Genomic DNA, 57,671 nt, shown 5'->3' with positions numbered 1-57,671 from the left:
CGTACTGCTCACCCATCGCGACCACGCCGCGCACGGCCGCGCGTACGCCGACCGGTTCGGCGCCCGGCTGTGGATCCACGCGTCGGACCTGGCCGCCGCGCCCGACGCCGACCGGGTCCTGCGGGGCACCGAGCCGGTGGGGATCGCCGACGGCGTGACGGCGCACCCGCTGCCCGGGCACACCGAGGGCAGCGTGCTGTACCTCGCCGACGGGACGTACTGCTTCAGCGGCGACAGCTTCTACTGGTCCCGCACCGACGGCGACGTCGCCGTCGCCGAGTCGGTCACCTGGTACTCCATCACCGAACTGGCCGCGTCGCTGGCCCGTACGGCACCACGGATCCGCTTCGCTTGGCTGCTGCCCGGCCACGGCGACCGCAAGCGGCTGCCGGCCGACGAGTTCGGCCGCCGGATGCGCGACCTGGCCGCCCGCACCGCGAAGCTCCCGCCGCGGCCGATCGACTTCACCGCACTGCGCTGGTGACCCGCCGGCCGAGCGGCCTGTCCTCGGCGAGGACCAGCGGCTGCGGGCAGGGGTGTTCACGCCGGGTGGCCGACGGACCGGGACGAGCGGGGTGGCGCGGGCGGTGTCAGTCCGGCAGTGGCGGGCGGCCGAGCAGGCTGGCGTCCAGCGCGGCCAGCAGCTCCCCGGTGTCGGCGTGGACCTCGGCGGCCCCGGCGCCGAGGAGGTCCTGGGCGGAGTGACCGCCGCTCTCGACGGCCACGCACGGCATGCCGGCGCGGGCCGCCGCGGTGACGTCCCAGAGCGTGTCGCCGACGAACAGCGCCTGCCCGGGGGTGCTGTCGGCCCGGTCGAGGGCGGCCCGGACGAGGTCGGGCTCGGGTTTGGTGGCGGCGACGTCGTCGGCGGTGGTGACGGCGGCGATCACCTCGTCGGCGTCCAGCACGGCGCGCAGCGCGGTCAGTTCGCGTTCGGAGGCGGAACTGGCCAGCACCACCCGCCAGCCCCGGCGGGCACAGGAGCGCAGCAGCTCGGCAGCCTCGGGCAACGGCCGCACCACGGGCCAGTACCGGGCGTAGAGGGCGTCGTGGGCGGCCGTGACGGCCTCGTCCTCGTCCCGGTCGCGGTCCTCGCCGAGCAGGTGATCGAGCAGCCGGTCGGCGCCCATGCCGATGGCGCGGTGCACCCGGGCGGCGGGGACGGTGTGGTCGTACTGGCGCAACGCCTCCCACCAGGCGAGGATGTGCAGGTAGGTGGTGTCGAGCAGCGTTCCGTCGACGTCGAAGAGCGCAGCCGGGCTGGTGGTCATGAGGTCCTCCTGGGGAGCGGGCAAGGGACGGCTCGGCCGGGTCACGGCGGCACGGTGTCGTGGACGGCGAACGCGTCGATGACGCCGGTGAGTTCGAGCACCCGCCGGACCAGCGGCCGGGGGCGGGCGAGCTCGATCCGGCTGCCGGAGCCGGCGGCGCGGCCGGCGCCCTCCAGCAGGGCGCTCACGCCGGTGGAGTCGCAGAACGCCAGCTCGCCGCAGTCGATCACGACGACCGTTCCGGGAACGGCGAGCGCGCCGTCGAGGGCCCGGCGCAGGACGGCGACGGAGTCCAGGTCGAGTTCGCCGTTCAGGACCAGGACGGTCCCGCGGGCCCACGGCCGGGCGCGGGCGGTGAGTCCGGCGGGCCGGTCCGGGGCGGAAGGCGAGTCCTCGGGAGGTCGGGACGGGCTGCGGGTCATGGCGGATGCTCCTCCTGGGTGCGCGCTGCCGGACCGGCGTGGGTGCGGGACCGGCGCGGTGCCGGGCCGGCGGCACCGGGCTCGCGTGCCGACGGCCCCCCGCAGGCGGCTAACCGCTGCGGAGGGCCGGAAACACCCGGAGGGGCGCGGGTTGCGGGACAGGGCCTCGGGCCCGGGGCCTCAGCCCGGCCCGGGCGGAGCGGGCGGGCCGCCGTCCGCCGCGCGGTCCTCCAGCTCCTCGCGCAGGTGCGCGAGGGTGGCGGACAGCAGGCGCGAGACGTGCATCTGCGAGACGCCGATCCGCTCGGCGATCTCGGACTGCGTCCGGTCCTCCCAGAAGCGCAGCTTGAGCACGAGCTGCTCGCGGCGCGGCAGCTTCCCCAGCAGGGGCCGCACGGCGATGCGGAACTCGGCCAGCTCGATGCCCGGGTCGCAGGAGCCGAGCCGGTCCAGCAGCGCGCTGCCGGACTCGTCGGTGTCCTGCTCGCGCAGCGCGTCCAGCGAGTTGGGCCGGTAGACCCGGCTGGCCACCAGCCCCTCGACGACCTCGTCGACGGTGAGGTGGAGCTCCTCGGCGATCTCCTCGGGGTGCGGCAGGCGGCCGAGCCGCTGTTCCAGCCGGTCGGAGCCGCGGGCGACGGTCAGGTAGAACTCCTGCATCCGGCGCGGGACGCGCACCGGCCAGGAGGTGTCCCGGAAGAACCGCTTGATCTCGCCGGCGATGGTGGGGATGGCGTAGGTCAGGAACTCGACGCCGCGCCCCGGGTCGTAGCCGTCGACCGCCTTGATGAGTCCGACGGTGCCGACCTGGAGGATGTCGTCCATGTCCTCCGGGCGGTGGCGGAAGCGGCCGGCGATGAAGCGCACCAGCGGCATGTTGAGTTCGATGACGGTCCCGCGGACGTAGCTGTAGGCGTGGGACTCACGGGCCAGCCCGGCGAGCCGCTCGAAGAGCGCGTCGCTGAGCTCACGGGCCTCGGTCTTGCCCATGACCCGCAGCTGCGCCTCGGTCGGGCGCGGCGGCAGATCGGGCGGCAAGCCGTCCGCCGGTACGGACGGCTCGGCCGAGGTGGCGTGCGGACGGGATCCGGTTCTGAGTGCAGGTATGGACACGGCTGTTCTCCAGGGCAAGGAGGAACGCCTCGGGCCGCGGGGTCGTCCGGGCGGGATCGCCCACGACACCGCGGCACCACTTCCCGAAGACCTCTGCCCGGCTTCTTCAAGCGACGGTCCAGGTGGCGCCCGGCGGGCGCGGAAACGGCCTGCGGTGCGCGATGACCGTTCCAGTGGTGCTGGTACCCACCATGCCCCGGTTGATGCATGTCTGTCCCGTATTGCCGTGCCCGTTTCACGGCATCACCACCGGTCACCGGCCGTCACCTGTGGTAGCGGGCCGGCCCCGGCAGGACGACGCGCGGCGTCCGCAGCCGCCGCCCCGGCCGGCGGGCCGCTAGCCGGCGGCCGGATCGAGCAGCAGGCGGGCGGCCAGCTCGGCGCCGTCGGTGCGGATGCCGGTGGCCACGGCCGCCGCCCGGGCGCGGGCCGCCGGGTCCAGGACGGTGCGCAGCGCGGCGGACACGGTCGCGGCGCTCGGCGCCGCCGTGTCGTGCACCGCGCCGATGCCGAGCTCGGCCACCCGCGCGGCCCAGTAGGGCTGGTCGACGATCTGGGGCACCACCAGCTGCGGCGTCCCGGCCCGGGCCGCCGCCGTCGTGGTGCCCGCGCCGCCGTGGTGCACCACGGCGGCCACCCGGGGGAACAGCGCCTGGTGGTTCACCTCGCCGGCCGCGTAGCACTCGCCGCCGTCACCCGCCGGGCCCAGCCCCGCCCAGCCTCGGCCCACCACGACCCGCCGGCCCAGTGCCAGCGCCTGTTCGACGGCCAGCCGGGCGACGTCCGCCGAGCCGCGCATCGGCATGCTGCCGAACCCCACGTACACCGGGGGCGCGCCCGCGGCCAGGAACTCCTCCAGCCCGGTGGGGAGCGGGCGCCGGTCGTCCGCGAGCCAGGCACCGGTCTGCACGACGTCCAGGGCGGCCGGCCGCCGCCACGGACCGAGGACGGCGTCCGTGGCCAGCCACGGCCGCGCGGTGAGCACGTGGTCGCGCACGTTGGCCACCGGCGGCAGGCCGACGGATGCGCGGTGGGCGTTCACCACTGCGCCGAACAGCGCGTTCATGGACTCGACGTCCCGCTCCCACAGCTCCTCGTTGCCGGTCCCCTCCGGCGCCTGCGGCCGGCCCGGGTACTGGAACGGCGGGTGGTGCGGTGAGGGCAGCATGGTCGGCTGGAGGCTGACGTGGACGAAGCGCGCGCCCACCGTCTCGGCCGCCGACCGGGCACCGGCCGCGCTGGGGAACAGGCCGGTGGCCACCACCACCCCGCCCGGCTCCGCCTCGGCGAGCACCGCCTCGTAGAACCCGGCCACCAGCGCCGCCGCCCGCTTCGGGAAGTCCTCCGGCTTCGGCGGCGGCCCGCTCACCAGCGCCCGCACCGACTCCCCCACCGCCACCATCGGCACCCCGGCGTCCGCCAGCCGCGCCGCGAACTCCTCCTCCGGAGGCGCGCACACCCGCACCTCGGCTCCCGCCTCCCGCAGCCGCTCGGCGAGCGCCAGCAGCGGCTCGACGTCCCCCCGCGACCCGTACGTCGACAGCACCACACGCATCCCGCACCACTCCTGTCCCCGTGATTCCGGCTTCGGCCGAGGATTCTCCGGCCCCACCACCCCCTTGCGGCAAGCCCCCCGCTGCGCTATAGCTTGGAAGCGGCGGGGAACATGATCGACTGTCGGCCGCCGCTCCCCGGCCGTGTCACGGGGAGAAGCCCATGCGCACCACCGGGTCCTGCTGCTGGACGCGGCGCCCGGGGAGCTGCTGGACCGCGAACTGGCGCGCCTGCTCGGCCACGGACTGGCCGTCACCCTCAACCTGCGGCGGGTGGCCGACCACCGCGCGGTGCGCTCCGGCTGGGCCGGGCGCGTGGAGTTCACCGACATCGACCCCTTCCACGAGGCGGCCCTGATCGCCGCCGCCGTGGCGGGCGGCACCGGCTTCCACGCCGTCAAGTCCCGGGCCGGGGTGCCGCTGCGCGCCGCGTTCCTCGCCGCCGCGACCGGCGACGGGCTCGTCCACCGGCTCCGGGTGGTGGGCCGGGCGGGCGCCGGAACCGATCACGTGGACCTGGCGGCCGCCGCCCGCCACGGGGTCGCGGTCACCCACACGCCCGGGTCCAACGCGGACGCGGTCGCCGAGTTCGCCCTGGCCCAGCTGCTCGCCCTGACCCGCGATCTCACCGCGTACAACGAGGCTTCGCACGAGGGGCGTTGGCGTACCCCGCCGGCTCCGGCCCGGGCGCTGCCGGCGCTGACGCTCGGCGTGGTCGGCCTGGGCCGGACCGGACTGGCGCCGGCGGCGAGGGCCCGCGCCCTGGGGATGGACGTGCAGGGCCTCGCCCGCCGCCCGGCCGAGGCCGCGGTGCGCTGCGCGGACCACCTCGCCGCCCTGCTCGACGGCCGTCCCGGCGGTGTGCCGGTGGTGACGGCCCGACGGTCCCGATGATCTGACGGTACGGCGAAGGCCCGCCCGGCCGCTGCGGGGTTGCAGCGGCCGGGCGGGCGACCGAGGGGCGGACGGGGTCCGGGCGCCGGGGTCGGGCGCCCTGGGTCGGATCCCGGGGCAGCCGCCCTCCGGTCAGCAGGTGCCGGCCGCGCGCTCGCGCACGACCAGATCGGTGCGGCCGGCCGTGGCGTCCAGCCAGAGCACCCGGGTGCCCCGGTCCGCCACCGGCGCGTACTGGCCGCCGCGGTTGCAGGAGACCCGCTCGGGGGTGCCACCGGCGAGCGGCAGCTGCCAGAGCTTCGGCAGCTCGGCGTTCTTGACGGCGCCGCCCGGCCAGCGGAACGCATGGCCGAAGGTCACCGCCCGGTCGGAGACGGTCAGGCCGGTGATGTCGCGCCGGTCGGCGGCGGTGCCGGTCAGCAGGTCGGTCACACCGGACCCGTCCACGGCGCCGGAGCGGATCGAGCCGCCCTTGCTGCGGTCCTCGGGCGTCTCCACCCAGAGCAGCCGGTCGCCGGCCAGCCGGGTCTGGTCGGCCCTGGTGGCGGTGGCGCCGTCCAGCACGTACTGGGCGACCACCTTGCCCGTGGCGATCGAGTAGACGGTCGGCGCGTACACGGTCCGCTCACCGGCGCTCCAGGTCTCGGTCCAGCCGAGCAGGCCGCCGCGGAGGGTGAGGTCCGTCGCGTCGTGGCCGTCGGGCAGCGGGATCTCCACCGCCGGAGCACCGTTCAGCGACAGCGCGGGCAAGGTGCGGTGGGTGGTGAAGTCGTTCACCCGGAAGGCGACGGTGCCGCCGGAGACCCGGACGTCGAAGACCATCTGGTTCGAGCCGCGGCGCAGGCTCCGGACCGGGCCGCCGTCGATCGGGCGGGCCAGCACCTCCGAGCCCCAGGCGCCTCCGGCGATCGCCCCCTGGGCCACCCATGCGGCGGTCGTGCCGTCGGTGGCGGGCCAGCCGTGCGAGCGGCCGTCCACCGGGCTGAGCGCGACGGGTCCGGCGGAGCCGGCGACGGTGCCGGCCAGCACACCGAGGTTGCCCCCGAAGCCGTGTTCGCTGGTGGCCGCCACCCAGCGGCCGTTGGCGACGTCCGGGGCGATGAGGCCGCTGGGGATGTCGCCCAGCAGGACGCGGCTGTCCACACCGATCCGCCGCTGCCAGCCCTCCTTGATCCCGTGGGCGTCGAACGCACCGGCGACGGTGCGCAGCTGAGCGCGGCCGAGGCCCATCGAGCGGCCGGCGGCGAGCACCGCGTTGCGGGCGTCGACGAAGCCGTCGAGCGGGGTGAGGTACTCGGTGAGGGCGCGGTAGACCAGGCGGTCGGCGGTCAGCGGGTCGAGGGCGCGCCGGATGTCCCACAGCGCCCCGCCGACGATGGTGGAGTTGAGGTGCACGCCGCTGCTGTCGATGTCCGCCGCGACGCCGATGTAGTCGTCGACAGTGCTGCGGCGGTCGTCCAGCCGGCGGTCGGCGCAGGACTCCGGGGTGCCGGTGCGGCAGAGGCTCTCGCCGAGCAGGGCGGCGCGCGGGTCGTCCATCGACAGGCCGCCGGCGGTCACCTCGATCGCGTTGCCGAAGTAGTCGGCGATCGCCTCGTCGAGGGCGCCGGACTGGCCCCGGAGCACGAGTCCGGCCGTGTTCTCGACGACGCCGTGGGTCATCTCGTGGCCGGCCACGTCGAGCGCCACGGCGAACGGGTACTCCTTGGCGCTCCCGCCGCCGTAGACCATCTTCCGGCCGTCCCAGGCGGCGTTGCGGTACGGCTCGCCGAAGCTGGTGACGTTGACCACCGCGGTGATCGGGCCGTTCCTGCCGTCGATGCCCTGGCGCCCGAGCCGGTCGCGGTAGAAGTCGTCGACGGCGGCGGCGTTGAGCTGGGCGTTGGCGGCGCCGGTGGCCGCGGCGGAGGCCGGGAAGTCGGGCGTCGGCGAGGCCGCGGGCCGGGCGTCGGCGGGCATCTTCCCCCGGAAGTCCAGCTCCTCCCGGCCCTGCGCGTCGTAGACGGTGATGGTGGCGGGGCGGGTGAGGTCGGTGAGCTGGTACGTGCCGTCCGGGAGGCGGCCGAGGTTGACCCGCACGGGGTTGCCGTGGACGTCGGGTGCGGTACCGGTGGCGGGTTCCAGGCCGGCGGCGGCACCGGTGGCGGCAGCGGCCGGCCCCTCGGCCCGGTAGGGAGCGCGCACGTCGTGGGCGAGGGCGACCTGACCGGTGGTGGCGTCCACGAACACCTCGCGGGCCTTCGCGCCCCAGGCCGCCGCGTCGGTGCCGCGCACGGTGAAGTGGCGGGCGAGCCGGCCGGTGCCGCCGGGCAGCACCACGAGGCCGTGGTCCTCGGCCGTGGCCCCCTCCCGGGCGGCCGGGTCCTCGACGCTGCCGAGCGCGAGCCGGCGCAGCGCCTCGTCCGGGACGCTCTGGGCGGTCGGCGCGGTGAGGCCGGTGAAGTACTTGCCGCCCACCGACTCGACCCGCTGGGCGTCGCCCTCACCGGTCAGGTGGACGAGGTAGGCGGCCCCGAAGACCGGGATGCCACCGTGCCGCTGGGCGAACCTGACGGTGCGACGGCCGTCCGCGGCGCGCTCGGTGCCGGTCTCCACGAGCTGCGCGGGGTCGACCCGGTAGCGGTCCCGGTGGGCGGCCAGGTGGGCCCGCGCGGCGTCGGCCGGGGTGGCGCCGGCGGCCCGCTCGGCCAGACCGGTGACCAGCTGCGGGGCGTCGGTGTCCGATCCGGCGACCAGCCCGGGGACGGGATCGGTGTCGGCGGCCGGAGCCGCGGTGCCGGACGGGACGCCCAGGCCGAGGCCCAGGACGGCCGCGATCGCGACGCCGAGCAGCCTGGGCGAACGGGAACGGTGGTGCACTGCGGTCCTCCTGTGGAAGCGGAGGGTCCGGCCGGGTGCCGGACCACGCGTGTGCGGCGGGGCAGGCCCACCCCCCACGGCTCGTCCGTTCTCCGGAGCCGGCCGCCCGCCTGGCGAACACCATAGGACAACTCTCGGCATATGTCGATGACCTGCATATGCAGACCGCCTGGCGCCATGCGCCTCCACCGCCCGGGCCGTCGCCGGGGAATGCACTTCGGGTGCGCATAGGCGACAAAACCGGTGAATCAGTGAATCGATGACGTTCCCTCAGAGAAACTGCACACCATTCAAATCGGGCGAATCCCGCCGGGCCATTGCCTCGCAGCGCCAAAAGGACACCTGATTGTTACTATTGCTCAACATAAAATTCTGTTGGTCGCATACGATCTCGTGCGAGCCGGAAGCCCGCCCGACCTGTGCCCGAACCGGGTGCCATGAGCCAGCTGTGAGGAAGAACCGGAGAAGCAGAGTTGAGCCCGACGGCCGGCCTTCTGAACTGCTCCGGAAACACGAGGGAGAACCGATCCGGGCCGTTCGGGCCGAAGGCCCCGCTGTGCGGGGCACGTGAAACGCCCGACACCTGAACCATGAGCCCCTGGAGTTCCCTTTGCCCATCCGCCCGGCCGATCTCGCGGCCAAGATGCGCCCGCTGACCGCTCTGGCCCGCCGCAACCGGTCGGCCGCCGGCACGCCCGCCGGCCCCGGCGCCGAAGCGCCCGCCGGTGCGTCCGCCGAGCCGGCCGGCGCACCGGAGCAGGCCGCGCCCGAGGCCGGTCACGAGGTCGTCCCGGAGGCCGGGCGGGCGGAGCAGAGCGGGCAGACCGAGCAGACGGAGCAGAGCGGGCAGGCAGGGCAGGAGCAGGCCGGGCACGAGGAGCGCCGCTCGCCGTACGAGCGGCTCGGCGAGGAGCGGTCCGCGCGCGAGGAGGAGCTGCTCGGCGCGCTCCCGGGCGTCGTGCGCCACCGCGAGCACCTCGCCGAGACCCGCCACACGCTGCTGCCCGCCGACCGCCGGGACGGAAACCTGGCCGAGGTGAGCGGGGCGCTGCGGGCGGCCGGCCTCGCGCACGGCATCGTGCCCGACCGGCACCCGCGGCACCGGCTGGCGATCCGGCCCGGCGACCGCGCGGCGGTGCTGGAGGCGCTGGCCGCCGCGTTCGCCGGCCAGGCCGTCTACGCCGACCTCCTGGAGCACGGGCGGACCCTGACCACCGTGCTGGCGGAGCAGCTGCCCGGCGCGGTCGGCCTGCTGGAGCCGGCGCCGGACGCCCCGGTGGGCGAGACCGCCGAGGAGCGGGGCGGGGACGCGGACCAGGACGGCGGGCAGGCGGGCCCGATCTGGCCGGCGGACCGGGTCAAGGGCGTGCGGATCTACCGCCCCGCCGTGATCGACACCCTTCTCTACGGCCCCGAGACCGGCTGCGACATCGAGTTCTGGGACTCCGCCGCGCCGTCCCAGGGCGCCATCGCCTCGATCGACGAGACGCCGTTCGGCTGGTGGGTGCCCTCCCTGGAGGCCAACGCCACCACGACCGTCGGCGGCCGGCCCTACCCGCTGCTGGACGTCTTCGCGGCCTCGCTCCCCGAGCAGGTCGACTTCCCGATCGACGCCGTGATCACCTGGGTCGACGACGCCGACCCCGCCTGGCAGGAGCGCCGGGCCGCCGCCCGCGCCCGGCTCGCGCACACCGCCGCCCCGATCGCGGAGGAGGACGGGGTCGCCGAGAGCGGCATCGCGGGCGACGCCGACCAGCGCTTCCGCAACCGCGACGAGCTGCGCTACTGCCTGCGCGCCCTGGCCGCGCACGCGCCGTGGATCCGCCGGATCCACCTGGTCACCGACGACCAGACGCCGCACTGGCTGGACACCGCCCACCCGGGCCTGACCGTCGTCCCGCACCGCACCCTGTTCGCCGGAACGGACGCCGGCCCGGTGTTCAACTCGCACGCCATCGAGACCCGGCTGCACCTCGTCCCGGACCTCGCCGAGCACTTCCTCTACCTCAACGACGACATCTTCCTCGGCCGTCCGCTCGTCCCCGAGGACTTCTTCCTCGGCAACGGCATGCCCCGGTACTTCCCCGACAACCGGATCGTGCCGCCCGGCGAGGCCGAGCCCGGCGACTCGGTGTACGTCGCCGCGCAGAAGAACACCCGCGGCGCGCTGGCCGCCGCCGTCGGCAAGACCTACCCGCGCACCCTCAAGCACTCGCCGCACCCGCTGCGCCGCAGCGTGCTGGCGGAGAGCGCGGAGCGGTTCGCGGCCGAGCTGCACGACACCGTCCGCTCGCCCTTCCGCTCGGCCGGCGACCTCGCGCCGGTCACCCTGGCCATCCACTACGGCCACGCCACCGCCCGCACCGTCGAGGGCCACCTCTACGACGGCTACTTCGTCACCGACAGCACCGAGGACCTCGGCCGGCTCGCGCAGCTGCACGAGGAGCGCTGGGCGGACTACTTCTGCCTCGCGGACGGCACCCGCGACCTGCTGTCGCCCGAGGAGCAGGAGCGGGCCGTCACCGGCTTCCTGCGGACCTACTTCCCGGTGCCCTCGCCCTTCGAGCTCCGCGAGACGGCGCCGGAGCGGCCCGAGGAAGCCGAGGAGCCCGCCGAGCAGGGCTGACGACCGCCCCGGGCACGTGTCGTGCGTCTCATCGGCGGCCCGATCCCGTTCGTCCGCGTCGCACTGTGATGGGATGACCCGGCACAGTGACGACCGCTGACCGGGGGGCACGCCCATGAGGGCCAAACTGATCGGACTGGGACCGGACGCGGGCGCGCCGGACCTCATCGGCGTGGGGCTGATCCGCCTCGCCGTGGAGGAGCGGCTGGCGCCCGCGGCCGCGTCCGCGCCCTGGCTGGGGCAGCTGCGGGCGGCCTCGTTCGCCGACGCCTGGCTGGCCTTCACCGACCCGGCCGCGCCCGGGCTGCGGGTGCCGGCCGAGGCCGTCCTGCACGCCGTGGTGCGGCGGGCGGCCGAGCTGGTGCTGCGGCGCCACCACGGGGACGGCCCGGCCGCCCTGGAACGGCTGGGCCGGGAGTCGGCGGAGGCCCGGGAGTGCGCGCGGCTCACCGAGGCGTCCCACCCCGCCGAGCCGGACGCGCTCGTCCTGCTCTGGCACGGCGTGCGCCGGGCCACCGCCGGGACCGGCCCCGACGGCGCGGCCGAGCGCGCCGCCCACGCCGCGTACGTCACCGACCGGTGCGCGGCCTACGTCCGGGAGCACTGCCGCCGCCAGGACCTGCTGGCCCTCGTGCTGGCCTGCGCCCGGGCCGCCGCAGCCGTGCTGGCGGAGCTCACCGGCGGCGACCGGGACCGGGCCCTGGCCGTCCTCGACGAGGACGCGGCCCGCCACATGGCGCCGACCTCCCCGGTGCCGCTCTGGGTCCCGGGCCGGCCCGCGGCCTGAACGCGGTCGGGCGCCCGCCGGGAGGGGGCCGGGCGCTACGACGCCGCGCCGCCGCTGCCGATGGACAGGACGAGTGCGGTCGTCCGGCCGCCGGGCGCCTCGTACTCGACGGTCTCGCCCTCCCGGCAGCCGAGCAGCACCCGGCCGAGCGGACTGTCGGCGGTGACCAGGTCCGGGTCCACCCCCTCGGCGAGTTCGCCGATCCGCACGGTCATCTCGTCGGCGTCCCCGAAGCGCAGCCTCACGGTGCTGCCGACGCCGACGCTCTCGGTGCTCGGCGCCCCGGCGGTGGCCGCCCCGCGCAGCCGCCCCTCGATGCGGGCGATCCGGCCGTCCAGCGCGTCCAGCCGGTCGGCCCGCTGCAACTCGTCGGCCTGGTCGGCCGGATCACCGACCTCCTCGCCGCCCCGCAGGGTGGCGGCGACGGATTCGCGCTCCGCGCGCAGGTCGGCGAGCTCCCGCTCCAGCGCGCTGCGGCCGACCTCGCTGATGGGTTCGGGTGCACCGGTCATGGCCGTCTCCCTCATCGGGCCGCCGCGGCGGGCGGCGCGGGCTGATTCCGGTATTTCCGAACATAACGGACTCGCCGCCGCCCGGCTCGGCGACAAGGGTGTGCCCGATCGGTAACGACTTGCCGCTCCGCCTTCACGGGGCGGACGCGGGGTCGATAGAACAGCTGTACACCATCGCCGAAGGCAGGGAACCAGCCACGATGAGCACCAACGGTCCCACGGGGCACGGCCAGAACCCGTACGACGGGTCCAACCCCTACGGTCAGCAGAACCAGAACCCCTATGGCGGGGACCAGCAGCCGTACAAGCAGGAGGCGCCGTACGGCCAGCCCTACGGCCAGCAGCCGCCGCCCTACGCGGAGCCGCCGTACGGAGAGCAGCAGCCGTACGGGCAGCCCGGCTACGGCACTCCCCCGCAGCAGCCGTACGGGCAGCCGGAGGGCTCCTGGCCGCACGGTCACCCGCGGCCCGGGCCCTACGGCTCCCCGGTGCCCAGTGGCCCACCGCTCGCCCCGATCGGCGAGCGCCTGGTCGCCCGGCTGATCGACGTCTGCGTGCTGCTCGTCCCGACCCTGCTGCTCTTCACGATCTTCGGTGCCTCGATCCTGTACTACGTCGTGGCGGCCCTGCTCTCCTTCGGCTACGAGGCCGCGATGCTGCTCACCCAGGGCGGCCAGACGGTCGGCAAGAAGGTCATGAAGCTGCGGGTGGTCGACCTCGCGAGCGGCGGCAAGCCCGCCGAGAACTCCCTGCTGATCCGCGCGGCGCTGTACACCCTGCCGAACGCGGTCTACTGCGTCGGCTCGCTGTTCGCGCTGCTGAACGTCCTGTGGCCGCTGTGGGACAAGCCGTACCAGCAGGCCCTGCACGACAAGCCCGCCAAGACCGTGGTGATCAAGGAGTCCTGACCGCGGGGCTCCCCCGCACGCCCGCCGGCCGGGCACCGGGCCGCCGCCGCGCGGCCCGGTGCCCGGCCGGCCGCGTTCCGGGGCGGGCGGTCCTGCGCGGCGGACCAGGAGGCAACGGCGGATCAGGACACACCTCGGGGCCGGAGGTCAACGTTTACTTTCCCCGCCCGACCTCGCATAGTGGCAGGCCGAAACCGAGAGGGGAGCACTTCCTGTGCCGCAGGCCGAGGAGAACGTGGTACGCCAGGTCGAACTGGAGCGGGCGGAGGTGGCCGCCGTCGTCGCCCTGTTCGACGACCGGCTCGCCGACACCCGGGCGCAGCTCGCCGTGACGCTCGCGACGCGGGCGGAGGGCGCCACCGAGGCGTACGAGCGGCAGTCGGCGGCCGAACGGCTCGCCCGGGAGGTGCGGCGTCTCGAAGGCGCCGAGGGCGGCCTGGTGTTCGGGCGGATCGACCTGGCGGACGGGACGGCGCTGCGGATCGGCCGCCTGGGCCTGCAGCGCGCGGAGGAGGAGCTGCCGGCCCTGGTCGACTGGCGGGCGGACGCGGCGCGCGCGTTCTACGAGGCGACGCCGGTGCACTCGATGGGCCTGCGCCGCCGCCGCCACCTGCGGCTGACCGGGCGCACGGTCACCGGGATCAGCGACGAGCTGCTCGACGGCTCCGAGCCCACCGCCGAGGACGTGGTCGGCGACGGTCCGCTGGCTGCGGCGCTCCAGGAGCGGCGCACCGGGCGGATGGGCAGCGCGGTGGCCACGCTGCAGACGGAGCAGGACGCGATCGTCCGCTCGCCGCACCGCGGGGTCACCGTCGTCCAGGGCGGTCCCGGCACCGGCAAGACGGTGGTCGCGCTGCACCGCGCCGCCTACGTGCTCTACGCCTTCCCGAAGGCCGCCGAGCAGGGCGTCCTGGTGCTGGGGCCGAACGCCCGGTTCCTGGACTACATCGCGCAGGTGCTGCCCTCGCTCGGCGAGAACGACGTCGTGCTGGCGACCTGCGCCGAACTGGCCGTCGGCGCCGAGGCGTCCGGCGCCGCGGAGGCGGTCGCCGAACGGCCCCGGGTGGCCCGGCTCAAGGGCGACGCCGCGTTCGCCGACGCGCTGGCCGCGGTGGTGCGCGGGCGTCAGGCGCCGGACGGGGAGCTGGCGGTGCGCGTCGGGCAGGAGGACGTCCGGCTCGGCACGGCGGAGGTCGCCCGGGTCCGGGAGGCCGCCCGTGCCGGGGGCCTCGCCCACCACCGGGCCCGCCGGCTGTTCAAGGAGCTGCTGGTGGACGCCGTGACCGCCGAGCTGGCCCGGGGCGCCGCCGAGACGCTGGCGCGGATCGACGCCGAGGTCGCCGAGCTGACCGGCGTCGACCTCGACCGGGTCGCGGCGAGGGACCTGCGCAACCTGGGTCTGGAGCCCGGACCGGCCGACGAGGGCCCCGGGTTCGACGTGGACGCGATGCGGGCCGAGCTGCTCGACGACGCCCACATCGAGCGCGCCGTCGAGGAGCTGTGGCCGCGGCTGACGCCCGGTGCGGTGGTGGAGGCCCTGCTGGGCGATCGCGCGGCGCTGGCCGCTCACCTGCCGGCGTTCACGGCCGAGGAGCGCGCGCTGCTGCTGCGCGCCCTGGGCGCGCCGTGGACCGACGCCGACCTGCCGCTGCTCGACGAGGCGGCGAGCCTGCTCGACGGCCCGCCGAAGCGGTCCTTCGGCCACGTCGTGGTGGACGAGGCGCAGGAGTTCACCGCGCTCCAGTGGCGGATGGTGCTGCGGCGCTGCCCCGGCCGGTCGATGACGCTGGTCGGCGACTTCGCCCAGGCCGGTCCGGCGACCACCGCGCGCGGCTGGCACGAGGCGCTGGCCCCGCACCTCGGCGGCCGCTTCGACCTGCGCACGCTGACCGTCAGCTACCGCACCACCGAGGAGATCCTGGCCACCACCCGCGAACTGCTGGCCAGGATCGACCCGGACCAGCCGCCGGTGAGCTCGATCCGGCACGGCGAGCCGCCGCGCACCCTGGAGGCGACGCCCGCCGCGCTCGCCGGTGTCCTGGGCGCGGAGCTGCGCGCGCAGGCGGCCGCGCACCCGGGCGAGCTGATCGGTGTGGTCGGCCCGGACGCCTCGGTCGGCGCGCTGACGGAGGCGCTGGCGACGGTGGCGTCGGAGGCCGGAGCGGCGGAGCTCGTCCGGGTGGTGCCGGCCTCCGAGGCCCGGGGCCTGGAGTTCGACGCCGCCCTCGTCGTCGACCCCGGCGGGATCGCCGGCGCCCGCCCCGGCGGTGAGCGCGACCTGTACGTCGCGCTCACCCGGGCCACCAAGCGGCTGTGCACGATCGCCGTGCGGGAGGACGTCGCGCGGGAGGCCTGAGGCCCCTCCCCGGGGCGGGGGCCGCTCGCCCTCCGCCCCGGGGCCGGCTTCAGGCCCGGTAGGCGAGCAGGCCCATCATCCCGGCCTCGCCGTGGTAGGCGTTGTGGCAGTGCGCCATCCACCGCCCGGGGTTGTCGGCGTCGAAGTCGCAGGTCACCGTGCGGCCGGGCAGCACGATCACGGTGTCCTTGCGCGGCCCCTGCTCGCCGACCTGGAAGGTGTGGCCGTGCAGGTGCATCGGGTGCCACATCTCCGTGCGGTTGACGAACTCCAGGCGCACCCTTTCGCCGCCGCCGACCAGGAACGCGCGGGCGGCCGGGTCGGCCATGTCGAAGGGGCGGCCGTCGAGCGCCCAGTCGTAGCGGGCCATGCCGCCGGTCAGCTCGATCCGGTGGGTGCGGTCGGGCCTGCGGGACGGCAGCCGGACCTCGTCGGCGGCGCGCAGGGCGTCGGCGGCGAGGATCCGGCCGTTCAGCTCGGCGGGGCGGACGCTCTCGGCGGGCGCCTCGCCCGCGCCGGTGCGGACCAGGGCGCGGCCGGCGGCGTTCTTGCCCTCGGCGAGCGCGGTCAGCGGGAAGACGCCGTCCTGGAGGGTGACCAGGGCGTCGTAGCGCTCGCCCATGCCGACGAGCAGGGCGTCCACCTCCTCGTGCCGCACCGGGTAGCCGTCGGTGTGGGTGACGGTCAGCCGGTGCCCGCCCAGGGCGAGGCGGTAGGCGGTGTCGCCGCCCGCGTTGACGATCCGCAGCCGCACGCGCCGGCCCGGGCCGGAGCGGTACACCTCGGGGTCGGCGGCGATCCGGCCGTTCACCAGGTGGTGCGGGTAGCGGACGTCGCCGGCGTCGCCGCCCAGCAGCTCGCTGGTGGCGCCCATGAGCATGAACGACGGGCCCGGGCCGGAGGCGCCGTTCGTCCCGCCCGTGCCGCCCGTGCCGCTCATGTCGTGGCCGCTCATCCCGCTCATGTCATGGCCGCCGCCGCTGTCGCCGCCCATGCCCTTGCGGAGTTCGGCGAACGCCTGGTCGGGGGTGCCGGTGACGCCGTCCAGCCAGTCGTCCAGGACGACCACCCACTCCTCGTCGTACCCCAGGGGCTCCTGCGGGTCCTCGACGATCAGCGGTGCGTACAGGCCCCGGTCGAGCTGGACGCCGACGTGCGGGTGGAACCAGTAGGTGCCCGGCCGGTCGGTGACGAAGCGGTAGGTGAAGCTCGCGCCGGCCGCGACCGGCCGCATGGTGACCGGCGGGACCCCGTCCATGTCGTTGCGCAGCGCCAGGCCGTGCCAGTGCAGGGAGGTCGGGACGGGCAGGTGGTTGTTCAGCGTGGCGACCAGGGTGTCGCCGGCCGCGGTGCGGACGGCGGTGCCGGGCAGGGCTCCGAAGGTCCAGGTCGGGGCGGTGGTGCCGCCGCCCAGGTCGACGGTGTCGGCCGTCGCGGTGACGGTCACCGGGCGCTCCCGGCCGGTGCCGCGCCGCTTGGCCTCCGCCTCGGCGACGGGGCTGCCGGAGGGGTCGACGAGCGGCGGTGCGCCGGCCGCGTCCGAGCAGGCGGCGAGCAGGCCGGCGCCGGCGGCGCCCAGGCCCGCGAGCAGCAGGGAACGGCGGTTGACGGTGAATTCGGGCATCGAGGTCTCTCGGATGAGTGCGCGTCGGCACCGGCCTGGTCGGCCGTGCCGGTGGACAGGGCTGTCCGGCGGCGGGGGGCGGGAGGTGCCGCTCCCGGCCGCCGTGGGGCGCCTATCTGCGCGAGACCGAGAGGAGGTCGAGGTCGGGCGGCGGTGCGCCCGGCCAGGGGATGCCGCGCGCCGTCACCGGGCGGTGCGGCGCGGGGCCGGCCGGGGCCTCGGTGGCGAGGCGGGCCTGCGGCGGGGCGTCGAGCAGGACGCCGCGCGCGGGCGCCGTCGAGGAGCAGACCCGGTGTTCGGCGCAGGCCTGGGCCGGACGCTCGGCGACGGTCGCCGCCCGGTGGCCGGCCGCGCCGGGGTGGTGGGCGGTGGCCGCCGTGGCCATGGCGGCGTGCGGGGCCGGGTCGAGGCCGGCCGGCAGGCTGTGGTGGCCGACCAGCCCGAGGGCGGTCAGCAGGAGGAGGACGAGCGCCGCTCCCGCCGCACGGCGACGCGGGTCGCGCGAGGCAGGGGCGGCGGCCGGACACATGGCGGCCACTATACCGGGGGGCGGTATGTGGTCCGGGTAAGCCCGGACCTCAGCTCCCCGACGCGGCGGGGCCGTTGGCGTCCTCGGCCGACCAGACCACCTGCGGCGGCCGGACGGCCGCGCAGAGCGGGTGCCCCCTGGCGTCGGTGAGCCCGAGCCGGCTCTCCGTCGCGGCCGGGCGCGGCGCCGGCACCCCGCTCGCCCGCGCGACACCGGACCGTACACCTCCGGCACCCGCCCGATCGACCGAATTTCCGCCGAAGGACCCCCACGAACTACTACACGCCTGTAGAGTCGGCTCCGACGGCCCGCACAGGAGGAGGAGCGATGACGGACCAGCCCCGGCAGCACACCGCGGTGGCCCGCCCGACCGCCGCGTCCGGATGGCAGCCGCCGGCGCACGAGGTGGAGCCGGCCTACCAGCCGGTCCAGATCAACCGGCCGGACGGCAGCTGGTCGGTCGGCCGGATCAACGCCTGGTGGCGCCCGGCCGGCGCCGAGGCGTGGTGCCGCGTCCGGGCGATGGGGCGCGGCGAGGCCCCGGCCTGGATGCCGTTCGACCCCGAGCGCCTGCTGCTGCTCCCGGCCGGCGGTATCTGACCGGACCTCGGGCTCAAGGGCCCGGGCGGCACGCCGGCTGCCGGCGCAGCAGGACGGCCACCTCGCGGTCGGTGACGTCCCGGAAGTCGTCGTACCAGGGGCCCGCCGCGTGCAGGTAGGTGGCCTCGCGCAGACAGAGCAGGACGTCGACGATCCGGCGCAGTGCCGCCGCCGAGCGCGCGTCGCACACCGGTGTGGCCAGCACCAGCCGCCGCGGCCCCCGGTCGCGCAGTGCGTGCACGGCGGCCGGGGTGACCGGCCCGAACACCACGCCGTCGGTGACCAGCAGCACCGTCCGGCCGTCCACCGGCAGGGGTGGCCTGCGGTCCCGGTACAGCTTCTCCAGCCGGTGCAGCTCCACCCGCTGGTGGGTGACCTCGGCCGCGAGGTCCTCCTCCGCGAGCCCGAGTCCGCGCATCGCCCGCCGGTTCAGCACCGGCGGGCTCTCGTCGGCGAGCGCGCCGAGCGGGGTGCCGTTGCCGGGCGCGTTGAGCGGGCGGGCCACCACGACGTCCAGCGGGGCCGCCAGCTCGCGCGCCACCTCGGCCGCGACCGCGACGCCGCCCGGGGCCAGTCCGACGACCACCGGTTCCTCCCCCGTGCGGGCGCGCAGGTAGTCGCGAGCCCGCCGGGCCAGCCTGTGCCCGGCGTCGCGGCGGTTGGTGAACAGCGCGGTCACGTGCTCCTCCTCGTCCGCGGGCAGCGGCCGGCCCCGGTCGCCGCCTTTGCCGTTGCCGTTGCCGTTGCGCGCCTACCCCGGGGCGCCGTCGGCACACACCGTGGTCGCGGCCGGTGCGACCGATTCCACGGATCGGGAGAAGCGCCTGGTCGGCGGGCGGTTTCGGGCGACGGACGGCGGTGATCGTCGGTGACCACTGCGGGGGTCCGCCGGTCCGCTCCCGCCGGACGGCGAGCGCGACGGCGGCGGCCGCGGCCAGGAGGGACCGGCGGTCGGGGCCCGCCCGGCGTCCGGCCACGGCCGCCGTCACAGCTCGCGGAGGGCCGGGAGCAGCGCGGTTTCGGCCCAGTCCAGGAACGGCCGCTGCGACTGTCCGCCGACCTGCACCAGGGCGACCTCGGTGAACCCCGCCTCCACGTAGGGGCGCACGGCGTCCACGAAGGTCTCGACGTCGTCGCCGCACGGGATCGCGGCGGCCACGTCCTCGGGCCGCACGAACCGGCTCGCGGCCGCGAAGGAGGCCGGTCCGGGGAGTTCGGAGTTGACCTTCCAGCCGCCGCCGAACCAGCGGAACTCGGCGTGCGCGCGGGCCACCGCGGCGTCGCGGTCCCGGTCGTGGCAGACCGGCAACTGGCCCACCCGCGGTTTGCCCGCGCCGCCGTGCCGGTCGAAGGCCTCGACCAGCTCGCGCTCGGGCTCGACGGCGATCACCAGGTCGGCCAGCTCGCCCGCGATCCGGCAGGACGGCGGCCCGGACACCGCGATGCCGATGGGCGGCGACCGGTCGGGCACGTCCCACAGCCGGGCGGACTCCACCTGGAAGTGCCGGCCGCGGTGGTTGACGTAGCCGCCCGCGAACAGCTCGCGGATGATCTCCACCGCCTCCACCAGCATCGCCTGGCGGACGTCGGCGGGCGGCCAGGCCGCGGTGGCGATGTGCTCGTTGAGGTTCTCCCCGGAGCCGAGGCCCAGCCGGAACCTGCCCTGCGAGAGCAGCTGGACCGTCGCCGCCTTCTGCGCCACCACCGCCGGGTGGTAACGCATCGTCGGGCAGGTGACGTAGGTCATCAGCGGGATCCGGTCGGTCGCCTGCGCGGCGGCGCCGAGGACGCTCCAGACGTACGGCGAGTGGCCCTGCTCGTCGAGCCAGGGGAAGGAGTGGTCGGAGGCGACCGAGAAGTCGAAGCCGGCCTCCTCCGCCCGCACCAGGTCCGTCACCAGCTCGCGCGGTCCGCGCTGCTCGCCCATCATCGTGTAGCCGATCTGCACCATGCTGCGGCGCGTGCCCCGGTCCGGCGCAGCGAAACGCCGCGCCGCGAGGGCTTCACACACTGGTGAGCAGGTGCGGCGACAGCGTCTTGATCACGGTGTTGGTCCAGCGCGGCGGCCGCTGACCCACACCGCGGGCCGGGTCCCTCGACGGGCGCGCTCGCGTCCACCCCGGCCGGGGGCGGCCCGGCGGATCGGCGGGGCGCGGTGTCACAGATCGCGGGCGGCATCCGTCTTCCGCACGGAGGTCCGAACCGAGGAGGAACCCGTGTCCACGTCCCCTTCCCTGGCCAACGTCGCCACGCTGCGCAGGCTGCACGACGCCGTCAACTCCGGCGATCCGGAGCTGATCGCGGCGACGATCGACGAGGTCGCCGCCCCCGGCCTGGAGATCCGCACGCCGCTGCCGCTCGACAGCACGGGAGCGCAGGCGCTGAAGCAGGTCTTCACCACGCTGCTGCGGGCCTTCCCCGACCTGCGCGTCACCGTCGAGGACGTGATCGCGGAGGAGGACAAGGTGGTCAGCCGCAACACCGTCACCGGGACCCACCTCGGCGACTACCTGGGCCGCCCGGCGACGGGCCGTGCGGTGAGGTACGACGAGATCTTCGTCTTCCGCTTCACCGCCGACGGCCGCATCGCCGAGACCTGGGGCGTCGTCGACCTGCTCAGCCAGCTGCGGCAGCTCGGTTTCGCCCCGGCCTGACGGGCGCCGGGAAGCCGCACCGGGGGCGCGTGGACCTCCGGCGCGGCTCCCGTTCAGCGGACGGCGGTCACCGCCAGCCGGTGCAGCCGCTCTCGGTACAGGCACGCGCCGCCACCGTGCCGTCCACCATGGTGGTGTAAGCGGAGGAGTCCGGCCAGCCCACCCGCTCGTCCTGGCGCTCGCCCTTCGCGTTCTCCACCCAGAAGTGCCACCCCAGCGGCGCGGGCTCGATCTTCGCCCAGTTGGCCGCGCAGGCCGGGCTGTAGCGAAGCTGCAGGTACACGGTGCCGATCCAGGCGTCGGCGACCGTCCGCGCGTCCGCGTCGCAGCCCATCGCCTTCGGGTCCTTGCCGGTGCAGCTCGCGCCGTAGCAGCCCGCCTGCACGGCTGCCGGGGCCGCCGCGGCGACGCCGGTTCCCGTGACGCCGGTCAGCGCGCCGGCGAGCAGCAGGCCGGCCGCCGCGAGTGTCTTCCTGCGGTGCCTCATCACTCCACCCTTCGTCGGGTCCTGGTGGGGCGGTGCTCGCCCCGGCACCTGTTGTAGGGCGGCGGATTGTTGACCGCGCGGTCGGCGGGCGGGCCCGCACAAAGCGCGGCCAACGTGGTCAACGCGGCCTACGCCCGCCACCGGGTAAGGCACTTGGTCTCGCCGGTCCCGAAGGCGTCCTGGCCCGCCATCTGCACGCGGGCCCGGGCCGTCACGCAGCCGTGGCCGGTGAGCAGCACATCGGCGAAGGCGGAGTCCACGTGTCCCATCCGCCAGGTCGTCACGGTGTTGTCGATGGCCCGTTCGCCCTCGACGGTGACGATGGCGGCGGCGGTGTCGCCCGGATCCGGATTGAGGCCCGGGGTGGGAAAGAACCGGGGCCAGGCGCCGGCGCAGTGCGACGAATACATGAGCGAGACCGTGCCGAGCACGGTGCCGACCGGCAGGACGCTGCCGTGCAGGCGGGCCTCCGCGCGCAGGGTGACCGGGGCGGAGTCCAGGATGACGGCGTCGGCGGTGCAGCCGGCCAGCTTGGGGTTGGTGCCGTCCTCGATCTCGACCGGCGGGGTGGTCGGCGCGGCCGGTACCGGCCGCAGCAGCCAGCCGGTCGTGCCGGCGCCGAGTACGAGGGCGAGGAGCAGCGCGGCGAGCGCCGTCGCCCGGCGGCCGGGCAGCCGGCGGAAGCGGCGCCTCGGGCTCGCGCCGTCCGGCTCCGACGGCTCCGACGGTTCCGGGTGTTCCGGGTGTTCCGGGTGTTCCGGATGCTCCGGTTCCGCCGACGGGGCGGCGTCCGGTTCCGGCGCCGCGTCAGCGTCAGCGGGGGCCGTCCTGGTGCCGGCGGCGGCCAGCTGCTGGTGCAGGTGCCACCGGGCCTCCCACGCGCCGCGGTCCGCGCCGCACGCCTCGACGAACGCCAGGGTCACGGCCAGCGTGGGCAGGCGTTCGCCACGGGCCGCGTCGGAGACGACGGTGTGCGAGTAGTGCGCGCGGGCGGCGATCCACCGGTAGGACGGACTTCCCGCCTCCCGCCGCAGCGCACGGAGCGCGTGGGCGAACGCCTCGACGGGCCCGGCGTCCGGGTCCAGCGGCCGTTCCGGTCGTCCAGGCCTTCCCATGACGGTTCGCCCCCTTCGGGATTGTCCGGACCGCCGTGGCGTCGCGCCCTGCCACCGCTCCCGCGTGATTGTCCGGGACCCGACGGCATTGCCGGACAACTTCCTGACCAGAGTAGATAGTTGTGCACCCCCTGTCCGCCCCGCCGGCGGCCCGGGTCCGGGTGCGGGACGAGATTTCGGAGGGCGTGATGGGTCGTCACGAGAAACCACTGGATCCGGCGGCCGGTCCCGTCGAAGGCTTCGCCGCCGAGCTGCGGGCCCTGCGCCGGTCGGCCGGCTCCCCCGTCTACCGGGCGATGGCCGCGCGGGTGCACACTTCGGCGAGCGCCCTGTCCGCCGCCGCCTCGGGCGCCCGGCTGCCCACCCTGCCGGTCACCCTCGCCTACGTCCGCGCCTGCGGCGGCGACGAGCGGGAGTGGACCGCACGCTGGCACGCCACGGCCCGGGTGCTCACCCCGGCCCCGGTGCCGGCCCCTGGACGGCCGCCGTTGCCGCCACCGCCCCCACCGGCGCCCTTGCCGGCCCGGAGGCACTGGGCCGCCTGGGCGCTCGCCGCGGGCGCCCTGGGCACCGCGGCCGCGCTCGGCCGCGGCAGCCGGCGGCAGGTGTCACGGCCGGCGCCCGGCGGCGCCGTTACCGCGGCTCGCCGGTGAAGCCGCCGTGGAAGGTGTACGCGGACCTCGGCCGGCGGGCCGCGATCCGGAGCAGGACCCACCGGCCCTGGCTGGTCTTCACGCAGATGCTCTGGTCTGCCCGCAGCACGTCGAAGTCGACCTTGCCCTCGACGAGCCGGGTCCTCGTCGAGCAGTTCGGGACGTCCGCGTCGTCGATGATGCCGAGACCCTGAGCAGGTTGTCGTCGCCCACCGTGATGTCCGCGATGCCCGTCAGGTACCGGTCGTGGTCGTGGACCGCGGGATCCGGAGTCGCCGGGGCCGGGGAGCCCCTGCGGTACGGCTCGGCCCGGACGGGGTACGGGACGCCGCCGGGGCCGCGAGGGCGAGCGCGGCCAGCGGGCAGAGCGCGAACTGGACGACCGGCCGCTGGTACCGGCCGGTCGCCGCGGTCGCCGGGCCTTCCGGGTCCGGCGGACCGCCGGTCCCGCCCGCGCTGCCCGGACCGTCCGGCACCGCTTCCCTCCCGCTCCGGCTGGCCGTCCTCCCTTGAGTGTGGCGAACCGACGGAACCCGGCCACCTGCTCCGGGCGACGAGTCAGCGAAGTCTTCGCGGCGCCGGGGTGACGGGGCGGCCGTGGAAGGCGACGGTGAGGCGGGGGCGGCCGAGGGCCTCCACGCCGGTGGCGGCGAGGGCGGCCCAGCTGGTGCGGCCCGTCGGGGTGGGGGCGTCCTCCGGAAGGTGCCAGCCCGGCGGGAGCGGTTCACCGGCCCGGAGGGCGGCGAGGAGGGGGACGACGCCGTCGGCGGGCCGCGTGTACGGGTCGGCGGACGGTGGCGTGCGGCGGGTCAGCGCGACGGCGGCGAGCAGGACGGCCTCCACCTCGTCGCGGGGACGCGGCCGGACCACCCGGACCATGCCGTGCCGGTCGATCTCCACCCGCGCGGTGAGGAGCATCCGCACCAGCGCCGTCTCGGCCACCCGCCACGGCCCGCCGCCAGGTAGGCCAGCTCATGGATCGTCAACGCACGGACCCGCAGGTCCCGTCCGTCATCCACGCCGCACCACTCCCCCGCGCACCCGCCCCCGGCCGGTCTTCGCCAGGCTACCGGGGCCGACGGGTGGACACGGATCGTTCGGGGCCGGAATCCTTCCTCTGGTCCCCCGCGGTCCGCCCATCCCGCCCCACCCCACGACGAACGGAGCCCGCGTGCAGGCAACGCCCGCCGATCCGAGCACCCCCGACGGCTTCCTCACCCCCGTCGAGCGGCTCTTCGTCCGCAACCACCTCGGGCCGCCGCCCGAACTCGACGCCTCCTCCTGGACGTTGACCGTCGAGGGCCTGGTGGAGCGACCGCTCTGGCTGGACCTGTCGGCGCTGCGCGGGCTGGCCCGGACGAGCCTGACCGCCTTCCACGAGTGCTTCGGCAGCCCCGCGCGGCCCGACGTCCCGACCCGCGCGGTGGCCAACCTGGAGTGGTCCGGCGTCGCGCTCGCGGACGTCCTGGACCTCGCGGTCCCGCGCCCGCAGGCCCGGCACGTCTGGTTCGAGGGCGCCGACCGCGGCGCCTTCGCGGGCGAGAGCGGGCTGGCGTACCTCAAGGACCTCCCGCTGGAACAGGCCCGGGAGGACGTGCTGCTGGCCGACACCGTCAACGGCGAACCGTTGCCCGTCCGGCACGGCTTCCCGCTGCGCGCGGTGGCGCCCCGGATGTTCGCCACCAGCTCGGTGAAGTGGCTCACCCGCGTGGTGCTCGCCGACCACCGGCCCGAGCACCTGTTCACCACCCGCCTGTACACCCGCGTCCCCCCGGGCGGCGGCGCGCCGCGTCCGGTCCGGGAGGTCGACGTCAACAGCAAGCTGCTCGCCCCGCACGACGGCGGGCAACTCCGCGCCGGGGCGTACGAGGTGACGGGCCGGGCGTGGAGCTTCGATCCGGTCGTCGCGGTGGAGGTCGCCGTGGACGACACCGGCTGGCGGCCGGCGCTCCTGCGGCCGCGCGGCCCGCACCCCGTCTGGCAGCGGTTCACCCTGCCCTGCCGGCTCTCCCCCGGCCCGCACCGCGTCCGCTGCCGCGCCACCGACGCCCGGGGGCGCGTCCAGCCCCCGTCCGGCGCCCGCAACGCCGTCCACACGGTCGAGGTGCTGGCCCTCTGAGCCCGGGGCGGCTAGCGGTGCCGCTCGATGACGGCGGTGCCGAGGTCCAGGTCGAGACGTGTGCCGGGCGGGGCGCCGGTGTGGTCGTCGTCGCGCAGGGCGAGTTGGGTCCGCCGCTGCTCGCTCTGCACGCGCTTGTTCGCGTTGAGGAAGGCGTGGAACTCCTCGGTCGCGGTGGCGCCGAGGCCGGGGCCGCCGCCGCTCGGCGTTCGGGCCGCCAGCCGGCGGGCCAGCCGTCCCGGCCGGCCCGACCGCACCACGACGTGCCGGGCCGCCGCCAGGGTGAAGGGCACGATCACCAGCGCGGCCATGAGGAGCAGACCCGACATCATCACCATGTCCGCCCAACGCCCGGTGCCGGCGGCTTCGTTCCCGGCCGGGATCAGGCCGGTCGCGCCGGCCCGGGGCCGGTCGTCTCCAGATCGTGGACCAGAGCGAGGCCCCGTAGGGTGACAGCCGTGTCGGGATGGTCGTCGCCGAACCGCTCGCGCTGGATTCCGAGGATCGCCTCGTACGCGGCCCTGGCCGCTTCCCGCTCTCCCAACTCGAGCAGCACCAGGGCGAGAAGACCGCGGGTGGGAAGGCCGGCCAGGTACGCGTCCCCCCACCGCTCGCGCTCAAGGGCGACAACCTCCTCCAACTCGGTCCGGGCCGCCTCCGACTCCCCCATGGTGACGAGCACCACAGCAAGGTTGTGGCGGGTGACGAGCGTCTGAGGGTGCGCCTCGCCCATCCGGACCCGTCGGATGGCGAGAACCGCCTCGTACTGCTCCCGGGCCGCCTCCAGCTCCCCCAGATCACAGAGGAGTTGGGCAATCGCGGCGCGGGTGGCGAGCGCTGCGGGATGATCCTCGTCGAGGCGGCCCCGCCGGGCGGCGAGGATCGCCTCGAACTCGGCCCGGGCCGCCTCCGACTCCCCCAGGTCCCGCAGCACCAGGGCCAGGTGGTGCCGGGTGGCGAGCGTCGCGGGATGGTCCCGGTCGAACTCCTCACCCTTGGTGGCGAGGATCGCCTCGAACTCCGCGCGGGCCGCCTCCAGCTTCCTCTGACCGTAGAGGATCCGCCCGAGTTCGTGCCGGGTGGTGAGGGTGAGGGGGTCGGAGTCGCCCAGGTGGTCCCGCCGGATCACGAGGAGGCTCTCGAACTCGACCCTGGCCGCTTCCAACTCCCCCACACCGGTCAGGACCAGAGCGAGTTCATGACGGGTGTGCAGGGTGATCGGATCGGTGTCGCCGACCCGCTCGCGCTCCACGCCGAGAACCGACTCCAGCTCCGCCCGAGCCGCCTCGAACTCCCCCAGGTCCCGCAGGACCGCAGCGAGATGGTGCCGGATGGCGACCGGAGACGGCTCGGTGTCGCCGACCCGCTCGCGCTCGAAGGCCAGGAGTTCCTCGAACTCCGCCCGGGCCTGGGTCAGGAGGCCTCCGACATGGAGGTACCGGGCCGCCAGGTCGACAGCCTCGGTGAAGTCCGAGAGGTCGGTGAGGCGCCCGGGCTCGACCCGGTGGAAGCTCTCCAGGATGTGCGGGGCGAGGAGTCCCCAGACCTCCCAGGACTCGGGGTCCTCCGGTATCCCGGTCTCGTCCGCGAGCCCCGCCTCCGTCAGGACAGCAGCCGCGATGGCACTCGCCTCGGGTGTCCGCGAGGCGTCGCGGACCAGGGGGTGCAGGCGCAGCACGGGGAGGGTGTCGGGAACAGCGTCCGGGAGATCGATCAGGCCGAGGGTGGCGAGGGCGGTGAGGTGTTGCCACAGGGCCGGGCCGTCCAGTTCGGCGAGCGGCCCGGCGTCGGTGAGGCGGTCGGGGGTGAGGAGGAGGGTGTAGGGCAGGTCGGCGTCGGCGAAGGAGGCGATCAGCTCCAGCAGGCGCCGGGCGTGGGTGTGGCCACGCTGTTCGAGCAGGTCGAGGGACATCGCCCAGGTCCGGGACAGGGCGTGCTCGGGGTCCAGGCCCTGCGGGCGCTCCTCCCACGCCCGCCGGTAGTCGGCGTAGGTGGTCGGGGTGCCGGGTGCCCGGAAGGGCGCCGGGGTGCGGGCCGCCTCGGTGAGGTAGGCGCCGGCCAGGTAGAGGGCGAGCGGCAGGCCGCCGAGGCGGGCGGCGAGGGTCTGGGCCTCGGCCCCGGTGCCGGCGGTGTCCGGAGCGTGGTCGCGCAGGACGCGGGCGGCGTCGTCGAGGTGCGCGCCGGTGAGGGGTTGCAGCGGGTGCAGCCGGGCGAGCGGCCCCCAGGTGGCGGGGCTGCTCTCGCGGGTGGTGACCAGGACGGTGCCGCTGCCGGGGGCGGGGCGGATCCAGCCGGTGCCCGCGTTCAGCGCGCCCGGGCCGTCGAGCAGGGCGGGGTCGTCGGCGTTGTCGACGACCAGCAGCCACGGCGTGTCCAGGCGGGCCAGCCGGGACCAGAGGACGTCGGCGGTGTCACCGCGTTCGAGCTCCTCGGACCCCGCCCCGGCCCGGCGGGCGACTGCGCGCAGCGCGGCCTCCAGCGCGGGACCGTTGCGGGCCTCGACCCACCACACCCGGCAGCCCGCCTCGGCGCGGCGGGCGGCGAGTTCCAGCGCCAGGGCGGTCTTGCCGCAGCCGCCCATCCCGCACAGCACCAGCAGCCGGTCCCCGGCCGGCGCGGCCTCCAGCCGGGCCAGCACGTCGGCGCGCCCGCGCAGCGGGCGGCTCGCGTCCCGCCGGCCCAGGGGCGGCGCCACCGTCACCGGGACGGTCTGCTCGACGGGGTCGGACGCCCGGATGACGACGTCCGCGCGCCCGGCCTGGACGACGGTGCCGTGCACCGTGCTGTCCGTCAGCCGGTTGCGCACGCGCGTGGCGCCGTCGTCCCCGTAGTCCCCGTTCACCTGTTGCCCCCCACCGCCCCGTGCGATCCGCCGCCTTCATCTTCGCCCACGGCGGCGCCGCCGCGTGCAGCGGGTGCGGCGCCGCCTGGGTGGCGGTGGTCGACCGCTTCGATCACCGGCGCACCCGACCGCGCGCCACCCGAACGGCGGTCGTGCGAGCGGCGCGCGGGTCCCGTTGCCCCGGCGCGCGTCCGGCGGTGGCTCCAGGTTCACGCCGCGGACCGACCGGACATCCCCGGCGCGGCGGCGGGGCGGGGCTAGCCTGTGCCCATGGTTGCGAACGACACGCAAGAAGTAGCCATCGGCGACGCGGAGTTCGTCAGCGGCCCCGCGCTGATCCTCCGGTCCCTCGCTTCCGGCCCCGACCGGGAGGCCGTCGTCACCGCCGACGGCTCCCGGATCACCTCCGGCGCCTTCGCCGCCGCCACCTACCGCCTCGCCCACGAGCTGATCGCCCGGGGCGCCGCCCGCGGCACCACCGTGACCCTGCTGACCGGCAACACCGCGGAGGCGCTCGCCGCCCGGTACGCGGCCGGCCTCGCGGGCGCCCGGGTGGTGACCCTGTACGACGGCATGAGCGCGCCGGTCCTGGCCGAGATCACGGCGAGCGTCGACACGACCCTCCTGCTCGTCGACGCCGAACGGCATTCCTCGGCGGCCGAGTTGCTCCCGCTGATCGACGTACCCGCCGTCCTCGCCCTCGGCCCGGGGCCGGACGCCGGCTCCGGCACGGCCATCGGCGAGGACGTCGTCGCGGCCTCCGCCCACCGCCCCGCCGAGCCGCCGGACGTCCGGGTCGGGCCCGGGGACGACCTCGGCATCCGCCACACCGGCGGCACCACCGGCATCCCGAAGGGCATCCTCAGCCTGCACGGGCCCTACCGCCGCGCCTTCGACGCCCCGATCGGCAGCGATCCCGCCGACGGACCGCCCCGGCTGCTCGCCGCCACCCCGCTGGCCCACCTCGCCGGCATCCTCGCCGACCTGACCCTCCAGCGCGACGGCACGGTGGTCCTCCAGCGCTCCTTCGACCCCGGCGCGGTCCTGGCGGCCGTCGACCGTGAACGCATCACCGACCTCTGGGTGCTGCCGCCGCTGCTCCACCGGCTGCTCGACCACCCGGCGGTCGGCCGCACCGACCTGTCCAGCCTGCGGCAGGTCCTCTACGGCGGCAGCGCCGCCTCGCCGACCCGGATCCGCGAGGCGCTCACGGTGTTCGGGCCGGTCCTGGCCGGCATCTACGGACTGTCGGAGGCGCAGCTGATCACCGTCTTCCCCCCGCGGGAGCACGAACGGATCCGCCGGGGCGGGCCGATCCCCGTCGGACGGCCCGTACCGGGCGTCGAGGTGGCGATCCGCTCACTCGACGGCACCGACCTTCCCACCGGCGAACAGGGCGAGATCCACCTGCGCTCCGACACCGTCATGGCCGGGTACTGGAAGCGGCCCGACCTCACCGCCGCGGTGCTGCGCGACGGGTGGCTGAACACCGGCGACGTCGGCCGCTTCGACGGGGAGGGCTACCTCTACCTCTCCGACCGGACCAAGGACCTGATCATCGTGGTCGGCGGGCACGTCTACCCCTCCGAGGTGGAGGACCTCCTGCTCACCCACCCGGCGGTCTCCCGCTGCGCGGTCTTCGGGATCCGCGACGACCAGGAGGCGGAGCACGTCCACGTCGCCGTCGTCCCCGCCCCGGGGCAGCGGCCGCGGCTGGACGAACTCCGGGCCTTCGTCACCGCGCGCAAGGGCCGGATCTTCGCGCCGGAGGTGCTCCACCTCGTCGACGAGATCCCGCTGACGCCCGTCGGCAAGCCGGACAAGAAGCGCCTGCGCGCGGCCTGCTCGGTCTGAGAGCACGCCTCGGTCGGCAGGGAGCGGGGCCGGACGCGGGTCAGGCCCAGAGCTGGTCGCCGAGGGCGGTGCCCTCCGGGGCGCCGGGGAGGACGTAGGCGACGGCGGAGGCGGTGTGCTCGACGAAGGGGTTGAGCGCGTCGCGCTCGGCGAGGCGGTTCTGGACGCGGGTGAACTGGCCCGGGTCGCGCACGAAGGCGCAGAACAGCAGGCCCCGGTCGCCGGGGGCGTCGTCGTAGCTGTAGCCGCGGCGCAGCATCCGGGCGCCGCCGTCGAGGCGGGGGCCGGTGAGGCGGACGTGGGCGGTGACCGGGATGACGTAGGCGCCGTCGGGGTGCTTGGCGTAGAGGTCCGGCTCGTCGCGTTCGGCGGTGCCGGTCAGCGGGGCGCCGTCGCCGGCGCGGCGGCCCATGGCGAGGTCCTGCTGTTCGCCGGGGAGGGCGGCGAAGGCGGCGGTGTCCATCCGGATCCGCCGGTAGACCAGGACGGTGGCGTTCTCGTGCGGCCCGGGCGGGCCCCAGACCCACTGCCGGGAGGCGTCCTCGTCGGGGTTGGCGGTGCCGTCCTTGAAGCCGAACAGGTTGCGGGGCGTGGTGCCCGGGGCGGTCCTGGGCAGGAAGCCGGACTGCGCCCAGCGGGGCGTGGCGCCGGCGCTCCGGGCGGCGGTGGTGGCGAGTTCGGCGACGACGGCCAGCGTCCAGGGGTCGTCGGCGCACAGCTGGAGCAGCAGGTCGCCGCCGCCGCGGGCGGCGTCGAGGCGGTCGCCGGGGAAGGCCGGCAGTTCGGCGAACCCGGCGGGGACGGCGAGGGCGAGCCGGGCGGCGAGGGCCGGGCCGAGGCCGACCAGGGAGGTGAGCCGGGGCGGGCCGCCGTCGGCCCGCAGCCGCGGGTCGGGGGACGCGCCGGCGGCCGAGGCCAGGGTGCGGGTCCAGGCGGCGAGCAGGGCGCGCAGGGCCTCGCGGTCCGCGGCGGCGGAGGTCACCGGGAGGTCGAAGGCGAGCAGTCTGGTCGCGGGGAGCTGGGGGGACGTCAGCCCGGCCTGCCGGACGCCGTGGAACGGGATCGGCGCCTCGGGCGGCGGCGCACCGGTGGCGGCGCCGGCCCGGCCCGGCGCGCGGCCGCCGTCCGCCAGTTCGCCGACCGCCGCGCCGACGCCGGCGGCGAGCACCGCACCGGCCGCCAGCAGCGCCCTCCGCCGCCCGACGCCGGAGGCCGCGGCGCCGGCGGAGGGGTTCGAAAGCGACGGGTTCTCCGGTTCGGTGGGCATGCGCCCTATTGGAGACGATAGAACACGTGCCATGCAAATCACGTTTCCTGATCGTCAGTCACCCCGACGGGCAGCCGTCACGACCGCCGTGGCCGTCGCACTCGTCCTGGCGGCCGCCGGCTGCTCCTCCTCCGGCCCTGCCGCGGAGGACGCCAAGCACCCGGACGGGAACGTGGTCCGGGTGCCGGAGGACTTCCCGACCGTCCAGAAGGCGGTGGACGTCGCGCGCGAGGGCGACACGGTGCTGATCGGCCCCGGCACCTACCGGGAGAGCGTGCGGGTCGCCAAGCGCAACGTCGTGGTGCGCGGCACGGACCGCTCCGCGGTGGTGTTCGACGGCGGGCTGAAGCTGCCCAACGGCATCACCGTGACCGGCCCCGGCTCGGTGGTGGAGAACCTCACCGTCCACGGCTACCTGGCCAACGGCGTGCTGTTCACCGGCGTGACCGACGAGAAGCTGCAGCAGCGCGGCGCGGGCGGCTCGGCCTACGACCCGCTGGACACCGCCCGCTTCCCGCCCGTGGAGGGCTTCCGGGCGACCCGGGTGACGGCGTACAACAACGGCCTGTACGGCATCTACGCCTTCGACGCCCGCGCCGGGGTGATCGAGGAGTCCTACGCCTCCGGGCACGCCGACTCCGGGATCTACGTCGGCCAGTGCAAGCCCTGCGACACCCTGGTGCGCGGCAACACGGTGGAGCGCAACGCGGTCGGCATCGAGCTGACCAACGCCTCGGACAACCTGTCGATCCTGGGCAACCGCGCGGCGGGCAACCGGGTGGGCGTCACGGTGAACTCCAACGACCTGGAGGCGCTGGCCCCGCAGCGCGGCGCGGTGATCGCGGGCAACGTCGTCGTCGACAACAACGCCGCCGACTCGCCCCAGCAGGCGGACGGCGGCTTCGGGATCGGCATCGGGATCGGCGGCGGCACGGCGAACCGGGTGGAGCGCAACCTGGTCCGGGGCAACCGCGCGGCGGGCGTCATCGTCACCGACCCGGCGGGCCACCCCGCGAGCGGCAACCGGGTCGAGGGCAACCAGGTGGACGGCAACGGCGCCGACCTGGTGCTCGCCTCCGTCGACCCCGGCAACTGCTTCAGCGGCAACCGGCCGGGCACCCAGCACCCGGACGGGCTGGAGACCGCCGCGGCCTGCGGCACAGCCGCCCGCGGGCCGCTGCCCGCCGGCCGGGCGGCGGCGGTGCAGGCGCCGCCCGGCATGCCGTTCAGCCAGGTGCCGGCGCCGCCCGCGCAGCCGTCGCTGCCCGACCCGGCGGCGCCCGCCCGTCCGGCGACCGGCCTGCCGGGGGCGGTGGACCCGGGCGCCTACCCGCTCCCGGCGGACCCCGGCGCGGTGCCGCCCAAGCCGGCGGGCTGACGGGCCGGCGGGCGGTCCGCCGGGCCGGCCGACCGCCGGTGAACCGGTGTCAGCCGGTGAGCCAGGGGGCCTCCGGGAGCTTGGCGGTGTCGTCGCGCCCGCCGAACCCGACCGTGGCCGGTGTGCCCAGCCCGGGCATCCGCATCGTCAGCTTCCGCAGCCCGCCGTCGCCGTCCACCCAGTAGGTCAGCGGCGAGCGCTCGCCGTCGGGTGCGGACCCCTGGGCGCGGGGGCCGGCGAACCGGTCGTACTCGCGGCCGTCGAGGCGCTCGCGGCCGAGCCAGCGGGCCCCGGACTGGGCGAGCAGCAGCGGGTTGTCGGGCCGGTCGGCGCCGAGCTCGGCGATCAGCTGGAGGCCGGCGTCCAGCGGGTCCGCGGTGTAGGTGCGCGGGGACCAGCCCTGCCGGGGTACGCGCTCGGCCTGCTGCCAGGCCGGACCCTCGGTACCGGCCGGTTCGGGGGCGAGCCCCAGGCCGCCGGTGTCCCAGACCACCAGACCCCGGTCGAGCGGGCCGCTCGGCCCGGTGACCTGGTAGCGGCCGGCGCCCCGGCGGGTGCGGTAGTCCACGACGCCCTCGACGCGGACGTCGACGCCCCCGCCCTCGGCGGCGGTGAGCGTCACCGCGACCGGGCTGGCCTGGAAGAGGTTCAGCCGCGTCAGGGCCAGCCGGGAGGCCTCGTCGACGGTCACCGGACGCTCCCCGGGCTCGTCGGAGGCGGCGCGGTAGGCGACCAGTCCGCCCGCGGCGGCGGCGCACACCGCGAGGGCGACCAGGCTCCGGAGCCAGAAGGTCCGGCGGCCCGGCCCGGGGGGTGTGCTGCGGGGGGCGGCCTTCGGCTTCCGGGCCATGCGTTTGCCTTCTCTCGTCGTTCGGTCACAACACACGGGCGGGTCCGGGGACCTGAGGTCCCCGGACCCGCCCGCTCGGTACCGGCCTCTCGGCGACGGTACCCGTCCGGACCGCTGCGGGCCCGGACGGGGGTGGGCTACCGGAGGCCGGCTACCCCTGCTGGGCCCTGCGGCGGCGCGCCAGCAGCACGAACACCGCACCGAGGACGGTCAGCGTTCCCGCTCCGGCCGCCATCACCGGGATGCCCTCGTTCGCACCGGTGTTGGCCAGGTGCCCGGGGGCGGGAACCGGCGCGGGCGGCGTCGCGGCCGGGGACGGCAGCGTCGGAGCCTGGGTCGGCGTCGGGGTGGGGGTCGGCGTCGGCGTCGGCGTCTCGGTGGGCGTCGGCGTCGGCGTCGGGGTGGGCGTGGCCGTCGGGGTCGGCGTCGGCTTCAGCCGGTTGACGGCCGTCACCTCGACTCCGGCGGCCAGGTTGTCGGCGGTCAGCGCCAGCGGGCCGAACACCGTGGTCTCCGGCGCGGAGTAGCCCTCGGGCGGGCTCACCTCCTGCCAGTAGTACGACCCGGCCACACCGCTGCCCTTGCAGATGCCGTCGGCCCCGGTGGTGCAGGGCTCGCCGACCTTCGCGTCGGGCTTGTCACCGGTGCTCTGCAGCCCGGTCGTGCCGTTGGTCTCCTTCCAGAGCTGGAACTTCGCGCCCGCCAGCGGCTTGCCGTCCTGGTCGTGCTTGACCAGGCGCAGCGCGCCCTCCTGCTGCCGGAAGCCGAAGTCGTAGGTGTGGTCGTTCTCGCCCGGCCCGCCGGTGGTCAGCGCGCGCTCGGCGTACTGCCCGCCCGCCGGGACGACACCCTTCGAGTCGATGAAGGCGTTGTCGCCGACGTCCGCGTCGGTCGGCACCCACTGGTAGAGGGGACCGCCCTTGGCGTAGTCGGCCGCGTTGTCGAGCCGGACGGTGTACTTCGTGCGCGGCTTGAGGCCGCCCGTGACGTTGGTGTCGTCGAAGTAGTACTCACCGCGATCGGTCGTCCTGGTGGTGCCGACGAGCTTCCCCGTCCCGTCGTAGAGGTTGACGGTCGCACCGGGCACCGGCTTCTGCCCCGGGCGCTGGATACCGCTGCGCTCGGGGTCGTACCAGACCCGGTTGCCGATCTGGAGCGGGGCCTGGTCGCAGAGCACCTCCAGGTCACCCATCGAGGCGCCCTTGCCGAACGGGTCGGGTCCACCGGGCGGGGTGAGCCGGAAACCGAACTTCGGGTCCTGCTTGCCGTCCCGCTGGAGGAACGACGTGCCGTACCCGAGGGCCTGGTGGTTCGGGTCGAACGCGGAGGTCGCGATGGTGCTCTCGACCTTCGAGTCGGCCATGCCCGCGAACGCCGTGTTGCGGTGTCCGCCCCAGCTGGTGTCGAAGAAGCGGGTGCCCCGGGGGGACAGTCCGCAGCCCTCGTTGGTGTCCATCACGTACTTGCCGTTCGCCGGGCAGGCCTTGTTCAGGTCACCACCCGACATGACGGCGGAGTACGGGACCCCGTCCGGCGCGCGGTCGGCGAAGCGGTCGCGGAAGGCCAGCAGCATCGAGCCGTCGGTCTCGAACGCGATCTCGCCCAGCTCGGGTTCGGGCTGGGCGAGCATGGAGGTGCCGCACGCGTTCCCGTTCTGCGAGGTCGGCCAGCTGTCGGTCCACGGGAACCAGGCCGCGCCGTCGCAGGGGCCGCCGCCGACGGTCGTCTGGCGCGGGTAGTCCAGCTTCTCGTTCAGGATCGCCGCCGAGAAGGCGCCGGTGGCGAGGTCGAACGGCAGCACGACCGCCCGCAGGTCGGACGCCTTGCCGGTCGACTGGCCCGAGCAGACACCGCCGAGGAAGCCGGTGCCGTCCTGGAGGCCGAGGCCGAACGGACGCCAGTCCCCGGCCGCCGGGCAGCCCGGGTCCGGGATCGGGTAGACGGCCTTCGGCGCGGACGCCGTCGGCACGGTGGCGTTGTAGCGGTAGAGCTTGCGGTCGTTGAGGTTGACGACGAAGAGGTCCTTGCCGTCGTCCGTGACCTTGATGCCGCCGAGGCTCTCCTTGCCCGGCACCCCGATGAACCCGTCGTCGGTGCCGCCGCCGTGGGCGGTGGAACCGGCGTTCGGGACCGTGGTGAACAGCGTGGTCTGCTTCGAGGCCACGTCGGTCACGTAGATCCCGCCCGCGCCGCCGGGACCGTAGTCCGTGGAGCGCTTGGCGACCGCCGAGGAGAACACCCGCCGGTCGGCCTTGTTCCACGCGATGCCGTAGAGCGTGCCGGTCTCGGCGTTGGTGGCGATGTTGGTCGCCCGCGCGTCCTGGCCGTCCTGGCCGCGCGCGTTGTACGGGAAGGAGACCAGCGTGCGCTGGGTCCCGCCCTCACGCGAGGCCGCCTGGCAGGTCGTCACCAGCGTGGCGTTCTTCTGGCAGTAGTCACCGGGGTACCACAGGCCGGTGAGCACCGCCGCGTTCTTGCCGCCCGAGACGTCGACGAACTCCTCGTTGCTGCTGAGCTGGTTGGGCGCTCCGCCGAGACCCTCGCGCGAGGCGAAGGCCGGGTAGAGCGTGCCCGGCTTCGGGTTCACCACCTGGACGCGGTACTTGCCGCCGGTGAGCTTGGTGCCCGGCGTCAGCGTCACCGTGCCGTCCGCCGCCGTGGTGCCCTCGACCCCGGCGCCCGTGTCGTCGGTGAGGGTCACCTTGACGCCGGCCATACCGGGCTCCAGCCCCGGCGTCCAGACTCCGTCGGTGTCCACGGCGCGGATCACGTGGACCGTCACCGTCCCGTCGGCCGCCTGCGGGAACGCGGCCGGGGCGGTCAGCAGCGAGCACGCCCCGATGCCGAGGAGCAGCGCCGCGGCGCCCCCCACGGTACGGCGGCCGGGCAGGCCGGGCCGCCGCCGCTCCGGGCCGCGAGCGGCACCGGATTCCTGATCACGTGTCGTCGTCATCCCTGCTCTCATTGTCAGTTGGGCCTTCCGCCCGGACCCCGCGAGGACGTTCGCGTGTGGCTGAAAGCCGCCATGGTTAATGGGAGCTTAAAGGGACTTCACACAAGTTCGCAGGAAAACCAGGAACTTTGGCAGCAGATCAGACGTTCCGATGGACTGTGCACCCATCGTCGCTGATGGGACGTCAGATCCCGGATGTCGGGGCGAGATCCTCGGCGAAGCCCGCGAGTGCGCGGCCGTCCCCGGTCGCGGCCGGGGCGGCGACGGGTTCGGGGAGGGCGCGTTCGTCGACCACGGCCGTTTCGCCGGACAGGCCCCGCATCCGCACACGGATCCGGACGGCGAACGGAGCGGCGCGGCCGGCGCCTCGAAGATCCACGGCCGGGACTGCGGCGGCACCCGCCGACGGCGCCGAACGGGGCCGCGCCACGGGCGCTTGTGTGACGCACCGTCAAATCTTCGGGGTACGGCGGGAGTTCAACCGTCGCACCCTTGACCGGTCGAATCCTTGCAGTAGTCTCGCCACCCGGGCCCGGGGAATCGGTTTCCCCGCTGCTCCCTCACGCGTTCCCGCTCACGATCCGGATCTACGGCTGGGAGTTCACAGCGATGACGGCGGCAACCGGGATCAACGCTCGCTTCGCGTACCGCGTCTACCACGCGCTCCTGCGCGCCGAGGACGGCCGCGCGGATCCGGCGGAGGTCGCCCGGGGGCTCGGCGCCGGGCCGGAGGACGTCCGGGAGGCCGTGGACTGGCTGGCCGGACAGGGCCTCCTCGACCGGGATCCGGACACGCCCGTCGATCCGCCGCAGCGGGTGCTGAGACGGCTGGTCGCTGACCAGCGGGAGCGGCTGGCCGAGTTCGCCCGTGCCCAGGACCTCCTCTCCGACCTGACCGCCGGACTGCTGACCGCCTCGGCCGGCGCCGGCGGGAGCCCGGCCGTCGAGGTGGTCGAGTCGCGCGAGCAGTTGCACCGCCGGCTCGCGGAACTGCACGCCGCCGGCCGCTCCGAGGTGGCCGTGATGCTGCCGGACGCGGCCGAACCGGAGCCGCTGCAGCCGTGCCTCGACGAGGACGTGGAGCTGCTGCGGCGCGGCGTCCACTACCGGCTGGTGGCGCCCGCCTCGGCGCTGGGCAGTCCGGCCGTGGTGGAGTACGTCAACACGCTCCAGGAGGCGGGCGCCGAGATCCGCACCGCCGAGTCGCTGCCGCTGCGCATGGTCATCGTCGACCAGGAGCGGGTGGTCACCCGCTCCCAGCTGGAGGGGCCGCGCCGCAATCTGGTGATCGACGGCGGGCTGCTGGTCCAGCTGTTCACCCGGGTCTTCGAGCACAGCTGGTCGACGGCGGCGCCGTACACCCGGCTGCGGCGCGGCGGCGAGTCGGCGCCGGTGCTCTCCTCCGGTACGCACCGCCTGGTGCTGCGGATGATGGCCGCCGGGGCGACCGACAAGGCGATCGCCCGCCACCTCGGGTACTCCGACCGGACGGTGCGGCGCTTCGTCGCCGAGATCCTGCGGGTGCTGGAGACCGACAACCGGCTCACCGCCATGGTGCGGGCCACCCGGCTGGGGCTGCTGGAGCAGGAGCCCTCGCGGGCACCGGAGGCGGCGGCGCCCCGGGGCGCGTGATCCGCTGGCGTCCGGGGCGGGAATCGGGAAGGCTCGGGCCCATGGTCTCAGTAGTGCAGAACGTGGCGATCGACTGTGCGGACGCCTATGAGCTGGCCCGTTTCTGGAGCGCGGTGACCGGCCGGCCGCTGCATCCGGAGGACCGGCCGGGCGACCCCGAGGTCCAGGTCATGCTGGCGGAGGGTCCGGTCCTCTACTTCAACCAGGTGCCCGAGGCCAAGACGGTCAAGAACCGGCTCCATCTGTGCCTGCGTCCGGAGACCACCCGCGACCGGGAGGTGGAGCGGCTGCTGGGCCTCGGCGCCACGCTCGTCGCCGACCGCCGCAACCCCGACGGAACCGGCTGGGCCGTCCTCGCCGATCCCGAGGGCAACGAGTTCTGCGTGCTGCGCAGCGCGTCCGACCGGGCCGCCGGGGCGTCCTGACGGCCCCCTACAGCAGGCCGCGCTCGGAGGCGATCCGGGCGGCGTCGAAGCGGTTGCGCCCGTCGAGCTTGCGCATCGCGCCGGAGGTGAGATTGCGGACGGTGCCCGCCGCGAGGTAGAGCTCGCGGGCCACCTCCTTGACCGAGGCGCCGGTCGCGGTGAGCCGCAGGATCTCCCGTTCGCGCTCGCTGAGGACCTGCTCGGCGACGGCCGCCGGGGCGGCCGGACGCACCGCCGTGCCCACGCCCCGGCCGGCCGATCCGCCGCCGGCGGCGGCGTCCCGGATGGCGTCGACCAGGCGCGGGATCTTCGTCTGCTTGGGCACGACGCCGAGCACGCCCGCCGACACGGCGCGGTCCACCAGCGTCCGGGTGGGCCGCGCCGTCATGATGACGACCCGGCAGTCGGGCAGCCGGCGGCCCAGTTCCCGCACCAGGCGGAAGCCGCCCAGCGCGGTGCCCATCCCGAGGACCGCCACGTCCGGGCGCCGGCGCACCGCGACCGGGACGATCATCGAACTGCGGCTCACCGCGCCGACGACCTCGAAGTCCTGCACGGAGGCGAGCACTTCGGCGATCGCGTCCAGCGGCAGCAGCTGCTCGTCGGCTACCAGCACACGAATGGTCATCACTAGGTCTCCCCCGGGGTTCCCGTGCACGGAACTCGTGGTGATGAACGGAACTCATGGTGATCGTCTCGGCCGCGGGCCCAGTGTGCGACGGGCCGCGCCGTCCCGTCGACAGTCCGGGGCGTCCGGGTGCGGACATGTCCGCGCCAGGACCGCCGGGGCCGGCGGAACCGATGGGTCTACGCGTGTCATTCGGTGACCCCTCAACTTATCCCGGCTCCGGCGGCCGACCCGGCGCCCCGGGACAGGGACGTGACAAGTGTCAGTAAAAGCAGGTCAAAGCCTTGTCGCCGGTGACCGGGCAGGACCACGATGCGCACTGGTGATCGAATGCCGCGCGGGGCCCGTCCGCCCCGGCCGGCCCCCACGCACCCCTCCGTCCCCGTACCCGTCCGCCGCCCCGACAGCCGCCTGGCCGACACCTCCACCGCCCGTGCGCCGCCCGTAGGCCCCGACCCCTGCCCGCGCCGGCCGTCCCCGTCCGTCCGCGCGCCCCGACGCGCCCCCCGGCCGGGCGGCGGACCACGACCGAATCCGGCTCACCACGGATGCCCGAGGAAGAGGACATGCACACAGACCCTGTGGCCCAGGACCCGACCCAGGCCCTGGCCGTCGTCGGCATGGCGGGACGGTTCCCCGACGCCCCCGACGTCGAGAGCTTCTGGCGGCTGATGACGGAGCGGCGCGACGCCGTCCGGCCCGTGCCCGCGACCCGGTGGGACACCACCGCCCAGCTCGACCCGGAGCGCGAGATCCAGGCCGTCGGCGGGTTCCTCGACGACGTCGACCGGTTCGACGCCGCCTTCTTCGGCATCTCCCCGCGCGAGGCCGAGATGCTCGACCCGCAGCAGCGGCTGATGCTGGAGGCCGCCTGGCGCGCCCTGGAGGACGCCGGGACGCCCGCCCGGGCGCTGGCCGGCACCCGCACCGGCGTCTTCGTCGGGGCCGGCTGGCACGACTACGAGCACGTCGGACGCAAGAGCGGCAGCGGCGTCACCCAGCACACCGCGCCCGGCTACGCGCTGGACATGATCGCCGCCCGGGTCTCCTACTTCCTCGGCCTCACCGGCCCCAGCCTGGTCGTCGAGACCGGCTGCTCCTCCGCGCTGGTCGCGGCCCACCTCGCCGCCCAGGCGCTGCGCGCCGGGGAGGTCGACGCGGCGATCGTCGGCGGGGTCGCGCTGATGCTCGACCCGACCGCCTCGATCGGCCTCACCCACTTCGGCGGCCTGTCACCCGACGGCCGCTGCAAGGCCTTCGGCGCCGGCGCGAACGGCTTCGTGCGCGGCGAGGGCGTCGGCGCCCTGTACGTGAAGACGCTGGCCCGGGCGCTCGCGGACGGCGACCGGATCCACGGGGTCATCGCCGGCACGGCGGTGAACAACGACGGCGGCGGGCAGAGCGTGGTCGCACCCAGCCCGCTGGGCCAGGAGCGGCTGCTGCGCGACTCCTACCGGCGCTGGGGCATCCCGGCCGACCGGGTCGCCTACCTGGAGGCGCACGGCACCGGCACCTCGGTCGGCGACCCGATCGAGGCCGGCGCGGTCGGCAGAGTCCTCGGGCAGGCCCGCAGCGCGCAGGCGGGCCCGCTGCCGATCGGCTCGGTGAAGACCAACATCGGCCACCTGGAGGCCGCCGCCGGCATCCCCGGGCTGTTCAAGGCGCTCCTGTCACTGCGCCACGGGGTCGTGCCGCCGAGCCTGCACTCCGCCGAGCTCAACCCGGACATCGCCTTCGACGAGCTGAACCTGACGGTGGTCCGCGAGCCGCTGGCCCTGCCGGCCGACCGGCAGGTCTTCCTCGGGGTGAGCAGCTTCGGCTGGGGCGGCACCAACGCGCACGTGGTGCTGACCGGGGCGCCGCGCGCCGACGCCCCGGCACCGTCCGCCCCGGCGCCCGCCGGGGCGGACCGCGCGGTGCTGCTGCCGGTCTCCGCGCACACCGAGCAGGCGCTCGCCCAGCGCGCCCGCGAGCTGGCCGAGGTGCTGGACGCCGGCGCGGCCCCGCTCCCGGCGCTGGCCGGCACCCTGGCCTGGCGGCGCGACCACTTCCCGCTCCGGGCGGCCGTCACCGCCGCCGACGCCACCGGGGCGGCCGCGGGCCTGGAGCGGCTGGCCGCCGACCCGTCCGCCGCCGGCGCCGGGGTGCTGACCGGACGCGCCGCGCCGCGCGGCCGCACCGCCTTCGTCTTCCCCGGCCAGGGCTCCCAGTGGCACGCCATGGGCCGCGAACTCCTCGCCGCCGACCCGGTGTTCGCCGCCGTGATCGACCGCTGCGCCGAGGCCCTGGAGCCGTACACCGGCTGGGACCTGGTGGAGGTCGTCTCCGGCGCGGCCGGCGAGGAGTGGCTCACCCGGATCGACATGCTCCAGCCCGCCCTGTGGGCGGTCACACTGGGCCTGTGCGAGGTGTGGCGGGCGGCCGGCGTGGAGCCGGACGTGGTCGTCGGCCACAGCCAGGGCGAGGTCACCGCGGCCACCGCGGCGGGCATCCTCTCCTACCGGGACGGCGCGATGGTGGTCGCCCGGCGCAGCGCGATCGCCCGCCGCACCTCGGGCCGGGGCCGGATGCTGGCGGTGGACCTCTCGCTGGACGCGGCCAAGGCGGCGCTCTCCGGTTTCGAGGAGGGCGTCTCGCTCGCGGTGAACAACGGGCCGAACAGCTGCGTGCTCTCCGGGGACACCGAACTGGTGCTGGCGCTCAAGGAGTTGCTGGAGGCCGAGGGCACCTTCTGCCGGCTGGTCAACGTCGACTACGCCTCGCACAGCCCGCAGATGGACGCGCTGGAGGACGACCTGCTGGCCGCCCTGGGGACGGTGCGCCCGGGCCGGGGCGCCGTCGAGCTGATGTCGACGGTGCGGGTGGCCCCGCTGGAGGGACCGGAGCTGGACGCCCCGTACTGGGTGGACAACCTGCGCCGTCCGGTGATGTTCGCCGACGCTATGGAGCGGCTGTTCGACACCGGGGTCACCCATGTGGTGGAGATCAGCCCGCACCCGGTGCTCACCCCGGCGCTGGAGCAGCTGGCCGCGCAGCGGCCCGTCCCGCCCCGGGTGCTGTCGACGCTGCGGCGCGACCAGGGCTCGCCGGACATGGTGCGCGAGTCGATGGCGCGGGCGTACGTGAGCGGCCTGGAGCCGTTCGGCGCGCTGCCCCGGGACGCCTGGGCGCCGGTGCCGCCGTACCCGTGGCAGCGCACCGCGCACTGGGTGGAGCCGGCCCGACGGCGCACCGCGGGCGGTGCCGGGGAGGCGCTGCGGCTGGTGCCGTCGGTGACCGAGCAGGGCGCCTGGACGGCCGCGCTGGAGCTGGCCCCGGCGGACATCCCCTGGGTGCGCGACCACCGGGTGTACGACGCGGTGGTGCTGCCCGGCACGGCGATGCTGGAGCTGGCGCTGCGCACGGCGCTGGCCCGCACCGGCGGGGCGCACCGCACGCTCGCCGACGTCGCCCTGGAGCGCCACCTGACGCTCACCGACGAGCCGGTGACGGTGGCGCTGGGCTGGCGGGACGACGTGACGGGCGGCGGCAGCTTCACCCTCTCCTCGCTGGAGCCGGGCGCGCCGGGCTGGGTGCGGCACGCCTCGGCGCGGGTGCTGGCGGAGGACACCGCGCCCGGGGTGCCGGCCTTCCCGGAGCGGCTGCTCCGTCTGGACGCCGCCCCGGGCGCCGCGTTCTACGCGGACTGCGCGGCGCGCGGGCTGAACTACGGTCCGGCGTTCCGGGGCGTGCTGGGCCTGCGCGCGGACGCCTCCCAGTGCCTGGCCGAGGTGCGGGCGGCGGACGGCCTGCTGGTCGGCGGCCACCCGCACCGGCTGCACCCGGCGGTGTGGGACGCGGCGCTCCAGGCGTCGGTCCCGCTGTTCCCCGGCGAGGAGGCGGCGGTGCCGGTCGGGGTCCGGCGGGTCCACCTGCACCAGGACCTCGCGCGCCCGGTCACCGCGCTGTGGTCGCACGCGGTGCGCCGCGGCGGCGGCGAGGAGGTCGACCTGTTCCTGTTCGACGCGCAGCGGCGGCCGCTGCTGAGCCTGCTCGGGCTGCGGATGCGGCCGCTGGCGGCCTCGGCCGACCCCGGCGCGGCGGACGCGGAGCGGATCCACCGGCTGGAGTGGCTCCCGCAGGACCGCCCGGAGGCCGCCGGGGACGCGGCGTCCGGCCGCTGGGCGGTGTGCGCGGCGGACGCGGTCGGCGGCCCGGCGGCCTGGGCGCGGGCCGGTGAGCTGGCCGAGGCGCTGGAGGCGCTCGGCGGCGCCTCGCTCGCCCAGGTGGCGGACGGCGCGGCGGCGGAGCGCGAGGAGGTGTGGGCGGAGCGGCTGGCCCCGGTCGACGGGCTGACCGGGGTGGTGTTCGTGGCGCCGCGCGCGGACGCCGGCCCGGCCGCCCAGCGCGCCGGCCTGCTCGCGCTGGCCGCGCTGGTGCGGGCCTGCGCCGCGCGCCCGCTGGTGCCGCGGCTGGCCGTGCTGACCGCCGACGCGCAACTGCCGCCCTCGGCGCCCGGGGAGGGCGATCCGGGCGCGGCCCTCTACTGGGGCTTCGGGCGGGTGCTGCGCCGTGAGCACCCGGAGCTGCGGCCGGTGCTGGTGGACGTGGACGGCGCGGACGCCGGCTGGGCGGCGCGGTGCGCCGCCGAGCTGGCCGCCGGGGACGGCGCCGACCAGGTGGTGCTGCGCGGCGGCGGGCGGCTGGTCGGCCGGCTGGTGCGCGGTGCGGCGACGGCGGACGCCCCCGCGGAGCCGGCCCGGCCGGCCTGGCGGGCGGGCCCGGCGCAGCCGTTCCGGCTCGCGCCGGACCGTCAGGGCGTCTGGGAGGGCCTGGCGTTCCGCCCGCTGGAGCGGCGCGCGCCGGGCGCCGGGGAGATCGAGATCGCGGTCTCCTCGGCGGCGCTGAACTTCATCGACGTGATGAAGGTGACGGGCACCTACCCCGACCCGTCGGCCGACGCCCGGCTGCTCGGCCTGGACGGGGTCGGCGTGGTGACCAGGACCGGCGAGGGCGTCTCCCGCTTCGCCCCCGGCGACCGGGTGGTCGCCTGCGCCGGCGGCGGCGCGCTGGCCACCCACTGGACGGTGCTCGCCGACCACGCGCAGCCCGTCCCGGCGGGGCTGGGCGACGAGGACGCGGCGGCGTTCCCGGCGGTGACCGTCACCGCCTGGTACGGGCTGCGGCACCTGGCCGCGCTCGCGCCCGGCGAGACGGTGCTCGTCCACTCGGCGGCCGGCGGCCTGGGCCTGGCGGCGATCGAGGTGGCCCGGCTGCTCGGCGCCGAGGTGCTGGCGACGGCGGGCACCGAGGAGAAGCGCGCCCACCTGCGCGGGCTGGGCATCCGGCACGTCTTCGACTCCCGGGACCTCTCCTGGGCGGAACTGGTGCGCGAGGCCACCGGCGGGCGCGGGGTGGACGTCGTCCTCAACTCGCTGACCGGCGCGGCGATCCCGCTGGGTCTGGAGGTCCTGGCCGAGGGCGGGCGGTTCGTCGAGGTCGGCAAGGCCGACATCCACGGCGGGCGCACCCTGGGCCTGGAGGCGTTCCGCAAGGGCATCAGCCTCTCCTCGCTGGACCTCGCGGGCGTGATCGCCCGCCGGCCGGCGCTGTTCACCCGGCTGTTCGCCGAGGTGTGGGAGCGGGTGCGTGCGGGCGAGCTGCGGCCGCTGCCGGTGCTGCGCCGCCCGTTCGCGCAGGCCGCCGGGGCGCTGCGGGAGATGGCGCGCGGCCGGCACATCGGCAAGTTCGTGCTGTCCGACCCGGCGACGGTCGCCTCGGTGGCGCCGGAGCCGCTGCGCGACGGCCGGTTCCGCGGCGACGGCACGTACCTGATCACCGGTGGCCTGGGCGCGCTCGGCCTGTCGCTGGCGGAGTTCCTGGCCGAGCGGGGCGCGGGCCGGCTGGCGCTGGTCGGCCGGTCGGCGCCGAACGGGGACGCGGCGGCCCGGATCGCGGCACTGCGGGCGCGCGGCGTTCCGGTGGAGACCTTCGCGGCGGACGTCGCCGACCCGGCGGCGGTGCGCCGGGTGCGCGCGCAGCTGCCGCCGCTGCGCGGCGTGGTGCACGCGGCCGGCCTGCTGGACGACGCGACCGTCCTCAACCTGACGGCGGAGCGGCTGCACCGGGTGCTGGCACCCAAGGTGGACGGCGCGGTCAACCTGGACGCGGTGACCGGGGACGACCCGCTGGACTTCTTCCTGCTGTTCTCCTCGGCGGCGGCGCTGTTCGGCAACGCCGGGCAGGCGGCCTACGCGGCGGGCAACGCCTTCCTGGACGCGCTGGCGGTGGCCCGGCGGCGGCGCGGACGCCCGGCGCTGAGCGTGCAGTGGGGGCCGTTCGACGACGTCGGCCTGGCCGCCGCGGCGGACAACCGCGGCGCCCGGCTGGCGGAGCGCGGCATGGCCGGGTTCTCCACCGCGGAGGCGTGGCGGGCCCTGGAGGGCTTCCTGGGCGGTGACGAGCCGGTGGTCGGCTACGTCCCGATCGACCTGCGGCAGTACCTGGAGGCGTACCCGGACACGGTGACGCTGGAGAGCTGGAGCGGGCTGCGCGAGCTGGCCAGGGACGGTGGCGCCGGCAGCAGCGCGGGCGCGGCCCTGCTCGCCGAGCTGCGCGCCGCGCCCGCCGAGCACTGGCCCGGGCTGCTGGAGGCCACCGTGCGGGAGCTGGCGGGCCGGGTGCTGCGGCTGGACAGCGGGACGATCGAACGGGACACGCCGTTCAAGGCGCTCGGACTGGACTCGCTGATGGGCCTGGAGCTGCGCAACCGGCTGGAGGCGGCGTTCGGGCTGCGGCTGTCGCCCACCCTGCTGTGGACGTACGGCACGCCCCGGGCGCTCTCCGCGGTGCTGGCGGAGCGGCTGCTCGGCGGGCAACCCGGCGAGGGCGCCGACACGGCGACGGACGGCGAGGGCTGAGGACGATGACCGAGCAGCGCGACACCACCGCCCCCGCGCCCACCCCGCTGACCAGGGCGCTGGACACCGTCCGCAGGCTGCGGGCGCAGCTGGACGCCGCGAGCGGCACCGGCCCGCTGGCCGTGGTCGGCATCGGCCTGCGGCTGCCGGGCGGCATCGCCGACCTGGACGGCTACTGGGCGGCGCTGGCCGGGGGCCGCGACCTGGTCGGGCCGCTGCCCGCCGGGCGGCGCGGGCCGTTCGCCGCCGAGTGGGAGCGGCTGCCGCACACCGGCGGCTTCCTGGAGGAGGTGATGGACTTCGACGCCGAATTCTTCGGCATGAGCGCCGAGGAGGCGCGCGGCACCGACCCGCAGCAGCGGCTGCTGCTGGAGGTCGCCTGGGAGGCCCTGGAGAACGCGGCGCTCCCGCCGGACCGGCTGGACGCGGCCCGCACCGGCCTGTTCGTCGGGGTCACCGGGCAGGAGTACTGGGACTGGCAGCGGGGTGCGGCGGACACCCACTGGGCGGCCGGCAACGGCCACTGCTTCACGGTCGGCCGGGTCGCGTACGCGCTGGGGCTGGCCGGCCCGGCGATCACGGTGGACACCGCCTGCTCCTCCTCGCTGGTGTCGGTGCACCTGGCGCGCCAGGCGCTGGCCCGCCGGGAGTGCGACGTGGCGCTGGCCGGCGGGGTGAACCTGGTGCTGTCGCCGCGGGCGACCCGGCTGCACCAGCTGGCGGGCACGCTCTCGCCGGACGGGCGGTGCGGCCCGTTCGACGCCCGGGCGAACGGCTTCACCCGGGGCGAGGGCTGCGGGGTGCTGGTGCTCAAGCGGCTGGAGGACGCGCGGCGCGACGGCGACCGGGTGCACGCGGTGCTGCACGGCTCGGCGGTGAACCAGACCGGCCGCTCGACCGGCTTCACGGCGCCCAACGTGCTGTCGGAGGTCGCGCTCACCGAGGCGGTGCTGGCGGACGCCGGGCTCTCCCCCGCCGACATCGGCCTGGTCGAGGCGCACGGCACGGGCACCCCGCTCGGGGACGCCGTCGAGATGGAGGCGATCGCGGCCGCGCTGGGCCGCCGCAACGCCGGGGCCGAACTGGTGGTCGGCTCGGTCAAGGGCAACCTCGGGCACCCGGAGTCGGCGGCCGGGGTGATCGCGCTGGTCAAGGCGGTGCTCTGCGTCGCGCGGCGCGCGGTGCCGCCGCTGGTCAACTTCGGCACCCTCAACCCGCTGATCGACCTGGACGGCACCGGGATCACCCTGCCGACGGCGCTGCGGCCCTGGCCGGAGCACGCCGGGCGGCACGCGGTGGTGAGCGCCTTCGGCATGGGCGGCACCAACGCCCAGGTGGTGATCGGCCCCGCCGGGGAGGAGGGCGCGGGCGCCGCCCCGGCGGAGCCGGTCGAGGGCTTCGAGCTGTCCGCCCGCACACCGGAGGCGCTGCGCGCGCTGGCGTCCGCCCTGCACGACCGGCTGGCCGGCCTGCCGGAGGAGCGGTACCCGGCGTTCGCGTACACGGCGGGTGCCGGGCGGGCGCGGCACCGCCTGCGGGCCCGGATCACCGCCGGCGACCGGGCCGCCGCGCTGCGCGCCCTCCACGGGCTCGCCGAGGGCGCCCCGCCGTCCGAACCGGCGGACGACGCCCCTGCGGTACCGCCCCGGGCCGTCCTGGACCTGCCGGCCTACCCGTGGCAGCGCCGCCGCTACGCCCCCGAGGCGCCCGAGACCCCGGCAGCCGCGCCGCCCGCCCCCGGACCCGCCCCCGCCCGCGCCGAGGCAGCCGCCGAAGCCCGGCCCGCCCTGTTCGCGCTGGAGTGGGCCGCCGCCGAGGACGGCCCCGGCGCCCCGCCGTCGGGCGCCCCCGGCCGGTGGCTGCTGTTCGCCGACCGCACGGGCGTCACCGGGGCGCTGGGCGCCGAACTGGTCGCCCGGCGCGGCAGCTGGGTGACCGTCACCCCCGGCGACCGGTCCCGGCGGCTGGACCCGCTGCGGTACGAACTCGACCCGCGCCGCCCGGAGGACCTCACCGCCCTGCTCAAGGAGCTGCGGGCGGCGGGCGACGAGCCGTGGGCCGGGGTCGTCCACGCCTGGGGCCTGGACGCCGCCGCCGTCCCCCGGCCGGACGGCGCCGCGCCGTTCCCGCTCGGAAAGGAGCGCGGGCAGGCCGTGCGCTCGGCGCTGCGGCTGGCCCGCGAACTGGCCGAGGAGGGCCTGCCCGGGGCGCCGCGGCTCGCCCTGCTCACCCGGGGCGCGCAGCGGGTGAGCGAGCGCGACCCGGCGCCCGACCCGGCCCAGGCGCTGCTGCGCGACCCGGCCGCGGACGGGCCCGGCGCGCCCCGCCCGCTGGTCGTCGACCTCGACCCCGACCCGGCCCGGGACGACCCCGCCCGGCTGCTGGACGTACTGCTGCGCCCGGCCGGGGAGCCCGCCGCCGCGCTGCGCGGCCCGGTCCGGTACGTCCCGGTCCGGGTGCCCCAGGACTCCGCGGACGGCACCGAACCCGGCTGGCAGCGGCGGCCGTTCGATCCTGAGCTGGACACCAACCACCGGATCCTGGCGGTCCGGCCCGGCCTGTTGGAGAGCCTGACGCCGACCCGCTGGGAGCGGACCGCGCCCGGGCCCGGCCAGGTCGAGATCGAGATCGCCGCGGCCGGGCTGAACTTCAGCGACGTGCTCAAGGCGATGGGCGCCTACCCGGGCGCCGCCGGCAGCGTCCCGCTGGGCGCCGAGTGCGCGGGCCGGGTCAGCGCGGTCGGCGCCGGCGTCGAGCGCTTCCGCGTCGGGGACCGGGTGATGGCCGTGGTGCCGTCCGCGCTGGCCGCGTACGCGACCACCGAGGCGCACCTGGTGGCGCCGCGGCCGGCGGGGCTGGACGACGAGCGGGCGGCGGCCGTTCCGATCGCCTTCCTGACCGCCGTCTACGGCCTGGACCACCTGGCCCGGCTGGGGACGGGCGAGACGGTGCTGGTCCACTCGGCGAGCGGCGGGGTGGGCCTGGCCGCGCTGGCGGTGGCCCGGCGCCGCGGGGCGCGGGTCCTCGCCACCGCCGGGACGCCGGAGAAGCGCCGCTTCCTGCGCGAACTGGGCGGCGTCGAGCGGGTGATGGACTCCCGCTCGACGGCCTTCGCCGACGAGGTCGCCGAGGCCACCGGCGGGCGCGGGGTGGACGTGGTGCTCAACTCGCTGACCGGCGAGGCGCTGCGGCGCGGGCTGGCGCTGCTGGCGCCGGGCGGGCGGTTCGTCGAGCTGGGCAAGCGCGACATCTTCGACGACAGCCCGGTCGGGCTCGGCCACCTCAAGGGGAACCGCACGCTGTTCGCGGTCGACCTCGACCACGTCTTCCACGCCCGGCCGGCGCTGCTCGCCGAGCTCTTCGCCGAGGTGGTCCGGGGCTTCGGGGACGGGGAGTTCGGTCCGCTGCCGGTCACCGCCCGGCCGTTCGGCGAGGCGCGGGAGGCGTTCGCCGCCATGGCGCAGGCCCGGCACCTCGGCAAGCTGGTGCTGCGGCCCGAGCCGGCGCCGGAGATCGCGGTGCCGCCGAGCCCGGCGGTGGTCCGGGCGGCGCGGGCCGGCTACCTGGTGACCGGCGGCACGGCGCCCGCCGCACTGGCGGCGGCCGAACGGCTGGCGGAGCTGGGCGCGCGCCGGATCGCCCTGCTCCGCGCCCCGGGAACGGACGCCTCGGCGGCGGCGGCCGGGGCGGTGGCCGGGCTGCGCGCCCGGGGCGTGGAGGTGGCACTGCCGGTCGCGGACCCGGCGCGGCCCGAGGAGACGGCCGCGCTGCTGGACACGCTGGAGGTGGCCGGGGTGGTGCACCTCGCGAGCACGCCGCAGGCCGCCGCCGAGGAGGAGGAACCCGCGGCCGCCGCGGCCGAACGGGCCGCCGAGGCCTGGCAGCTCCATCTGGCCACGGCCGGGCGGGCACTGGACTTCCTGGTGCTGTGCGACCCGGCCTCCGGGGCGGGCCGGGAGACGGTGCTCGGCGCCTGCCTGGACGCGCTCGCCGTCCACCGCCGGGCGCTCGGGCTGCCCGCGCTGAGCGTCGACGGCGCGGGCCTGGACTCGCTCGCCCGGCTGCTGGGCAGCCCGGCGGCGGTCGTCCGGGCCGCCGCGGCGCCCGGCGGGAGCACGCCCGACGCGCCGGAGGCGCCGAACGCGGAGTCCGACGGCGGACAGGCGCTGCGCCGCCGGCTGCTGGCGGTCGAGCCGGGCCGGCGCCGCCGGGCCCTGCTGGTGCGGCACTGCCGGGAGCTGGCCGCCCTGGTGCTGGACGGGCCCGGCGCGGACGCCGACGCCGTCGACAGCGCCGCGCCGCTGGCGGGCCTGGGCTTCGACTCGATGCGCACCCTGGAGCTGCGCTCGCGGCTGGAGCTGTCGCTCGGGGTGCCGCTGCCCGCCACGCTCGGCTGGCAGTACCCGACGCTGGACGCCCTGGTGCCCTTCCTCGCCGAGCGGCTGGGGATCCCGCTGGAGCACGGACCGGCCGCCCCGTCCACCCCGTCGACCCCGTCCACCCCGGCCGGGCCGCCCGTCGCCGGGCCCCCGGCCCCCGAGCGGGCCCCGGCCGACCTCGACGGGCTCTCCGAACGCGACCTGGAGGCCCTCCTCCTCGCCAAGACCGAGCAGTTCGACGCCGATGCCGATCCGACCGACCGGGGACAGGGACGATGACCACGCGCGACGACAGCACCCGGACCGACACCGACCGGACCGGCGCGGACCGGACCGACGCCGACACCGACACCGACACCGACACCGACCGGACCGCACCGTCCGAGGACCGCTCCGCGTCCGTCACGGCGATGAAGCGCGCCTATCTGACGATGGAGCGGATGCAGCAGCGGATCGACGCCTACGAGCGCGCCCGCTCCGAGCCGATCGCCGTCATCGGCGTCGGCTGCCGCTTCCCCGGCGGCGTGGGCGACCCGGAGGCGTACTGGGAACTGCTGGCCTCCGGCACCGACGCGGTAGGCGAGATCCCGCCCGACCGCTGGGACGTCGACGGCCTCTACGACGAGCGGCCCCGCACCCCCGGCCGGTACAGCAGCCGCTGGGGCGGCTTCCTGGACCGGATCGACCGCTTCGACCACGAGTTCTTCGGCATCTCCCGCCGCGAGGCCGTCGCCATGGACCCGCAGCAGCGCCTGGTGCTGGAGGTCGCCTGGGAGGCCCTGGAGGACGCCGGGCAGGCCCCGCACGCGCTGGCCGGCAGCAGCACCGGGGTGTTCATCGGCATCTGCAGCAACGACTACGCGGGGCTGCTGTTCCGCGAGCCGGCCGACATCACGGCCCACGCCGGCACCGGCGCGGCCCACAGCATCGCCAGCGGCCGGCTCTCCTACCTGCTGGACCTGCGCGGTCCGAGCGTCTCGGTGGACACCGCCTGCTCCTCCTCGCTGGTCGCCGTCCACCAGGCGTGCCAGAACCTGCGCCTGGGCGAGTGCGACCTGGCGATGGCCGGCGGGGTCAACGCGGTGGTCTCCCCCGACGCGGCGATCTCCTTCTCGCAGTTCCCGGAGATGCTCGCCGACGACGGCCGCTGCAAGACGTTCGACGCGGCGGCCAACGGCTTCGTGCGCAGCGAGGGCTGCGGCGTGGTGGTGCTCAAGCGGCTCTCCGACGCGCGGCGCGACGGCGACCGGGTGCTCGCGGTGATCCGCGGCTCGGCGGTCAACCAGGACGGGCGCAGCTCGGGGCTGACCGCGCCGAACGGCGCCGCCCAGCGCGAGGTGTTCCGCCGGGCGCTGGCCGCCGCCGGCATCGGCCCGGACCGGGTCGGCTACATCGAGACGCACGGCGCCGGCACCAAGCTGGGCGACCCCATCGAGGTGGCGTCGCTGGCCGAGGTCTACGGCCGCGAGGAGGGCCCGCCGCTCCTCCTGGGCGCGGTGAAGACCAACCTCGGCCATCTGGAGGCGGCGGCCGGGATCGCCGGGCTGATCAAGGCCGCGCTGTGCGTCGAGCGCGGGATGGTCCCGCCGAACCTGCACTTCGGCACGCTCAATCCGCACATCTCCTTCGAGGGGACCACCTTCGCCGTGCCGACCGGCCCCACCCCCTGGCCGGCCGGGGAGGGACCACGGGTGGCGGGGGTGAGCAGCTTCGGCTTCAGCGGCACCAACGCGCACCTGATCGTGGAGCAGGCGCCGCCGCGCCCGGCGGCGGAGGCGGAGCCGGACGGCGGACGCCCGCTCTCCGTGCTGGCCCTGTCGGCGAAGAGCGGCGGCGCGCTGCTCAAGCTCGCCCGCCGCTACCAGGACCGGCTGGCGGCGGCCGGCCCGCACGCCGCGCCCGACCTGTGCTTCTCCGCCGGTACCGGGCGCTCGCACTTCCCGCACCGGCTCGCCGCGGTGGGCGCCACCGCCGGGGAGCTCGCGGACCGGCTGGCGGACTTCGTGCGGGACGACCCCGGCGAGGGGCTGCTGCTGGGCCAAGCGCGGGGCGCGGCTGCCGAGCCGGTCTTCCTGTTCACCGGCCAGGGACCGCAACGCGCGGGCATGGCCCGGCAGTTGTACGAGACCCAGCCGTCCTTCCGGCGCACCCTGGAGCACTGCGACGACGTCCTGCGCGACGTGCTGCCGGCGCCGCTGCTCTCCGCGCTGTACCCGGCCTCGGCGGCGGACGCCGGGCTGATCGACACCATGGAGTTCGCGCAGCCGGGCCTGTTCGCGGTGGAGTACGCGCTGGCCGGGCTGTGGCGCTCGTGGGGCGTGGAGCCGGCCGCCGTGCTCGGTCACAGCCTCGGCGAGTACACCGCCGCCTGCTTCGCGGGCGCGATGCCGCTGGAGGACGGACTGCGGCTGGTCGCCGAGCGCGGCCGGCTGCTCCAGCGGCTCGCCGAGTCCGGCGCGATGGCCGCGATCCCGGCCCCGGTGGAGCAGGTCGCCGCCGAACTCGCCCGTCACGACCCGGCCCTGGTCGCGGTGGCCGCCGTGAACGGCCCGGCGAACACCACCGTCTCCGGGGTGCGGGAGGTGGTCGACGAGGTCTGCGCGGCGTTCACCGCGCGCGGCGCCGAGGTGCGCCGGCTGCGGATCTCCACCTCCTCGCACTCCCCGCTGGTCGAGCCGGTGCTGGAGCCGCTGCGGACGGCCCTGGAGAAGGTCGCCTTCGGCGCGCCGGAGCTGCCGCTGGTGTCCAACCTGACCGGCGGGCTGTGGCCGTGGGACCGGCCGCTGGACAGCGCCTACTGGCTGGGCCACGCCCGGCAGCCGGTGCTCTTCGCCGACGGGGTGCGGGCGCTGTACGAGCTGGGCTACCGCACCTTCCTGGAGGTGGGCCCGGCGCCGACGCTGCTGGGCCTGGTCCGCGAGGTGCTGACCGGTGACGACGTGCTGATGCTGCCGAGCCTGCGGCCGAAGTACGACGACTGGGAGATCCTGCTGGGCAGCCTCGGCCGGCTGTACGTCGAGGGGGCCGAGGTGGACTGGGCCGGGTTCGACCGCGACCGGCCGCGCGCCCGCACCGCGCTGCCGCACTACCCGTTCGCCGCCACCCGCTGCTGGCACGATCCGGGCGGCGACGGCGCCACCACGCCCGCCGCGCGCCGGACCCCGGCCCGACCCGCCGGGCCCGGGCGCACCGCCGGGCCGACGGGGCGGCCGAGGCCCGCCCGGGTGCCCGGCGCGCCCGGCAGGGCCGCCGCGAGCGCGCTGCCCACCGCCGCGGAACTGCTGGGCGCCCCCGCCGACCAGCGGGTCGCCGCCCTGGTGGCCGGGCTCACAGCCGGGGTGCGCACCGCGCTGGGCTCGCGCGCGGCCACCGTGGACGCCGACGCGCCGCTGTCCGGCCTCGGGCTGGACTCGCTGATGGCCGTGGAACTGCGCAACGAGATCCAGGGCCGGCTGGGTGTCAAGGTCACGGTGGCCGACTTCCTCAAGGGCGCGACCGTGCGCGGCCTGGCCGAACAGGTGGTCGGCGAGCTGGCCGCCGACTCGCGGCCGGAGCGGGGCGAGGACACCGCGCCGATCCGCCGGGTCGCCCGCGCGGCGGACCGCGACGCCGAACTGCTCGCCCTGCTGGACCAGGTGACCGGGGAGACGGAGCGGTCCGATGGCTGAGCTCGAACAGCGCCTGGCCGCCCTGACCCCGGAGCAGCGGGCCCGCCTTGAGGAACTGCTCGCCGAGAAGCGGTCCACGGCCGCCGAGGACGTCTTCCCGCTCTCGGTCTTCCAGCAGGGCATGTGGTTCCTGGAGCAGCTGCGCCCCGGCAACCCGGCGTACGTGGTGCCGGGCGCGGTGCGGGTGCGCGGCCCGGTGGACGCCGGGCTGCTGCGCGCGGCCTTCGCCGAGGTGGTCCGCCGGCACGAGGCGCTGCGCACCGCCTTCGGGCTGCGCGGGGGCCGCCCGGTCCAGGTGGTGCGGGCATTCGTGGCACCGGAGCTGCCCGAGGTCGACCTGCGGGGCGCCGGGCTGACGGCGGCCGGGCTGGAGGAGCGGATCACCGCCGAGGCGACCGGCGAGCCCTTCGACCTGGCGGCCGGACCGCCGGTGCGCCTGACGCTGCTGCGCACCGCCGAGGACGAGTCGGTGCTCGTCCTGGCGCTGCACCACCTGGTCTCCGACCGCTGGTCGTTCTGGGTGCTGCTGTCCGAACTCGCCGCCCTGTACGCCGCGTTCGCCGAGGGCCGGCCCTCGCCGCTGCCCGAACCCCCGGTGCAGTACGCCGACTTCGCCCTCTGGCAGCGCGAGCGGCGGGAACAGGGGCGCTGGGACGTCCCGCTGGCGTACTGGCGGGAGCGGCTGGCCGGGGCGCCGCCCGCCCTGGAGCTGCCGACCGACCGGCCGAGGCCCGCCGTGCAGGGCTTTCGCGGCGGCGCCCTGCCGTTCGAGCTGCCCGAGCCGCTGATGCGCGAGCTGGCCGCCCTCGCCCACCGGCGCGGCGCGACCACCTACATGGCGCTGCTGGCCGTCTTCACCGTGCTGCTCGCCCGGTACGGCCGGCAGCGGGACGTGGTGGTGGGCGTGCCCACGGCCGTCCGCGACCGGCCCGAACTGGAGCCGCTGATCGGCTACTTCGTCAACACCCTGCCGATCCGCACCGAGCTGGACGGCGAGCCCTCGTTCACCGAGGTGCTGGCGCGGGTGCGCAGCGCCTGCCTGGGCGCCTACGAGCACCAGGAGGTGCCGTTCGAGCTGGTGGTCGGCGCGCTGAACACGGCCCGCGACCTCAGCCGCCCGCCGGTGTACCAGGTGAGCTTCGCCTACGGCCGGGAGGCGGTGCCGGACCTCACCCTGGGCGGCGCGCGGCTGGAGCCGGTGGCGGTGCGCAGCGGCGGCGCCCGCTTCGACCTGGAGCTGCAGGCCTTCGACCGCGACGGCGGGCTGAGCGGCTGGTTCGAGTACGACCGCGATCTGTTCGACGAGTCCACCGTCGCCCGCCTCGCCGGCCACTTCCGCCGGCTGGCCGAGCAGGCGGTGGCGGACCCGGAGCGCCCGGTGGACGCGCTGGAGCTGCTGACGGAGGGCGAACGGCGGCGCGTCGTCGAGGAGTTCAACGCCACCGCGCGCCGGTGGCCGGCCGGGGCGGGCTGGATCCACCAGGCCTTCGAGGAGCGGGCGCGGCTGACCCCGCGGGCGCCGGCGCTGCGCTTCGAGGGGCGCTCCGTCGGCTACCGGGAGCTGGACCGGCGGGCCAACCGGCTGGCGCACCGGCTGCGCGGGCTCGGGGTGGGCCGGGACGTCGTGGTGGGCGTGGGCCTGGAGCGCTCGCCCGAGCTGGTGGTGGCGCTGCTGGCGGTGCTCAAGGCGGGCGGCGCCTACCTGCCGCTGGACCCGGAGCTGCCGCCCGCCCGGCTGGAGCACATGGTGCGCGACGCCCGGGTGCCGGTGCTGCTCACCCGTCGCGCGCTGCTCGGGCGCCTGCCGGTGGTGGCCGCCGAGGCGCTGTGCGTGGAGGAGTTCGAGGCCGCGCCTGGCGGGGAGCCCGACACCGCCCCGGACGTCGAGGTCGGCGGCGAGGACCTCGCCTACGTCATCTACACCTCCGGTTCCACCGGTGCGCCCAAGGGCGTGATGAACGTGCACGCGGCGATCCGCAACCGGCTGCTGTGGATGCAGGACGCCTACCGGCTGGACGCCGAGGACCGGGTGCTGCAGAAGACGCCGTTCTCCTTCGACGTGTCGGTGTGGGAGTTCTTCTGGCCGCTGGCCACCGGCGCCACCCTCGTCCTGGCCCGCCCCGGGGGCCACCGGGACCCGGGCTACCTGGCCCGGACGATCCGGGAGGAGCGGGTGACGACGGTGCACTTCGTGCCGTCCATGCTCCAGGCCTTCCTGCGGGAGGAGGTGGAGGAGTGCACCAGCCTGCGCCGGGTGGTGTGCAGCGGCGAGGCGCTGCCGCGCGACCTCCAGGACCGTTTCCTGGCCCGCTGCGGCGCCCGGCTGTACAACCTCTACGGCCCCACCGAGGCGGCCGTCGACGTCACCCACTGGACCTGCCGCCCGGAGGCCGATCCGCGCCGCCCGGTGCCGATCGGCCGGCCGATCGCCAACACCCGGATCCACGTACTGGACGGGGCGCTGCAACCGGTGCCGGTCGGGGTGCCCGGGGAGCTGCACATCGGCGGCCGGGGCCTGGCGCGCGGCTATCTGAACCGGCCGGAGCTGACGGCCGAGCGCTTCGTGCCGGACCCGTTCGACCCGGACCCGGCGGCGCGGCTGTACCGGACCGGGGACCTCGCGCGGTACCGGGAGGACGGCGCGCTGGAGTTCCTGGGCCGGCTGGACCACCAGGTGAAGCTGCGCGGCCAGCGGATCGAGCCCGGTGAGATCGAGGCCGCGCTGACCGCGCACCCCGCGGTGCGCGAGGCGGTGGTGACGGCCCGCGAGCGCCGGGCCGGGGACGTGCGGCTGGTCGCCCATCTGACGGCGGCCGAGGGCGCCGGGGTGCCCGGGCCCGCCGAGCTGGCCGCGCACCTGCGCGAGCGGCTGCCCGCCTCGATGGTGCCGGCCGCGTTCGCGGTGCTGGACGCCCTGCCGCTCACGCCGAGCGGCAAGGTGGACCGCGCCGCGCTGCCCGAGCCGGACGGCGGCCGGCCCGCGGCGGGGGCGCCGTTCACCGCGCCCGGGGCCGGCCTGGAGGACACCCTCGCCGGGCTCTGGCGCACGGTGCTGGGGGTCGAGCGGGTCGGCGCCCACGACAACTTCTTCGACCTCGGCGGGCACTCGCTGCTGTTGGCCGAGCTGCGCTCGCTGCTCGCCGCGCGGACCGGGCACCAGGTCTCGATGGTCGAGCTGTTCCAGCACCCGACGGTGGCCTCGCTGGCCGCCCGTCTGAGCCGGTCCGAGGGGGAGCCGTCGGCGGCCCCGGGGCCGGAGGCGCGCGAACGCGCGGAGCACCGGCGCCGGGCCGGTGCCCGGCGGCACCAGGCGGCCGCGCGCCGCGCCCGGTCCTGAGGCAGCGACGGGCCCGCGTCAGCGACGGGCCCGAGGTAGCGACGTATCCCGAGGTAGCGACATGAGAGGGCGACAGGAGACCCCGATGCCGGAGATGTCCGAAGAACTCGACCAGATCGCCATCGTCGGGATGGCCGGCCGCTTCCCCGGCGCCCCCGACGTCGACACCTTCTGGAGGAACCTGGAGGAGGGCCGGGAGTCGGTCTCCGTCCTCTCCGAGGAGCAGCTGCGGGCGTCCGGGGTGGATCCCGCGGTGTCCGGCCGGGACGGCTACGTGCGGGCCAAGGGCGTGCTGGAGGGCGCGGACCGCTTCGACGCGGCGTTCTTCGGCTACAGCCCGCGCGAGGCCGAGATCATGGACCCCCAGCACCGGGTGTTCCTGGAGTGCGCCTGGGAGGCCCTGGAGTCCGCCGGGTGCGTGCCGGAGGCGTTCGCGGGCCGGATCGGGGTGTTCGCCGGCGCCGGCATGAACACCTA

Annotated in this window: 40 protein-coding genes and 1 pseudogene (2 of these 41 cut by a window edge); 19 read left to right on the top strand and 22 right to left on the bottom strand. The window is 76.3% G+C overall.

The genetic code is table 11. From position 1 onward, the window contains the following. Nucleotides 1–484: the 3' portion of a 4Fe-4S domain-containing protein gene (locus ABT093_RS18980; protein WP_350565637.1), read on the top strand. It extends 404 nt beyond the left edge of the window; the window shows 484 of its 888 coding nt (coding positions 405–888); its start codon lies beyond the left edge, outside the window; its stop codon occupies nt 482–484. A 106-nt stretch (nt 485–590) separates the two neighbouring features. Here ABT093_RS18980 and ABT093_RS18975 read toward each other — a convergent pair whose 3' ends face one another. The 4 genes from ABT093_RS18975 to ABT093_RS18960 all read right to left on the bottom strand — a co-directional run bounded on the left by ABT093_RS18975 (nt 591) and on the right by ABT093_RS18960 (nt 4,361). After that, a complete protein-coding gene (locus ABT093_RS18975) occupies nt 591–1,271 on the bottom strand; it encodes an HAD family hydrolase (protein WP_350565635.1) in 681 nt (226 codons plus the stop codon). Nucleotides 1,272–1,312: 41 nt separating this feature from the next. After that, entirely contained in the window at nt 1,313–1,693 is a 381-nt protein-coding gene (locus tag ABT093_RS18970) for an STAS domain-containing protein (RefSeq protein WP_350565633.1), read from the bottom strand. Between the two features lie 180 nt (nt 1,694–1,873). Continuing rightward, nucleotides 1,874–2,806, bottom strand: a complete 933-nt coding sequence (locus tag ABT093_RS18965) for a SigB/SigF/SigG family RNA polymerase sigma factor (protein WP_350565631.1) — start codon at nt 2,804–2,806, stop codon at nt 1,874–1,876. Between the two features lie 337 nt (nt 2,807–3,143). Beyond that, nucleotides 3,144–4,361 carry a glycosyltransferase gene (locus ABT093_RS18960; RefSeq protein WP_350565629.1) on the bottom strand — a complete coding sequence of 406 codons (1,218 nt, stop codon included), beginning with the start codon at nt 4,359–4,361 and terminating at the stop codon, nt 3,144–3,146. Between the two features lie 142 nt (nt 4,362–4,503). On the opposite strand from ABT093_RS18960, the gene ABT093_RS18955 reads away from it, so the two are divergent. Next, nucleotides 4,504–5,253 (top strand): NAD(P)-dependent oxidoreductase, encoded by a 750-nt coding sequence (locus ABT093_RS18955; RefSeq protein ID WP_350565627.1) that lies wholly within the window; start codon nt 4,504–4,506, stop codon nt 5,251–5,253. Nucleotides 5,254–5,385: 132 nt separating this feature from the next. On the opposite strand, the gene ABT093_RS18950 is transcribed toward ABT093_RS18955, so the two are convergent. Further along, nucleotides 5,386–8,112, bottom strand: a complete 2,727-nt coding sequence (locus ABT093_RS18950; protein ID WP_350565625.1) for a M4 family metallopeptidase — start codon at nt 8,110–8,112, stop codon at nt 5,386–5,388. 610 nt (nt 8,113–8,722) lie between these two features. On the opposite strand from ABT093_RS18950, the gene ABT093_RS18945 reads away from it, so the two are divergent. After that, a complete protein-coding gene (locus ABT093_RS18945; RefSeq protein ID WP_350565623.1) occupies nt 8,723–10,738 on the top strand; it encodes a stealth family protein in 2,016 nt (671 codons plus the stop codon). Between the two features lie 115 nt (nt 10,739–10,853). Further along, nucleotides 10,854–11,525: a hypothetical protein gene (locus ABT093_RS18940; protein WP_350565621.1), complete on the top strand. Its 672-nt coding sequence runs from the start codon at nt 10,854–10,856 to the stop codon at nt 11,523–11,525. 35 nt (nt 11,526–11,560) lie between these two features. Here the strand turns inward: ABT093_RS18940 and ABT093_RS18935 are convergent, their stop codons facing one another. Continuing rightward, complete coding sequence (locus ABT093_RS18935; RefSeq protein WP_350565619.1) at nt 11,561–12,037, bottom strand: GreA/GreB family elongation factor; 477 nt, start codon at nt 12,035–12,037, stop codon at nt 11,561–11,563. A gap of 200 nt (nt 12,038–12,237) precedes the next feature. Here ABT093_RS18935 and ABT093_RS18930 point away from each other — a divergent pair, with 200 nt between their 5' ends. Both ABT093_RS18930 and ABT093_RS18925 read left to right on the top strand, forming a co-directional pair. After that, nucleotides 12,238–12,945: an RDD family protein gene (locus ABT093_RS18930; protein WP_350565617.1), complete on the top strand. Its 708-nt coding sequence runs from the start codon at nt 12,238–12,240 to the stop codon at nt 12,943–12,945. Between the two features lie 214 nt (nt 12,946–13,159). Beyond that, nucleotides 13,160–15,301, top strand: a complete 2,142-nt coding sequence (locus ABT093_RS18925; protein WP_350565615.1) for a HelD family protein — start codon at nt 13,160–13,162, stop codon at nt 15,299–15,301. A 49-nt stretch (nt 15,302–15,350) separates the two neighbouring features. On the opposite strand, the gene ABT093_RS18920 is transcribed toward ABT093_RS18925, so the two are convergent. From ABT093_RS18920 to ABT093_RS18910, 3 genes are all read right to left on the bottom strand, one after another. Next, entirely contained in the window at nt 15,351–16,925 is a 1,575-nt protein-coding gene (locus tag ABT093_RS18920) for a multicopper oxidase family protein (protein ID WP_350565613.1), read from the bottom strand. Nucleotides 16,926–17,037: 112 nt separating this feature from the next. Continuing rightward, nucleotides 17,038–17,454, bottom strand: coding sequence for a hypothetical protein (locus ABT093_RS18915; protein WP_350565611.1), 417 nt, complete (start codon nt 17,452–17,454; stop codon nt 17,038–17,040). Nucleotides 17,455–17,503: 49 nt separating this feature from the next. After that, complete coding sequence (locus tag ABT093_RS18910; RefSeq protein ID WP_350565609.1) at nt 17,504–17,647, bottom strand: DUF5990 family protein; 144 nt, start codon at nt 17,645–17,647, stop codon at nt 17,504–17,506. Between the two features lie 134 nt (nt 17,648–17,781). Here ABT093_RS18910 and ABT093_RS18905 point away from each other — a divergent pair, with 134 nt between their 5' ends. Continuing rightward, entirely contained in the window at nt 17,782–18,054 is a 273-nt protein-coding gene (locus ABT093_RS18905; RefSeq protein WP_350565607.1) for a hypothetical protein, read from the top strand. Nucleotides 18,055–18,067: 13 nt separating this feature from the next. Here ABT093_RS18905 and ABT093_RS18900 read toward each other — a convergent pair whose 3' ends face one another. Beyond that, on the bottom strand, nt 18,068–18,733 hold the full coding sequence (locus tag ABT093_RS18900; RefSeq protein ID WP_350565605.1) for a phosphoribosyltransferase: 666 nt from the start codon (nt 18,731–18,733) through the stop codon (nt 18,068–18,070). Nucleotides 18,734–19,039: 306 nt separating this feature from the next. Continuing rightward, the gene (locus tag ABT093_RS18895; RefSeq protein WP_350565604.1) at nt 19,040–20,005 is read right to left on the bottom strand and encodes an LLM class F420-dependent oxidoreductase; all 966 of its coding nucleotides are present in this window, start codon (nt 20,003–20,005) and stop codon (nt 19,040–19,042) included. 265 nt (nt 20,006–20,270) lie between these two features. On the opposite strand from ABT093_RS18895, the gene ABT093_RS18890 reads away from it, so the two are divergent. Further along, nucleotides 20,271–20,708, top strand: coding sequence for an ester cyclase (locus ABT093_RS18890; protein ID WP_350565602.1), 438 nt, complete (start codon nt 20,271–20,273; stop codon nt 20,706–20,708). A 67-nt stretch (nt 20,709–20,775) separates the two neighbouring features. On the opposite strand, the gene ABT093_RS18885 is transcribed toward ABT093_RS18890, so the two are convergent. Together ABT093_RS18885 and ABT093_RS18880 are read right to left on the bottom strand one after the other, a co-directional pair. Further along, complete coding sequence (locus ABT093_RS18885) at nt 20,776–21,195, bottom strand: DUF2690 domain-containing protein (RefSeq protein WP_350565600.1); 420 nt, start codon at nt 21,193–21,195, stop codon at nt 20,776–20,778. A gap of 128 nt (nt 21,196–21,323) precedes the next feature. Beyond that, complete coding sequence (locus ABT093_RS18880; protein WP_350565598.1) at nt 21,324–22,310, bottom strand: helix-turn-helix domain-containing protein; 987 nt, start codon at nt 22,308–22,310, stop codon at nt 21,324–21,326. Between the two features lie 188 nt (nt 22,311–22,498). Here ABT093_RS18880 and ABT093_RS18875 point away from each other — a divergent pair, with 188 nt between their 5' ends. After that, nucleotides 22,499–22,963: a helix-turn-helix domain-containing protein gene (locus ABT093_RS18875; protein WP_350565596.1), complete on the top strand. Its 465-nt coding sequence runs from the start codon at nt 22,499–22,501 to the stop codon at nt 22,961–22,963. Here the strand turns inward: ABT093_RS18875 and ABT093_RS18870 are convergent. Beyond that, entirely contained in the window at nt 22,944–23,072 is a 129-nt protein-coding gene (locus tag ABT093_RS18870; protein ID WP_350565594.1) for a hypothetical protein, read from the bottom strand. The two genes, ABT093_RS18875 and ABT093_RS18870, sit on opposite strands and share 20 nt — an antisense overlap. 449 nt (nt 23,073–23,521) lie before the next feature. Then, nucleotides 23,522–23,905, bottom strand: a complete 384-nt coding sequence (locus ABT093_RS18865; RefSeq protein ID WP_350565593.1) for a hypothetical protein — start codon at nt 23,903–23,905, stop codon at nt 23,522–23,524. 229 nt (nt 23,906–24,134) lie between these two features. On the opposite strand from ABT093_RS18865, the gene ABT093_RS18860 reads away from it, so the two are divergent. Next, the gene (locus ABT093_RS18860) at nt 24,135–25,082 is read left to right on the top strand and encodes a molybdopterin-dependent oxidoreductase (RefSeq protein ID WP_350565591.1); all 948 of its coding nucleotides are present in this window, start codon (nt 24,135–24,137) and stop codon (nt 25,080–25,082) included. An 11-nt stretch (nt 25,083–25,093) separates the two neighbouring features. On the opposite strand, the gene ABT093_RS18855 is transcribed toward ABT093_RS18860, so the two are convergent. Further along, nucleotides 25,094–25,420: a DUF6191 domain-containing protein gene (locus tag ABT093_RS18855; protein ID WP_350565589.1), complete on the bottom strand. Its 327-nt coding sequence runs from the start codon at nt 25,418–25,420 to the stop codon at nt 25,094–25,096. 44 nt (nt 25,421–25,464) lie between these two features. Continuing rightward, nucleotides 25,465–27,924 (bottom strand): tetratricopeptide repeat protein, encoded by a 2,460-nt coding sequence (locus tag ABT093_RS18850; RefSeq protein WP_350565587.1) that lies wholly within the window; start codon nt 27,922–27,924, stop codon nt 25,465–25,467. Between the two features lie 270 nt (nt 27,925–28,194). Between ABT093_RS18850 and ABT093_RS18845 the strand changes: the two genes are divergently transcribed. After that, nucleotides 28,195–29,778: an AMP-binding protein gene (locus ABT093_RS18845; RefSeq protein WP_350565585.1), complete on the top strand. Its 1,584-nt coding sequence runs from the start codon at nt 28,195–28,197 to the stop codon at nt 29,776–29,778. Nucleotides 29,779–29,818: 40 nt separating this feature from the next. On the opposite strand, the gene ABT093_RS18840 is transcribed toward ABT093_RS18845, so the two are convergent. Continuing rightward, nucleotides 29,819–31,045, bottom strand: coding sequence for a Dyp-type peroxidase (locus ABT093_RS18840; protein ID WP_350565584.1), 1,227 nt, complete (start codon nt 31,043–31,045; stop codon nt 29,819–29,821). Between the two features lie 88 nt (nt 31,046–31,133). Between ABT093_RS18840 and ABT093_RS18835 the strand changes: the two genes are divergently transcribed. Further along, nucleotides 31,134–32,423, top strand: coding sequence for a right-handed parallel beta-helix repeat-containing protein (locus ABT093_RS18835; protein ID WP_350565582.1), 1,290 nt, complete (start codon nt 31,134–31,136; stop codon nt 32,421–32,423). Nucleotides 32,424–32,472: 49 nt separating this feature from the next. Here ABT093_RS18835 and ABT093_RS18830 read toward each other — a convergent pair whose 3' ends face one another. The 3 genes and pseudogenes from ABT093_RS18830 to ABT093_RS18820 form a co-directional block, all read right to left on the bottom strand. After that, entirely contained in the window at nt 32,473–33,273 is an 801-nt protein-coding gene (locus ABT093_RS18830; protein WP_350565580.1) for a hypothetical protein, read from the bottom strand. Nucleotides 33,274–33,793: 520 nt separating this feature from the next. Further along, nucleotides 33,794–34,465, bottom strand: a pseudogene (locus ABT093_RS40995) (SdrD B-like domain-containing protein); the annotation flags it as partial. Between the two features lie 1,945 nt (nt 34,466–36,410). Continuing rightward, entirely contained in the window at nt 36,411–36,605 is a 195-nt protein-coding gene (locus ABT093_RS18820) for a hypothetical protein (protein WP_350565577.1), read from the bottom strand. Between the two features lie 230 nt (nt 36,606–36,835). Between ABT093_RS18820 and ABT093_RS18815 the strand changes: the two genes are divergently transcribed. After that, nucleotides 36,836–37,858, top strand: coding sequence for a LuxR C-terminal-related transcriptional regulator (locus ABT093_RS18815; protein ID WP_350565575.1), 1,023 nt, complete (start codon nt 36,836–36,838; stop codon nt 37,856–37,858). A gap of 41 nt (nt 37,859–37,899) precedes the next feature. Continuing rightward, nucleotides 37,900–38,283 carry a VOC family protein gene (locus tag ABT093_RS18810; protein WP_350565573.1) on the top strand — a complete coding sequence of 128 codons (384 nt, stop codon included), beginning with the start codon at nt 37,900–37,902 and terminating at the stop codon, nt 38,281–38,283. Nucleotides 38,284–38,290: 7 nt separating this feature from the next. Here ABT093_RS18810 and ABT093_RS18805 read toward each other — a convergent pair whose 3' ends face one another. Continuing rightward, the gene (locus ABT093_RS18805) at nt 38,291–38,911 is read right to left on the bottom strand and encodes a response regulator transcription factor (RefSeq protein ID WP_350565571.1); all 621 of its coding nucleotides are present in this window, start codon (nt 38,909–38,911) and stop codon (nt 38,291–38,293) included. Nucleotides 38,912–39,477: 566 nt separating this feature from the next. On the opposite strand from ABT093_RS18805, the gene ABT093_RS18800 reads away from it, so the two are divergent. The 5 genes from ABT093_RS18800 to ABT093_RS18780 form a co-directional block, all read left to right on the top strand. Continuing rightward, the gene (locus ABT093_RS18800; RefSeq protein ID WP_350565569.1) at nt 39,478–45,810 is read left to right on the top strand and encodes an SDR family NAD(P)-dependent oxidoreductase; all 6,333 of its coding nucleotides are present in this window, start codon (nt 39,478–39,480) and stop codon (nt 45,808–45,810) included. A gap of 5 nt (nt 45,811–45,815) precedes the next feature. Beyond that, complete coding sequence (locus tag ABT093_RS18795) at nt 45,816–50,468, top strand: beta-ketoacyl synthase N-terminal-like domain-containing protein (RefSeq protein ID WP_350565567.1); 4,653 nt, start codon at nt 45,816–45,818, stop codon at nt 50,466–50,468. Then, a complete protein-coding gene (locus ABT093_RS18790) occupies nt 50,465–53,857 on the top strand; it encodes a type I polyketide synthase (RefSeq protein ID WP_350565565.1) in 3,393 nt (1,130 codons plus the stop codon). Before ABT093_RS18795 ends, ABT093_RS18790 begins: the two co-directional genes overlap by 4 nt. Continuing rightward, the gene (locus ABT093_RS18785) at nt 53,850–57,194 is read left to right on the top strand and encodes a non-ribosomal peptide synthetase (RefSeq protein ID WP_350565564.1); all 3,345 of its coding nucleotides are present in this window, start codon (nt 53,850–53,852) and stop codon (nt 57,192–57,194) included. The genes ABT093_RS18790 and ABT093_RS18785 overlap by 8 nt, the downstream gene beginning before the upstream one ends. 85 nt (nt 57,195–57,279) lie before the next feature. Beyond that, nucleotides 57,280–57,671, top strand: partial view of a type I polyketide synthase gene (locus ABT093_RS18780; protein WP_350565562.1) — the 5' end (the start) only. 5,368 nt of this gene lie beyond the right edge of the window; the window shows 392 of its 5,760 coding nt (coding positions 1–392); it begins with the start codon at nt 57,280–57,282; its stop codon lies beyond the right edge, outside the window.

Origin of the sequence: Kitasatospora sp. NPDC002551 (assembly GCF_040296005.1) — a bacterium.
Classification (GTDB): Bacteria; Actinomycetota; Actinomycetes; order Streptomycetales; family Streptomycetaceae; genus Kitasatospora.
Note: the sequence above shows the minus strand (reverse complement) of the source record. Positions and strands in the feature narration are given on the sequence as shown.

What these genes read in the sequence shown, in the direction of transcription:
- ABT093_RS18975 (WP_350565635.1), bottom strand. Translation starts at nt 1,271, where the DNA reads ATGACCACCAGCCCGGCTGCGCTCTTCGACGTCGACGGAACGCTGCTC.
- ABT093_RS18970 (WP_350565633.1), bottom strand. Translation starts at nt 1,693, where the DNA reads ATGACCCGCAGCCCGTCCCGACCTCCCGAGGACTCGCCTTCCGCCCCG.
- ABT093_RS18960 (WP_350565629.1), bottom strand. Translation starts at nt 4,361, where the DNA reads ATGCGTGTGGTGCTGTCGACGTACGGGTCGCGGGGGGACGTCGAGCCG.
- ABT093_RS18940 (WP_350565621.1), top strand. Translation starts at nt 10,854, where the DNA reads ATGAGGGCCAAACTGATCGGACTGGGACCGGACGCGGGCGCGCCGGAC.
- ABT093_RS18935 (WP_350565619.1), bottom strand. Translation starts at nt 12,037, where the DNA reads ATGACCGGTGCACCCGAACCCATCAGCGAGGTCGGCCGCAGCGCGCTG.
- ABT093_RS18930 (WP_350565617.1), top strand. Translation starts at nt 12,238, where the DNA reads ATGAGCACCAACGGTCCCACGGGGCACGGCCAGAACCCGTACGACGGG.
- ABT093_RS18920 (WP_350565613.1), bottom strand. Translation starts at nt 16,925, where the DNA reads ATGCCCGAATTCACCGTCAACCGCCGTTCCCTGCTGCTCGCGGGCCTG.
- ABT093_RS18915 (WP_350565611.1), bottom strand. Translation starts at nt 17,454, where the DNA reads ATGTGTCCGGCCGCCGCCCCTGCCTCGCGCGACCCGCGTCGCCGTGCG.
- ABT093_RS18905 (WP_350565607.1), top strand. Translation starts at nt 17,782, where the DNA reads ATGACGGACCAGCCCCGGCAGCACACCGCGGTGGCCCGCCCGACCGCC.
- ABT093_RS18895 (WP_350565604.1), bottom strand. Translation starts at nt 20,005, where the DNA reads ATGGTGCAGATCGGCTACACGATGATGGGCGAGCAGCGCGGACCGCGC.
- ABT093_RS18885 (WP_350565600.1), bottom strand. Translation starts at nt 21,195, where the DNA reads ATGAGGCACCGCAGGAAGACACTCGCGGCGGCCGGCCTGCTGCTCGCC.
- ABT093_RS18880 (WP_350565598.1), bottom strand. Translation starts at nt 22,310, where the DNA reads ATGGGAAGGCCTGGACGACCGGAACGGCCGCTGGACCCGGACGCCGGG.
- ABT093_RS18875 (WP_350565596.1), top strand. Translation starts at nt 22,499, where the DNA reads ATGGGTCGTCACGAGAAACCACTGGATCCGGCGGCCGGTCCCGTCGAA.
- ABT093_RS18855 (WP_350565589.1), bottom strand. Translation starts at nt 25,420, where the DNA reads ATGGTGATGATGTCGGGTCTGCTCCTCATGGCCGCGCTGGTGATCGTG.
- ABT093_RS18845 (WP_350565585.1), top strand. Translation starts at nt 28,195, where the DNA reads ATGGTTGCGAACGACACGCAAGAAGTAGCCATCGGCGACGCGGAGTTC.
- ABT093_RS18840 (WP_350565584.1), bottom strand. Translation starts at nt 31,045, where the DNA reads ATGCCCACCGAACCGGAGAACCCGTCGCTTTCGAACCCCTCCGCCGGC.
- ABT093_RS18830 (WP_350565580.1), bottom strand. Translation starts at nt 33,273, where the DNA reads ATGGCCCGGAAGCCGAAGGCCGCCCCCCGCAGCACACCCCCCGGGCCG.
- ABT093_RS18815 (WP_350565575.1), top strand. Translation starts at nt 36,836, where the DNA reads ATGACGGCGGCAACCGGGATCAACGCTCGCTTCGCGTACCGCGTCTAC.
- ABT093_RS18810 (WP_350565573.1), top strand. Translation starts at nt 37,900, where the DNA reads ATGGTCTCAGTAGTGCAGAACGTGGCGATCGACTGTGCGGACGCCTAT.
- ABT093_RS18805 (WP_350565571.1), bottom strand. Translation starts at nt 38,911, where the DNA reads ATGACCATTCGTGTGCTGGTAGCCGACGAGCAGCTGCTGCCGCTGGAC.
- ABT093_RS18800 (WP_350565569.1), top strand. Translation starts at nt 39,478, where the DNA reads ATGCACACAGACCCTGTGGCCCAGGACCCGACCCAGGCCCTGGCCGTC.
- ABT093_RS18795 (WP_350565567.1), top strand. Translation starts at nt 45,816, where the DNA reads ATGACCGAGCAGCGCGACACCACCGCCCCCGCGCCCACCCCGCTGACC.
- ABT093_RS18790 (WP_350565565.1), top strand. Translation starts at nt 50,465, where the DNA reads ATGACCACGCGCGACGACAGCACCCGGACCGACACCGACCGGACCGGC.
- ABT093_RS18785 (WP_350565564.1), top strand. Translation starts at nt 53,850, where the DNA reads ATGGCTGAGCTCGAACAGCGCCTGGCCGCCCTGACCCCGGAGCAGCGG.